Origin of the sequence: Paenibacillus sp. y28 (assembly GCF_037137075.1) — a bacterium.
Lineage (GTDB): Bacteria > Bacillota > Bacilli > Paenibacillales > NBRC-103111 > JBBBNV01.
This window is the reverse complement of the sequence record NZ_JBBBNV010000006.1, coordinates 47,073-104,743: the sequence shown is the minus strand read 5'-3', so window position 1 is coordinate 104,743 and position 57,671 is coordinate 47,073. Positions and strand designations below refer to the sequence as shown.

General features: G+C 54.3%; 51 protein-coding genes and 1 pseudogene (1 of these 52 only partly in view). 14 read left to right on the top strand and 38 right to left on the bottom strand.

Annotated elements, in window-relative coordinates; all coding sequences use genetic code 11:
* The 4 genes from WBG83_RS07610 to WBG83_RS07595 all read right to left on the bottom strand — a co-directional run.
* Window positions 1-1,306, bottom strand: the 5' portion of a protein-coding gene (locus WBG83_RS07610; protein ID WP_336744124.1) for an alpha-L-rhamnosidase. 1,370 nt of this gene lie to the left of the window's left edge; 1,306 of the gene's 2,676 nt are visible here — the first part of the coding sequence; the start codon lies at window positions 1,304-1,306; its stop codon lies beyond the left edge, outside the window.
* Window positions 1,307-1,330: 24 nt separating this feature from the next.
* Complete coding sequence (locus tag WBG83_RS07605) at window positions 1,331-2,335, bottom strand: hypothetical protein (RefSeq protein WP_336744122.1); 1,005 nt, start codon at window positions 2,333-2,335, stop codon at window positions 1,331-1,333.
* Window positions 2,336-2,827: 492 nt separating this feature from the next.
* Window positions 2,828-4,336: a DUF2357 domain-containing protein gene (locus tag WBG83_RS07600; protein ID WP_336744120.1), complete on the bottom strand. Its 1,509-nt coding sequence runs from the start codon at window positions 4,334-4,336 to the stop codon at window positions 2,828-2,830.
* On the bottom strand, window positions 4,311-6,563 hold the full coding sequence (locus WBG83_RS07595; protein ID WP_336744118.1) for an McrB family protein: 2,253 nt from the start codon (window positions 6,561-6,563) through the stop codon (window positions 4,311-4,313). The genes WBG83_RS07600 and WBG83_RS07595 overlap by 26 nt, the downstream gene beginning before the upstream one ends.
* Before the next feature lie 650 nt (window positions 6,564-7,213).
* Here WBG83_RS07595 and WBG83_RS07590 point away from each other — a divergent pair.
* Genes WBG83_RS07590 through WBG83_RS07575 form a run of 4 tightly spaced genes read left to right on the top strand, consistent with a single transcriptional unit; the run spans window position 7,214 to window position 10,223 of the window.
* Window positions 7,214-7,564: a hypothetical protein gene (locus WBG83_RS07590; protein WP_336744116.1), complete on the top strand. Its 351-nt coding sequence runs from the start codon at window positions 7,214-7,216 to the stop codon at window positions 7,562-7,564.
* Between the two features lie 47 nt (window positions 7,565-7,611).
* Complete coding sequence (locus WBG83_RS07585; RefSeq protein WP_336744115.1) at window positions 7,612-8,109, top strand: cation:proton antiporter regulatory subunit; 498 nt, start codon at window positions 7,612-7,614, stop codon at window positions 8,107-8,109.
* A 3-nt stretch (window positions 8,110-8,112) separates the two neighbouring features.
* On the top strand, window positions 8,113-9,363 hold the full coding sequence (locus WBG83_RS07580) for a cation:proton antiporter (RefSeq protein ID WP_336744113.1): 1,251 nt from the start codon (window positions 8,113-8,115) through the stop codon (window positions 9,361-9,363).
* Window positions 9,360-10,223 (top strand): YitT family protein, encoded by an 864-nt coding sequence (locus WBG83_RS07575; protein WP_336744111.1) that lies wholly within the window; start codon window positions 9,360-9,362, stop codon window positions 10,221-10,223. The genes WBG83_RS07580 and WBG83_RS07575 overlap by 4 nt, the downstream gene beginning before the upstream one ends.
* Before the next feature lie 209 nt (window positions 10,224-10,432).
* Here the strand turns inward: WBG83_RS07575 and WBG83_RS07570 are convergent, their stop codons facing one another.
* From WBG83_RS07570 to WBG83_RS07545, 6 genes are all read right to left on the bottom strand, one after another.
* On the bottom strand, window positions 10,433-10,720 hold the full coding sequence (locus tag WBG83_RS07570; protein ID WP_336744109.1) for an alpha/beta-type small acid-soluble spore protein: 288 nt from the start codon (window positions 10,718-10,720) through the stop codon (window positions 10,433-10,435).
* 328 nt (window positions 10,721-11,048) lie between these two features.
* Window positions 11,049-11,369 (bottom strand): cytochrome o ubiquinol oxidase subunit IV, encoded by a 321-nt coding sequence (gene cyoD, locus WBG83_RS07565; RefSeq protein ID WP_336744107.1) that lies wholly within the window; start codon window positions 11,367-11,369, stop codon window positions 11,049-11,051.
* 1 nt (window position 11,370) lies between these two features.
* Entirely contained in the window at window positions 11,371-11,985 is a 615-nt protein-coding gene (gene cyoC, locus WBG83_RS07560) for a cytochrome o ubiquinol oxidase subunit III (protein ID WP_336744105.1), read from the bottom strand.
* Complete coding sequence (locus WBG83_RS07555; RefSeq protein ID WP_336744104.1) at window positions 11,985-13,955, bottom strand: cbb3-type cytochrome c oxidase subunit I; 1,971 nt, start codon at window positions 13,953-13,955, stop codon at window positions 11,985-11,987. The genes cyoC and WBG83_RS07555 overlap by 1 nt, the downstream gene beginning before the upstream one ends.
* 158 nt (window positions 13,956-14,113) lie before the next feature.
* Window positions 14,114-15,079 carry a ubiquinol oxidase subunit II gene (gene cyoA, locus WBG83_RS07550; RefSeq protein WP_336744102.1) on the bottom strand — a complete coding sequence of 322 codons (966 nt, stop codon included), beginning with the start codon at window positions 15,077-15,079 and terminating at the stop codon, window positions 14,114-14,116.
* Between the two features lie 276 nt (window positions 15,080-15,355).
* Window positions 15,356-15,616 (bottom strand): hypothetical protein, encoded by a 261-nt coding sequence (locus WBG83_RS07545; RefSeq protein ID WP_336744101.1) that lies wholly within the window; start codon window positions 15,614-15,616, stop codon window positions 15,356-15,358.
* Window positions 15,617-15,832: 216 nt separating this feature from the next.
* Here WBG83_RS07545 and WBG83_RS07540 point away from each other — a divergent pair, with 216 nt between their 5' ends.
* A complete protein-coding gene (locus tag WBG83_RS07540; protein ID WP_336744099.1) occupies window positions 15,833-16,621 on the top strand; it encodes a formate/nitrite transporter family protein in 789 nt (262 codons plus the stop codon).
* Window positions 16,618-17,532, top strand: coding sequence for an L-lactate dehydrogenase (locus WBG83_RS07535; protein WP_336744097.1), 915 nt, complete (start codon window positions 16,618-16,620; stop codon window positions 17,530-17,532). The genes WBG83_RS07540 and WBG83_RS07535 overlap by 4 nt, the downstream gene beginning before the upstream one ends.
* A 188-nt stretch (window positions 17,533-17,720) precedes the next feature.
* Here the strand turns inward: WBG83_RS07535 and WBG83_RS07530 are convergent, their stop codons facing one another.
* From WBG83_RS07530 to WBG83_RS07410, 25 genes and pseudogenes are all read right to left on the bottom strand, one after another.
* Complete coding sequence (locus tag WBG83_RS07530) at window positions 17,721-18,764, bottom strand: DUF3829 domain-containing protein (protein ID WP_336744095.1); 1,044 nt, start codon at window positions 18,762-18,764, stop codon at window positions 17,721-17,723.
* Window position 18,765: 1 nt separating this feature from the next.
* Complete coding sequence (locus WBG83_RS07525; protein ID WP_336744093.1) at window positions 18,766-19,812, bottom strand: YiiG family protein; 1,047 nt, start codon at window positions 19,810-19,812, stop codon at window positions 18,766-18,768.
* 331 nt (window positions 19,813-20,143) lie between these two features.
* The gene (locus WBG83_RS07520; protein WP_336744091.1) at window positions 20,144-21,100 is read right to left on the bottom strand and encodes a 3'-5' exoribonuclease YhaM family protein; all 957 of its coding nucleotides are present in this window, start codon (window positions 21,098-21,100) and stop codon (window positions 20,144-20,146) included.
* 14 nt (window positions 21,101-21,114) lie between these two features.
* Window positions 21,115-21,381, bottom strand: coding sequence for a DUF1294 domain-containing protein (locus WBG83_RS07515; protein WP_442955805.1), 267 nt, complete (start codon window positions 21,379-21,381; stop codon window positions 21,115-21,117).
* A gap of 193 nt (window positions 21,382-21,574) precedes the next feature.
* Window positions 21,575-22,672, bottom strand: coding sequence for a stalk domain-containing protein (locus WBG83_RS07510; protein WP_336744089.1), 1,098 nt, complete (start codon window positions 22,670-22,672; stop codon window positions 21,575-21,577).
* A 248-nt stretch (window positions 22,673-22,920) separates the two neighbouring features.
* The gene (locus WBG83_RS07505; RefSeq protein WP_336744087.1) at window positions 22,921-23,331 is read right to left on the bottom strand and encodes a GNAT family N-acetyltransferase; all 411 of its coding nucleotides are present in this window, start codon (window positions 23,329-23,331) and stop codon (window positions 22,921-22,923) included.
* A gap of 105 nt (window positions 23,332-23,436) precedes the next feature.
* A complete protein-coding gene (rbsK, locus tag WBG83_RS07500; RefSeq protein WP_336744085.1) occupies window positions 23,437-24,363 on the bottom strand; it encodes a ribokinase in 927 nt (308 codons plus the stop codon).
* A gap of 312 nt (window positions 24,364-24,675) precedes the next feature.
* Entirely contained in the window at window positions 24,676-24,957 is a 282-nt protein-coding gene (locus WBG83_RS07495; protein ID WP_336744083.1) for a tetratricopeptide repeat protein, read from the bottom strand.
* Between the two features lie 204 nt (window positions 24,958-25,161).
* The gene (locus WBG83_RS07490) at window positions 25,162-25,293 is read right to left on the bottom strand and encodes a hypothetical protein (protein WP_336744081.1); all 132 of its coding nucleotides are present in this window, start codon (window positions 25,291-25,293) and stop codon (window positions 25,162-25,164) included.
* A 216-nt stretch (window positions 25,294-25,509) separates the two neighbouring features.
* Window positions 25,510-27,489: an IucA/IucC family protein gene (locus WBG83_RS07485; protein WP_336744079.1), complete on the bottom strand. Its 1,980-nt coding sequence runs from the start codon at window positions 27,487-27,489 to the stop codon at window positions 25,510-25,512.
* A 2-nt stretch (window positions 27,490-27,491) separates the two neighbouring features.
* Window positions 27,492-28,718 carry a type III PLP-dependent enzyme gene (locus WBG83_RS07480; RefSeq protein ID WP_336744205.1) on the bottom strand — a complete coding sequence of 409 codons (1,227 nt, stop codon included), beginning with the start codon at window positions 28,716-28,718 and terminating at the stop codon, window positions 27,492-27,494.
* A gap of 98 nt (window positions 28,719-28,816) precedes the next feature.
* Window positions 28,817-29,593 (bottom strand): HpcH/HpaI aldolase family protein, encoded by a 777-nt coding sequence (locus WBG83_RS07475; protein ID WP_336744077.1) that lies wholly within the window; start codon window positions 29,591-29,593, stop codon window positions 28,817-28,819.
* On the bottom strand, window positions 29,587-31,443 hold the full coding sequence (locus WBG83_RS07470; RefSeq protein WP_336744076.1) for an IucA/IucC family protein: 1,857 nt from the start codon (window positions 31,441-31,443) through the stop codon (window positions 29,587-29,589). Before WBG83_RS07470 ends, WBG83_RS07475 begins: the two co-directional genes overlap by 7 nt.
* Window positions 31,440-33,380: an IucA/IucC family protein gene (locus WBG83_RS07465; protein WP_336744075.1), complete on the bottom strand. Its 1,941-nt coding sequence runs from the start codon at window positions 33,378-33,380 to the stop codon at window positions 31,440-31,442. Before WBG83_RS07465 ends, WBG83_RS07470 begins: the two co-directional genes overlap by 4 nt.
* Before the next feature lie 113 nt (window positions 33,381-33,493).
* Entirely contained in the window at window positions 33,494-34,552 is a 1,059-nt protein-coding gene (sbnB, locus tag WBG83_RS07460) for a 2,3-diaminopropionate biosynthesis protein SbnB (RefSeq protein ID WP_336744203.1), read from the bottom strand.
* A 16-nt stretch (window positions 34,553-34,568) separates the two neighbouring features.
* Window positions 34,569-35,564: a 2,3-diaminopropionate biosynthesis protein SbnA gene (gene sbnA / locus WBG83_RS07455; RefSeq protein WP_336744073.1), complete on the bottom strand. Its 996-nt coding sequence runs from the start codon at window positions 35,562-35,564 to the stop codon at window positions 34,569-34,571.
* A gap of 158 nt (window positions 35,565-35,722) precedes the next feature.
* On the bottom strand, window positions 35,723-36,199 hold the full coding sequence (locus WBG83_RS07450; RefSeq protein ID WP_336744071.1) for a response regulator transcription factor: 477 nt from the start codon (window positions 36,197-36,199) through the stop codon (window positions 35,723-35,725).
* 198 nt (window positions 36,200-36,397) lie between these two features.
* Complete coding sequence (locus WBG83_RS07445) at window positions 36,398-37,747, bottom strand: LLM class flavin-dependent oxidoreductase (RefSeq protein ID WP_336744069.1); 1,350 nt, start codon at window positions 37,745-37,747, stop codon at window positions 36,398-36,400.
* A gap of 518 nt (window positions 37,748-38,265) precedes the next feature.
* Entirely contained in the window at window positions 38,266-39,501 is a 1,236-nt protein-coding gene (locus tag WBG83_RS07440) for an MFS transporter (protein WP_336744067.1), read from the bottom strand.
* A gap of 417 nt (window positions 39,502-39,918) precedes the next feature.
* Window positions 39,919-40,149 carry a helix-turn-helix domain-containing protein gene (locus WBG83_RS07435; protein WP_336744065.1) on the bottom strand — a complete coding sequence of 77 codons (231 nt, stop codon included), beginning with the start codon at window positions 40,147-40,149 and terminating at the stop codon, window positions 39,919-39,921.
* A gap of 298 nt (window positions 40,150-40,447) precedes the next feature.
* Window positions 40,448-40,609 (bottom strand): hypothetical protein, encoded by a 162-nt coding sequence (locus WBG83_RS07430; protein WP_336744063.1) that lies wholly within the window; start codon window positions 40,607-40,609, stop codon window positions 40,448-40,450.
* A 25-nt stretch (window positions 40,610-40,634) separates the two neighbouring features.
* A complete protein-coding gene (locus WBG83_RS07425) occupies window positions 40,635-41,873 on the bottom strand; it encodes an S-layer homology domain-containing protein (protein ID WP_336744062.1) in 1,239 nt (412 codons plus the stop codon).
* A 575-nt stretch (window positions 41,874-42,448) separates the two neighbouring features.
* A pseudogene (locus tag WBG83_RS07420) lies at window positions 42,449-42,652 on the bottom strand (TIM-barrel domain-containing protein); the annotation flags it as partial.
* A gap of 97 nt (window positions 42,653-42,749) precedes the next feature.
* Window positions 42,750-42,893, bottom strand: coding sequence for a hypothetical protein (locus tag WBG83_RS07415; protein ID WP_336744061.1), 144 nt, complete (start codon window positions 42,891-42,893; stop codon window positions 42,750-42,752).
* Between the two features lie 11 nt (window positions 42,894-42,904).
* Window positions 42,905-44,470 carry a glycoside hydrolase family 43 protein gene (locus WBG83_RS07410; protein WP_336744059.1) on the bottom strand — a complete coding sequence of 522 codons (1,566 nt, stop codon included), beginning with the start codon at window positions 44,468-44,470 and terminating at the stop codon, window positions 42,905-42,907.
* A gap of 141 nt (window positions 44,471-44,611) precedes the next feature.
* On the opposite strand from WBG83_RS07410, the gene WBG83_RS07405 reads away from it, so the two are divergent.
* The 7 genes from WBG83_RS07405 (at window position 44,612) to WBG83_RS07375 (ending at window position 52,784) form a co-directional block, all read left to right on the top strand.
* Complete coding sequence (locus WBG83_RS07405) at window positions 44,612-45,463, top strand: AraC family transcriptional regulator (protein ID WP_336744057.1); 852 nt, start codon at window positions 44,612-44,614, stop codon at window positions 45,461-45,463.
* Window positions 45,464-45,719: 256 nt separating this feature from the next.
* On the top strand, window positions 45,720-46,694 hold the full coding sequence (gene glsA / locus WBG83_RS07400) for a glutaminase A (RefSeq protein ID WP_336744055.1): 975 nt from the start codon (window positions 45,720-45,722) through the stop codon (window positions 46,692-46,694).
* Between the two features lie 75 nt (window positions 46,695-46,769).
* Complete coding sequence (locus WBG83_RS07395) at window positions 46,770-48,371, top strand: helix-turn-helix domain-containing protein (RefSeq protein ID WP_336744053.1); 1,602 nt, start codon at window positions 46,770-46,772, stop codon at window positions 48,369-48,371.
* 120 nt (window positions 48,372-48,491) lie between these two features.
* On the top strand, window positions 48,492-49,670 hold the full coding sequence (locus WBG83_RS07390) for an ABC transporter substrate-binding protein (protein ID WP_336744051.1): 1,179 nt from the start codon (window positions 48,492-48,494) through the stop codon (window positions 49,668-49,670).
* 17 nt (window positions 49,671-49,687) lie between these two features.
* On the top strand, window positions 49,688-50,713 hold the full coding sequence (locus WBG83_RS07385) for a FecCD family ABC transporter permease (RefSeq protein WP_336744049.1): 1,026 nt from the start codon (window positions 49,688-49,690) through the stop codon (window positions 50,711-50,713).
* Window positions 50,710-51,681: a FecCD family ABC transporter permease gene (locus WBG83_RS07380; protein WP_336744047.1), complete on the top strand. Its 972-nt coding sequence runs from the start codon at window positions 50,710-50,712 to the stop codon at window positions 51,679-51,681. The genes WBG83_RS07385 and WBG83_RS07380 overlap by 4 nt, the downstream gene beginning before the upstream one ends.
* A gap of 593 nt (window positions 51,682-52,274) precedes the next feature.
* Window positions 52,275-52,784, top strand: coding sequence for a hypothetical protein (locus WBG83_RS07375; RefSeq protein WP_336744046.1), 510 nt, complete (start codon window positions 52,275-52,277; stop codon window positions 52,782-52,784).
* A gap of 168 nt (window positions 52,785-52,952) precedes the next feature.
* Here WBG83_RS07375 and WBG83_RS07370 read toward each other — a convergent pair whose 3' ends face one another.
* Window positions 52,953-53,216 (bottom strand): transposase, encoded by a 264-nt coding sequence (locus tag WBG83_RS07370; protein WP_336744201.1) that lies wholly within the window; start codon window positions 53,214-53,216, stop codon window positions 52,953-52,955.
* A 257-nt stretch (window positions 53,217-53,473) separates the two neighbouring features.
* On the bottom strand, window positions 53,474-54,094 hold the full coding sequence (locus tag WBG83_RS07365) for a hypothetical protein (protein WP_336744044.1): 621 nt from the start codon (window positions 54,092-54,094) through the stop codon (window positions 53,474-53,476).
* A gap of 157 nt (window positions 54,095-54,251) precedes the next feature.
* Between WBG83_RS07365 and trpB the strand changes: the two genes are divergently transcribed.
* Window positions 54,252-55,424: a tryptophan synthase subunit beta gene (gene trpB, locus WBG83_RS07360; protein WP_336744042.1), complete on the top strand. Its 1,173-nt coding sequence runs from the start codon at window positions 54,252-54,254 to the stop codon at window positions 55,422-55,424.
* A gap of 333 nt (window positions 55,425-55,757) precedes the next feature.
* Here the strand turns inward: trpB and WBG83_RS07355 are convergent.
* On the bottom strand, window positions 55,758-57,671 hold a 1,914-nt coding region (locus WBG83_RS07355), incomplete at its 5' end, for a glycoside hydrolase family 2 TIM barrel-domain containing protein (RefSeq protein ID WP_336744040.1).

The following is a 57,671-nucleotide window of genomic DNA, read 5'->3' as shown; positions in this document are numbered from 1 at the left end:
CCATATCCGGGTAAATCATCTGGCCCTCGATCCGGAGCAGTGCGGCTTCCCCGGAAGCGGCGTATTGCTCAGGTACAGCGCCTTCTACCTGAACATAGCGAAACCCGGTATACGTAAACCGGGGGGACCACACCTCTTCCCCTTCGCCGCTTAAGGTATAGTTGAATTGGGTCGGAGAGCCGGTCCATTTCTGATTGGCTGTGCCTTCTTCCTTGAGCAGCTCCGAGGGCGACAGCTTCACTTGGCTGCCCTTCGGCCCCTTCACGGCCAGCTCGACCCAGCCGGAGAAGTTTTGCCCGAAATCAACCACATATACGCCCGGTGCAGGCTCCGTAATAGCTGCCGGCTTGAAGGTCTTCATGACCTTCAACGGGGCGATAGCCTGGGCCTTCAGGCGCCCCGCGGGAGGTGCCGCTTCGGCTGCGGGCTGCCAGCTATCAGACTCAGCGAAGCCGGCTTCATCCCAGCCCGCTTCAACACGATTCGCATCGAAATCTTCTCCGCCATAAATACAAGCGAACGTAACCGGACCCGGACCGGTCCGCCATTCGCCGCTGCTGGCCACTGTCACGGTCGTGCCGTCGGTATATTCAATCTCCAGCTGTACGAGACAGCGCGGTGAACCGAAGGAGCCTTTGAATTTCTTGTATCTCCCCCCGGTCACATGATAAAATCCGTTGCCCAGCATCACCCCGACAGCGTTGGCGCCTTGGGCGAGATGGTCCGTTATATCATACACACAGTACAAGCAGGTTTTGTTATAGTTCGTCCAGCCCGGCTCCAGCACATGATCCGACACCTTAGCGCCGTTCAGGCGCAGCTCGAACTGGCCGAGGCCGCACACATAAGCCCTGGCCTTCGCAATCGGCGCATGAAGCATAAATTCATGGCGGAACAGGGGCAGCGCCGCAGCATCCTTGGCCGCCGCTTCGGGCTCGCTAATCCAGCGCGCCGACCAGTCGCTCGTTTTCAACAGCGCCATTTCCCACCAGGAAACCGGGCTCTCGATCATGCTCCCGTCCTGATCCCATACCTGGACCCTCCAGAAATAACGCACCCTGGACTGAAGCGGCAAGCCGTCATAAACGATATGTACGCTGTTGCCGCCGGCTGTTTTGCCGCTGTCCCAAACGTCTCCTGCTCCCTGCAGCACCTGCTCCTCACGGGCAGATACGATGATGCGATAGGCCGTTTGCCGCTCGGAACGGACAGCTCCCGCTGTGAAGCTCCATCCGAAGGCCGGGCGCTCAACATCAACACCCAGCGGACACGTCGTGCTCTCGACAACCATCTTACTGACTTGCATCTCAGCTTACCTCCCGCTAATTGTTCATGAACCGAATATATCGTGCGAAGCGGCTACGGTTATGGTACGGAACTCTTTACCGTAATTTTTGGTCGGGTCCCCTTCCCGGAACAGCCTGCAGGAGCAGTAGAAGTGGTACAGCACTCCTTCATGCGTAATAACAGACGGCTTGTGGGCAAAAATCGAATCAATGCTGCCTTCCTCACCGACACGAATAATCGGATCAGGATACTTTTCCCAGTTCAGCAGATCTTTTGAAAGCGCAAGCCCTTCCTGGGCATGCTTGAAATTGAAGCCGAAGTAATACATGACCCATTCGTCATTGTTGCGCAGGACGCAAGGATCGCTGGCGAAGCCGCTGTCCCAGCCGTCAGGAGTCACCGGCAAAACCGGATTGTTCGCATAACGCTCCCACTGCAGCAGGTCCTTGGAAAAAGCGACACCCGTTTGCTCCGTCCACCGGCCTTTGTTTTTATTTTTGGCGTTATAAAATAAATAGAATGTATCCTCATGCTGAATCAGGCACTCCTTGTACAAGCCGCCCTTCTCCCAATCGGCCCCATCCTCAGGGACAAGAATCGGATCGGCCATACGGTGCCATTCCAGCAAATTCTCATCTTCCGTCCAGGCCAAGCCGATTTTGGCCGAGCCTTCCTCATATCCGAATTCGGGATATGCGTGATATACCAGCCAGTACTTCCCGTTCCATTTCTGCAAAACGGGCGGCGCAGCCAGCCGATTTTCTTTCATTATCCAGGTTCCGGCGATATTTTTGGAATCCCAGCCCCCACCTTCATTGCGCCGCAAAATAACCGCCAGATGCTCCCAATGCAGCAAATCCCGGCTGGTGGCCAATGCAGTCTGATAGCCGATTCCGTCAAATCCGACATACATCATATAGAACTGTCCCTGATGCTGAAAAACAAAAGGGCAATCCACGGCATGCTCATCGAAGCTGCCGGGCGCTCCTGACCCGACAAGCACCGGCTTGCCATATTTGTAAGGGGTTACATATTGTGAAATATCCATTGATATTAGCTCCTCCATGTGGCATTTCTCTCCACTTTGGCTATTTTTCTTTAGCTTACAACACCATTTGATGATAACGTGGAGGGGATCACGCCCGATATATAGGTTGATTGTATCTTCACCCTGAACCGGTCCGAAGGCTTTGGCAGAGCCGTACAGATCCACTCAGCGGCGCAAATGGCGTCATTTTCGCATTATGCTCATAACCGTTAGGGCGCAATGAAATTTCGCCCTGCGCGCAGAAAGAACTTGGCATCGACTATTTAGAAAAATGGAAGTTAAATCGCGAAGCCATGTACATCCGCCAGCTTGAAGCAAAAGGTTACTCTGTAAAGCAAGTTTAATCCTCGGTATTTAGCATCCTTAAAGAACTGCCGATTGGGGTAGGTCTAGTTTGCTGTTGTCTTTTTCCTGGTTACAAGTCATTTAACCAGAGACTTATTTTCATAAAAAAAGCATCCGCTGCTGCGGATGCTGCCCTGCTATGTCGGCCTAGCCGGGCGCGCAAGCCGCCAAGTTCTGCCGGACAATGCGCTCCAGACAGCCGCGAAGCGCATCGCCCGCTGTACCCGGGTTCAAGCAGTATGCGCCTAACCGATGCTTCTCTCTATAGTTCTCTTCGAAAAAACGGGGGTTATCCTTCCCCGGGACAGGAGTAATAATGTACACTTCTTCGACGGCCTTGGCGCCGTCCGCGTGGCGAATAATGCCGTCACGGTACTTGTGCATTTCCCCGACAGCCATCGGGAGGTTATGATCCAGCCGGTACTTCGGGTCAAAAATAACGAGCCGGTCCCCGATTTCCAGTACAATATCCGGCAGCATGCCGTGGGTATAGGTGGCAAAAGGCCGGGTCGCGCTCGTGAACTCCCGCTGGTACGCGAGCGTTCCGCCCTGCTTCAGCCGGATGCGGTGCTCTTTTTTTTGCGACAAGCTGAGCACCAGCTCTTTTTGCTCCAGTACAAACAGCGGCGAAGCTTCCTCAATCAAATCCCGCTCCCGGAAAAAGCCGACCAGTTTCATAAACACCCAGATTTCATAGAGCTGGTATGTGTTTTTGAGCGGTACGGAGCTGCGCAGCCCGACAACAAACGCATCAAATTGATACAGCTGCTGAAACCATTGGAACCATCCCCGGTAAATAGGATGCTTGCGGAAAGCCTGGGAAACGGCGACCGTTCCCGGATGAGGCTTTACCCCTGCTAGAAAAGGGGCCCGCAGCCAGCGGGCTACCGTATCGGCATAGCGGCTCGCTTTGGCCCGTATCGCGTCATCGGACAGGCCTGCGTACCTTCGGAGCAGGGACAAGAAATCACGAAGCTGCCTATGTACAATCCGGTTCTCATAGACATCACAGGTTTCCGTGCGGAGGCCCGTCCAGATTTGCGCCGGAATCAGGCTTTCCCCGCTCGTGCCGCCACCCGGATGACGCTCAGCCCAGGCTATCAATGCAGGCGTTACATGCTTGACATTTTCCCTGCGCACCCATTGGTCCTTGCCCGTCAATACGCGCAGCGGCCCGGCTTGAATCTCCCGGTATAGAAACGACAGCCGGTGAAACATGCGTTCTACATAGTCCCACTGCGGCATTGACAGCTGGCGGTCAATCCCCGACGTGTCAAAGGCAAGGGCTGCGCCATACTGCTGAAAGCAGGCTTTGGCCTCCTGCAAAATATCGATTATCATTTGCTGATAATCGTTCTCGGTCAGCTTGCGGGCATCCGGGTACAAATAGGAATCGACGATCCGTTCTTCCTCCCTGTGAAGCGTAAACCGGACTTGTCCGGACTGAAACGGAGTGAACAGCTCACCTTCCCAGCCGTCGGCGCTTTTCACCATCGGCAGCGGCACTCCGTTCAGGCTGAAGCGGAACGGCCGTTCATAGCCCGTCCGCCAGCGGTAGGTTTTGGCCTCCTCCAGCCGCACCTCCTCCAAATCCAGCCACTGCCCCTGATCAGGGCACCAGACAAGCAGGCTATCTCCAGAACTGGGCTGCTCCATACCGGTCCAGCTCCCCTTTCATTCGCGTCAGATGGCGCAGCGATTCCGATTGCGCTCCGAACCGGGCAGACGCCCAATCAATCAGGCTGGCGAGCAGCGTCCCGATCCGTTCATCCCCGCGAATTTTCGGCAGCACCTTTTCCGCAATGACACGATCCACCGCTTCCGTGGCCTCCATCCGGATATCCTGATCAAGCTGCGCATTAACGTAAAGCTTACGCAGCATCTCGTTCAAGGTGCGATAGCCGAAATGCAAATCATCCTTCCGCAGCATCCCATGCACCTCCTGAAGCAGCTCCCATTCCTCCTGCAGGCTGAGCTTGTATTTCTCCCCGACGCCGCTCCAGTACCCGTCCAGGTCCACATCGGATAAGGTCATGACAAACGCACGATCCAGCACCTTGTCGGAAATACTATGGGTCGTTTCATCTACATTAATCGTGCCGATCACATACAAATTGTTCGGAAGATACAGCTCTTGCGGAATATCCATCACATGCGGCTCTGTATGAAGGCGGATCGGCTGCCTGGACTCAATGGCGCTCAAATAATCGCTCAAGTAATATTCCACCCGGGCCAGATTCATCTCATCGAGCACGATAAACATCGGCTTCCCTTCTTGAATGGCCTGCAGCAGCGCATCCAGGAACGGCGTGCGGACATACCGCTGCTCCAGGGCGCTATAGTACCCGAACAGCGCCGTAGAATCGGTCCAATCAGGCCGGACCGGAATCACCCTCAAATACGGATTCACGGCATCCAGCGGCTTCCCGTACACCGCGTTGGCGTAGAGCAGACACAGCTTTGTCTTTCCTGTCCCGGAAATTCCGTTCAAAATGACAAAATGCTTGTCCTCCAGGCTTACGAGGTTTAGATGAAAATCCCGGATGATAGACGGCGAATAGGTCAAATCGCTTTCCCCGATGTTAGCCAGAATCGAGCTTAAATTAAAATCATGCAGGAACAGCTCCTCGGCAAGCTCGGCCTCCTCCTGCTGCTGCGAATCCGCGCCAGCTTCGGCATTCAGAGCCACATCCGCTTTGGGCAGCGTTAGCATCCGGGTGGCTTCCGCAAACAGCAGCGCTGCGGCAATCAGTGTCTTCTTCACGTCGGCGACAGGCTCTGCAAACTCTCCCTGCTTCCGAAGATACGTGCCAACATAGAACGAATGGTTCTTGACCAGATACCCGTGCGCCGCCAGCGCCTCAAGCGCCTGGGTCCGGTATGCCGCGTTATCGGCCTTCTGAAACCGGAAGCTTTTGGTCATGTACCATTCATACACAGGCTCGCTGCCCAAATCGCGAAGATTCACATACAGATGCCCATGCCCGTTAATAAACACCCCGAGCACCTCATGCGGCTCCCGCAAATACTGATCAAACCGTCCCTCGGCAAGCAGCTGCCCTTTCTCGTACAGCCCGAAGCTTTGCCGGCGATTGCGTGATGATTTGGCATATACGGGCTCCAGCTTGACTTCATACGACTTGCCGTACAGCGTAAGCGCGATGCTGTCTTCATGCTCATTCAACTGCCGAAGCACATCCAGCGAAAAAGCATGCAGCGCCGCCTCCCGATCAATGTATTCCCGCAGCGGCTGCAGCTTCGTCCACGTATCCCAAATCAAGTCTATTAATTCGTCATGCCCCGGAATCGCATCAAACGCAAGGAAGACGCCGATATAAAACCAGGGCCGCCGCTGCTGCTGCTTCTTCGCCGCCACGGCTTGCAAATAAGAAACCCAGCCCGCCTTGGGGATGAAGCTCATGTCTTTATCATCCACTTGGATTTGAAGCTCATCCGGCAGCTTGTCCAGCAGCTCGGTGAACTCCCGAGTACTGCTTTGGGTACGGACAGCCTCCCAGAGCGGGTAAAAATTTGTCGGAAGCACCATTTTCAGCTTTTTCTCCATGCCGTTCAGTTCAAGATTAAGTACCCCGAATCCCGTCTGATCATATTTTTTGTCAAGGAGCCCGACATAAGCCCGCTTGCCGATGTCTGTATTTTCCTTGGCGTTTTTCGGATTTCCGTCATACATGGTCGTCTTCAAGGTTTGCTCATAGGTTTGGACATGAAAGTCCAGCAGCTCCCGGGCCTGCGGAGCGTATTTGTGCTTGAAGCTGTCCAGCCACTGGCGCAGCACCGGCTGCACTTCATCCAGCACCCGCCGGCACCGCTCCGCTGTGGCCGGAAGCGTCAGCGCCTCTTCAATTTGTGTGATGTTCATCATTTCCTCCAGAAGTTTTCCTAAAGCTGCATTCCTTGGTTATTTCGACCTATAGCCGGAGAAATCCTGCACCATGCTGACAAAACCGGACGATTCGCGGATTCCTCCCTTAAGGCTAGTTTACGAAGCCCAACCCGATGTCCTGGTGCTGCATAAAATATTACAAAAACAAAGGCCAATCGGCCCCCATGCTGCGGCAAGGCCGACACGACGCCCCTGCATCGCCCATGCTCCGGGACTGCCTTCCGCCACCCGAGGCGGGCCCTTTTCCCTGTGCGGAACAGCCGGAAGACAGTCCATGAACTGGAAAAACCGTTCCTATTTCCAGAAACGGTCCAATATAATAAACGAATAGCTCCCGCAGGCCTGCAGTGCAGGCCGGCACGAGCGGCATCCATCCCGCAGGACGACAAGCGCTATACGGTGTCCTTGTTTCACATCTGTCTCCTCCGCTCCGTCTGGGATTGGCACTGGCATAGCGGAGCCTTGAGCGGTTGTCCTCGCCGGTGCTTGGTTACCGTTGTAGCCGCCGGGAATCCGGTCACTTCCCCAAGCCAGGCAGGCCAATTCGGCCACGTTGGTTTGAAAATAAATACGAAATATGGTATTCTATACATATGCAATAACTACATCTAGAGAGAGGGGCTGAACAAATGAACCTGAGATCCAATAAATTTCGCTTATTTATGGTGCTGGTCATTATTTCCGCCCTTCTTTTTTCCGCCGTCGCGCCTATGATTACGATGGACTCGGCGACCCGTGTAACCAAGCATGTCAAAACCTACTCCGTGCAAAAAAATATCGGCGGCGGCGCCGGCAAAACGTTCAAAGGCTCCATACAGCCCCTGTTTATTTTTTTCATCTGTATTTCCCTGCTGCTGCACTCTCTGGTCTGCAGCGTTCCCCGATACCGATTTATTTTCTGCGTACCCAAAAGAATGAAATCCGTCCTTCTCCGCCCGCTTAAATTTACCTCGGCTTTTGTGGCTTTCGCCTCCATTTAATCCGCTTACTCATATCGGAATATAATGGAGATGGAGGCTGTAAACATATGACTAACATTCGTGAAATCGATTTGCCCGGCATCGGGAAAAAATTTCAATTTACTGCCCGCAGCGGCGAAAATTTGGTTGTCATCATTCATGATGACGGAAGAAGAGATATTTACCGTTACGATGACGAAGACCAGGATACCATCGTATCGGTCGTCACGCTGGATGATGATGAATCCCGTATTTTGGGCGGCATTATCGGCGGCATGCACTATAAGCCAAAAGCGCTCGAAACGATCGAGGTCGCGCTTGACAACCTGATTATTGAATGGTTCAAAATTGATCAGCATTTCAAATGCATCGGCAAAACAATCGGCGAGCTTCATGTCCGCCATAAAACAGGAGCCAGCATTATTGCTGTCGTGGAGAAAGAAAAAACACAACAAATTAATCCGGGTCCCGAATACATTTTGAAATCGGATTCTGTGCTTGTTGTTTCTGGAGAGCGGGGTCATCTGAAGGCCTTGAAAGACATATTGGTGCGTGGGGGGGTGTAACCTATGGACCATATGGTTTTGGAGGTTGGTCTGGCTATTGCCTTAATCGCACTGGCAGGATTACTTTCCGCCAAGCTTCGGTTCTCCGTTATTCCCTTTTACATCTTGATCGGCATGGCCGTCGGTCCGCACGCCCCCAAGCTGGGCTTCATCGATTTGCGGTTCATCGAGAGCGCGGATTTAATCGAATTTATGGGACGGCTCGGCGTCCTGTTCCTGTTGTTCTACCTCGGTCTGGAGTTTTCCGTCGGCCGCCTTATCAAATCCGGCCGTTCCATCGCAATCGGGGGAACCATTTATATCCTGATCAACTTTACCCTGGGCTTGCTGCTGGGTATCATGCTCGGCTTTCCGCTTAAGGAAACGCTCATTGTTGCCGGAATCACCACCATTTCATCAAGTGCCATCGTGGCCAAGGTGCTGGTGGATTTAAAACGGACCGCCAATCCCGAAACCGAAATGATACTTGGCATCATTATGTTCGAGGATATTTTCCTGGCCGTGTACATCTCGATTCTTTCCGGTCTTGTCTTAAGCGGCTCCAGCTCCATTGTCGGCGTGCTTCTCTCGGCTTTGCTGGCCCTTGGCTTTATGCTCGGCTTCATTATTCTTGGACGCAAGGCCGCGCCGCTGCTGAATAAACTGCTGAACATCCGGTCCAATGAGCTATTCCTGCTCGTGATTTTCGGCGGCTTGTTCATCATTGCCGGACTGTCGGAAAAAATCCACGTCGCTGAAGCAATCGGCGCTTTGCTGACAGGCCTCGTGCTGGCGGAAACCAATCATATGAAGCGGATTGAGCATATGATTCTTCCATTCCGCGACTTTTTCGGGGCCTTGTTCTTCTTCAGCTTCGGACTGACGATCGATCCGCTGACACTAGGCGATGCGTTGTGGTATTCCTTGGCTGCCGTAGCCGTTACCCTGTTCGGCAATTTCCTTGCCGGGATGCTGGCGGGACGGAGCGCAGGACTGTCGCCGAAGGCTTCCGCGAACATCGGGCTGACCATTGTCTCCCGCGGTGAATTTTCGATTATTGTAGCCAATCTCGGCAAAGCCGGCGGCCTGCTCGCCATTTTGCAGCCTTTTGCAGCCTTATACGTACTAATTCTGGCCATTCTGGGTCCACTGCTTACGAAGGAATCCAAGCTGGTGTTCCAGGCCTTGAACAGCTTTTTGCCTCTCCAAAAAAAATCGTCCAAGCCGCTAAAACAGCCTGTACCGGCCCAGGACCTTCAGAAGGATGAGGCATGAAAAGGCGCGTCCGTGGAGCAGCTCAGTCCCTTGGTTTAAACATGCCGCGAACCCGCATCATCTGGTTTGCGCTTGGATTGATTCTGGTATCCATCGCGCTCGAGCTTCTTCTTAAGCCCAATCAAATTGTTCCGGGCGGATTGCAGGGCATCGCAATTCTGCTCGCCCATGCGACCGATATACGGCTGGGCCTGTATTTGCTGGCCCTGCAGCTTCCGCTAATCTGGTTCGCCCGCAAAAATAAAAAAGCCTTCTCCGTAAAAGAGGCTTTGGGCGGTATGATTGCCCTGGCCGGGATAACCTTTCTGCTTGACCCGGTCCCTCCGCTGCTGGAGCATACCCTCGCTGCCGCCGCACTGGGCGGACTGCTGCTAGGCATCGGCGCAGGCCTGATGATTCGGTACGGACAGTATTCGGACGGCCTTCACGAGCTGGCTATTTTCATCCGGACCAAATCCCCGTTCTCGGTAGCGGAAATGCTGCTGATGGCGCACATGCTTATCTTCTTACTTGCCGTATGGATGTTTAGCTGGGAGCAGGGCTTATATTCTCTGATTGCCTTCTACTCGGCATACCAATCGCTCCGGTTCATGATCCATAGCCGCAGCGCGAGAATGATGGTATGGGTCAAAAGCACCCGGCCGGAGCTCGTAAAAAGCCGCATTAGCGACATGTTCGGGGAAACAGCCGAATGGATTCAGTCCCCCTTCGAAACGGAGCAGAAAGACCTGCTGCTCCTGCTGCCCCGCGGTCAAAAGGAAGCCTTCCGGGTGCTGCTCTATTCGGTGGATTCCTCGGTTTCAGTTACCTATATGCCCTTGGAGGAAGCCAAGGACCACCATTACTCCTATCTGGAGTAGGACGGCAGCACGGAAATATACTCCAACAAGCACAACACGAAGACAGCAAAGACGGGCCTTGTCCACAGGACCCTCCTTGCTGTCTTTGTGCTTGTACAGCAAGCTGTACCGTTGCTCAGCCGCTCTGCATCCACTGCTTACACTGAATGATACCAGCGATATGCAGAACATTTCTCACTATTGCAGAAAAATCTTGCGCATAGCCACGCTTACCGCTGTGCTTGTCTGGCCAGCTGCTCCTGCGCGAGCCGAATCATCTCTCGAACCATCGTTCCGCCGATCTGACCGCCGACATGTCCAGCCTGCTCCGTCGTCAGGCTCCCGTTGTCCCCTGGCTTGAGCGGCACACCCAGCCCCCGCGCAACCTCATATTTCACATCATCCGGCCTACTCGGATCAACGGTATAGCCCTCCCGCCGCATGACCTCCGCTTTGAACTGCTTCATGCTTTGCTCCGCGCCGGGCACAACGAGGCGTCTGCTGCTTCTTCTGGCCATTAGACTTACCCTCCCTGATACAAATAATTTTGTTTATAACATCCCCCTCCAGGAACACATTCATGCAGGCAAAGCACGCAAATCGAAAAAGACACCTTCCATTCCGGACATCAAACGATGTCAGGCAGAAGGTGCCTTTACGCTAAACCCGCATGACGTACGCGGGCGCTTCCACGAGCGGTATTACGCTGCACGCTGCATAGCGGCTTCATTCCACAGGCTAGACACAATCAGATGCGCGAAGCACATGTAACCGCCTTGTGGCTCGACCGACCGCCGTCATGCAGCAATGCACCGCACGCCGGGAGCTGCGCGCGGTGCGAATACATTAATGCGCCACCGTGTTGTAGGTCATGATCCAGATGGACCCGGCGACAATAGTAAGCAAAATAATGAGCCCCAGGATAAGCACCATCATGTTCCAATGGGCGTTCTCTCCTTCACGCAGATGCATGAAGAAAAACAGCTGGACAACAAATTGCAGAATCGCAGCAATCAGAATCAGCGCCAATGTCGCCGTTTTGCCCATCATCCCGTTCAGCACGACAACGAGCGGAATAATAGTCAGTACGATGGACAGAAGGAAGCCAATGACGTAAGATTTCAAGGAACCGTGAGATTCATGTCCATGCGAATTCGATTGTCCCATCTTACATCACCCCCATCAAATAAACAATCGTCAGAACGAAAATCCATACTACGTCCAGGAAATGCCAGTACAAGCTGATGACGTTGACCTTGCGCCGGGTGACCGGCGTAATGCCGTGCTTGCTGAGCTGCAGCATCAGGCCAACCATCCAGACCAGACCGACAGAGACGTGCAAGCCGTGCGTGCCGACCAGGACGAAGAATGAAGAGAGGAACGCGCTAGTGCTGATGGTTGCGCCCTCATGCACCATATTCACAAATTCGGTTACCTCCAGGCCAATAAAGGACGCGCCCAGCAGTGCAGTCACAGCCAGCCAGCCGATAAGCCCCTTCTTGCTCCCCTTGTTCATCGCCAGCACTGCGAGGCCGCTGGTGAAGCTGCTCGTCAGCAAGATGAACGTCTCCGCGATAATACCCTTCATTTCAAACAATTCTTTTGGCGTCGGGCCGCCGTTGGTGTTGCCATGCAGAACGATATAAGTGGCAAATAAGGTCCCGAACAAAATGCAGTCCGTAATTAGGAAAATCCAGAATCCGAACGTCTTCAGCGATTCATGATCATGATGATGATCATCATGCCCGTGAGCCCCGTGTTGGGAATGAGCTGCCTGTGCCATTAGCCGTTCGCCCCCCTCAGCTTCGCTTCTGTGCGTTTAATTTCATCCACAGGGATGTAGTAGTCGTCATTATAGGTAAAGGAGCGCACAATCATACAAATCGCTACCCCGATCAGGGCCGGAATCGCCATCCACATCCAGTTCCATACAAACCCGAAGCCGACGAAGAACCACAGAGCGGATTTAATAAATGGAATGCCTGAATTTTTCGGCATATGAATCGGCTCGAGCTTCTGCTCGGGCTCCTTGATGCCTTTTGCCCGCTTCTGCTTCGTCTCCCACCAGTCATCCAGCTCACTGCCTTGCGGAAGCGTTGCGAAGTTGTACAGCGGCGCAGGCGAAGGAATCGACCACTCCAGCGTACGTCCATCCCATGCATCGCCGGTTACATCTTTCTCATGATACTTAATGCTGTATGCAATTTGCCACACTTGGAACAGGAAGGCAATCCCCATGAGGAAGCCGCCCACTGTGGACAGCATGTTCAGCGGCTCCCAGCCGCGATCCCAGCTGTACGTAACCATCCGGCGGGTCATTCCGTCCAGGCCCAGGAAGTACTGCGGCATGAAGCACACGTAGAACCCGATATTCCAGAACCAGAAGGCCCATTTGCCCAGATGCTCGTTAAGCTTGAAGCCGAACATTTTCGGCCACCAGTAGTACAAGCCTGCGAAGTAACCGAAGACTACGCCGCCAATCAATACCTGATGGAAGTGCGCAATCAGGAAGTAGCTGTTATGGAACTGGAAGTCAGCCGGAGCTACCGATAGCAGCACCCCGGTCATCCCCCCGATTACGAAGCAGGGAATAAAGGAGACGGTCCACATCATCGGTGTTGTAAACCGGATACGGCCGCGGAACATTGTAAACAGCCAGTTAAAGATTTTGACCCCGGTCGGAATAGCTATCGCCATCGTTGTAATCGCAAAGAAGGTATTGACGCTTGCGCCCGATCCCATGGTGAAGAAGTGATGCACCCATGTGAAGAAGGAAAGCACGCTAATAATCAGCATGGCGAACACCATCGAGCCGTAACCGAACAATCTTTTCTTGGAAAAGGTCGATACGATATCGGAAAAAATACCGAAGGCCGGCAAAATAACGATGTACACCTCCGGGTGACCCCACATCCAAATCAGGTTGATGTACATCATCGGGTTGCCCCCGCCGTCCAGCGTGAAGAAATGGGCCCCCATGAAACGGTCAAAGAACAGCAAGGCCAAAGTAACCGTCAAAATCGGGAATGCGAAAATAATGATAATGCAGCTGGACAATACGGACCAGGTAAACATCGGCATTTTCATCAGCTTCATGCCCGGCGCACGCATTTTCAGAATGGTCACGATAAAGTTAATCCCGGTCGCCAGACTCCCGATACCGGAAATCTGAATGCCCCAAATATAGAAGTTTTGTCCGACACCCGGGCTGTGCGACAGCTCCGAAAGCGGCGGATAAGAGAGCCAGCCGGCATCCGGCGAACCCCCGATTACGAAGGAAACGTTAAACAGCATCGCGCCCCAGAAGAACAGCCAGAAGCTAAGTGCATTCAGGAACGGATAAGCAACGTCGCGCGCCCCGATTTGGAGCGGTACGGCAATGTTGAACAAGCCGAACATCAGCGGCATCGCCATAAATAAAATCATAATTACGCCGTGCGTTGTAAAAATCTGATTATAGTGCTCCGCATGCAAAAACTGCGCATCCGGAACGGCCAGCTGAACCCGCATCAGCAGCGCGTCAACACCGCCGCGGAACAGCATCAGAATGGAGCAGAGGATGTACATAATACCGACCCGCTTATGGTCAACAGTAGTCAGCCATTCACGCCAGAGCCAGCCCCATTTCTTGAAGTAGAAGAGCACGAATACGATAGCTACCATCGCAATGGCGATACTAACCTGCGCGCCCAAAATCAGCGGATCGCCTGTTACGAAAAATTCCGAGGCGAATTGTTTGATTTGATCCAGCATGATCAGACTTCCTTTCGACTGTTTTAATGCCTCATCCTGAAAGCAGGGTAAAGCAAGCTGCCCGCGGCTCTGGAATCTAGACCCGCCCGCTCACGCTGATCGGGTCCTTGATTTCCTTTGCCGCCAAAGGCGTTCTTTACCGTTCTTCATCCCCTGCGTCAGGGCCTGGACTGCGGTGCAGCCGCAGGCGCCTGCTTGCCTGCAGGCTCAATCCCGGTTCGCTGTGCTCCCGCGCCTTGTCCTTCCCTTTCGCCGGTGTGATTATGCACATTGACAGCGTACTTGGTCACAATTTTTTGGAATAAGCCTTCCGGGAAGGAAGAGAAGTACTGAATGTCGGATGTGCCAGGCTTCGCCAAGGCATTATATTTGTCAATCGTGAGCGCGGAGGCGGATTTCTTAATGCCCGCAGCCCAGTTATCAAACTCACTTTGCGAGGTTACCTTCACATCGAATTTCATTTGGGCGAAATGCTCGCCGCTGAAGTTCGCTCCAGAGCCGTAGTATACGCCCTGCTCATCCGCTTGTAAATACAAAGTCATTGCCATGCCGGACATCGTGTACATCTGGCCGCCAAGCTGCGGAATCCAGAACGAGTTCATCGGCGCATCCGATGTCAATTCAAAACGAATCGGAACATCCTCTGGAATTTGCAATGTATTGACCGTAGCAATTCCCTGCTCCGGATAAGTAAACAGCCATTTCCAGTCGAGCGAGGTCGCCTGAATCGTAATGGCCTTCTTGGTCGACTCAATCGGCTTGGAGGGCTCTAAAGCAAACGTATACTTCGCTGTTATCGCCGCCAAAATAATGATAATGACAATCGGTATGCCCCACCAGACTACTTCCATCTTCGTACTGTGGGACCAGTTAGGCTGGTAGCTGGCGCTGTTGTTCGGCACATCCCGGTAACGCCATACGATGTAGGCGGTCAAGGCAAGCACCGGCACCAGAATAATGCCGCATAACACGGACGAAATAATAATTAAATCCTTCTGGCTTTGTCCGATAGGCCCTTTCGGGTCCATGACCATCAAATCGCTGCTACAGCCAGACAAAAGCAAGATCATGAACATAAACAAAACCGGTATTGCGACCCGAAAAACTTGTTTCGGTTTCTGCATTGGCGATCCTCCCCATTCGTGCGAAAGCGTTCATTCATCCGCCTGCCAAAATCAAAATTGTTCTTTGCTACATATACCATAACAGATATGAGCGAACTTCTCTCCTGTGTTTACAAATACGTCAAAGTATCGCCTTACTTTTGAAAAAATTTTGTCACCGCGCCGCCATATCTTGAAACGATTACAAAGAAAGCCCCCCGCCTTTAGCCAGATGGCTAAAAGCGGGGGGGCTCCGCGAGTCACCCATTATAATAGGTAGAAACTCGTTCGCAACGCCTATTCGTTCTCTGATTCCGCCCGTGAATGAACCAAATGAATCGCCGTACGAATAACGTAAATGAAGACACTGCCTACCATAAATCCGAGCCCGACCATAAGCGCAGTGTTCTCTTCACTAAAATGTTCAATGCTATACAGGCTAAGTGCGATGCCGAGGCCCAGGAAAAACCACGCCGCTGCGGTCATCAGCTTAACCAGACGACCTACATCCCGTGCGTCCGGGGTAACTTCTGAAGATGATGCAGTTTTTGTCGCCATTGTAATCACTCCAAACTGTGTGAAAGTGCTTTCTTTGATTTCAGTATACTATAGGATATGAATTTGTTCAAATAATTTTCACTTTTTGGTCAAAAAAATATCAAATTTAGTTAAAGGCCTTCGAGCCTTGCCGGTGTGTGATATTTGTCACAGAACATCCGATCCTAACCATGTTAAAGTATGGCTATGTCTACCAGAAAGGAGCGTTCATGCGGGATGGAACACGTTCCATTACAACAAGTCGAGAAGCTGGCTTTAAAAAAGCATCGCGTGTTTCAAGCGAGTAAAGTGCGCTACCTCCTGCGTGCGATGCTGGCCAGTATGTTTATCGGGTTCGGGGTCATTGTGGCCTTCAAAACGGGAAGCTTCTTTTATTTGGAGCATTCGCCCCTTACGTACCCGATGGCCGCGCTTACCTTCGGCGGCGCGATTATCCTGATCGCTTACGGAGGCGGCGACTTATTCACCGGCAATACGTTCTACTACACATTTGCTGCGCTGAGGAAGAAGCTGCGCTGGGGCGAAGTGATCAAGCTGTGGCTGATGAGCTATGCGGGCAACCTGATTGGCGCGCTCTTCTTCGCCTTCCTGATTTGGACGACGGGACTGTTCAAGGACCCGAGTGTCAACGGCTTTCTGCTGAGTGTCGTCGACAAAAAGCTGGAGGCGCCGGTACTGGAGCTGTTTTTCCGCGCGCTGTTGTGTAACTGGCTCGTATGCCTGGCCTTCTTTATCCCGATGGGGCTGCAAGGAGACGGGCCCAAGCTGTTTACAATGATGCTGTTTGTATTCTGCTTCTTTATTTCGGGCTATGAGCACAGCATCGCCAATATGTGCACGTTCGCCATCGCGCTGGTCCTGGAGCATCCTCCGGCCATGTCGGTCGCCAATTTGCTTCATAATATGGTGCCCGTAACGCTTGGAAACCTTGCAGGCGGGGCGCTGCTGATGGGCTTTATGTATTATTTCGTTAACAAACCGTTTGAAGAGGAGATTTCCAAATGAAAAAAACAAGAATCGTCATTATCGGCGTTGGCGCCGTTGGCTCCACTACCGCTTATACGCTCCTGCTGCGGGGCAGAATGGATGAGCTCGTCCTTATCGATGCCAACCATGCAAAAGCAGTCGGGGATGCGCTTGATATGAATCACGGCCTGCCGTTTATCGGCGGCACCAAGGTTTGGGCCGGCACGTACGAGGACTGCCGCGATGCGGATATCATCATCATAACCGCCGGAGCCGCCCAGAAGCCGGGTGAGACCCGTGTCAACCTGCTGAAGCGCAATGTTGCTATCTATGAAAGCATTATTTCAGAGGTATTGAAATATAACGAAGACGGAATTCTGCTTCTCGCCACCAATCCGGTCGATATTATGAGCTACTTCTCCTTGAAAAAATCGAACTGGCCGGTCAACCGGGTCATCGGCTCCGGCACCCTGCTGGACAGCGCCCGCTTCCGTTATCTGATTGGCGAGGAGCTGGATCTCGACCCGCGCAGCGTGCACGCGCACATCATCGGGGAGCACGGCGATTCCGAGCTGCCGGTGTGGAGTCTGGCTAACGTGGCCGGTTCAGAGATTACGCTCAGTGAAGAAGCGAAGAACGAAATTTTTACCAACACCCGCGATGCCGCTTATCAGATTATCGAAGCCAAAGGCGCGACCTACTATGCAATCGCCCTGGCGCTTGACCGCATCGTCACGGCCATTCTCAGGAACGAATCCGCCGTGCTGTGCGTATCGACCCTGCTCGATAACTATCACGGCGTATCCGATGTGTATCTCGGCGTGCCTTGCATTGTGGACCGGCAGGGCGTCCGGCAGGTGCTGGATATCCAGCTGTCCGAGCAGGAAAAGGAGCTGCTGCACCGCTCTGCAAACAAGCTGAAGGACCTGATTCAATCGATCTCGGAGTAATTGCCGGTAAGCGGGACTTACCGACGAGGTACGTCTGTGAAATGAATGTCCATTAAAGAAGCCAGCCTTTGGCTTCACCACGTGGTGAAGCCAAAGGCTGGCTTTGTTTGTTTGATTACTTTTTGTTTATTACTTTTTGTTTGATTACTTTTTGTTTGATTACTTTTTGTTTGATTACTTTTGTTTGATTACTTGTCGACTTGATACCGCTGGTCAATGCTCTGCATATACTGGAGCTCGGTTTCACCAAGCAGCTTGGAGAAATGCTCCGGCATGCCCGACTTGTACATCCCCGGCGTAACCTGGGCCGGCCTCTGGCGCTCCTTCGCTGATTCCTGCTTCGCCTTCATCAGAATGTCAGTGGCAGCCGCCTTCAGATTGACCACCCTCGCCCGGAAAATATCCATGGAGCTCACATTGTAGTCCAGCGCTTCCTGCTTCAGCCGCTCCGCGTCCTTTGAATACGCGAGAAATTGACCGGCGCTCTCCACAAGCACCTCATACTTGCCTTGAAACTCCACCGTATCCAAATCCGTTACATTCCGGTACGTCAGCCCCTGTCTGTTCAGCTCCGCTTCCACCTCCCGCGCAGCCACAATCGTGTTCAGCGCATAGTAGGTAACAAGCAGGTTCTTGGACTTGAAATCATTCAGCTCTGCCGTCCTCTGCTCAGCCAGCAGGGTGCCGAACTGTGCCAGAAACGAGTCTGTCAAAGGCTTGACCTCCGCCCGCAAGGCCAGTATGCTCCGGTGCAGCTCCTTGCCCTTCGCGAAATCATCATCCACATACGATTTCATTTTATAGTAGGAATCCGCTTCGATGATGCTGGTCATCAGCTCATTCCACTTCGGATACAGCTCCTTCAGCGTGCGGTCCGCTTCGTCCAGCGCCGGCTGCTTGTCGGCGTAGCCGAAATACGGATCGATTTCCTTTTTGTTTTTAAACTCAAGGAAAATCCCGGTCATAAGCTTGGACGATTTGCTGTCCACAGCGAGTGGCTCCGCCGCGCCGAAATGAAGGAAATAATACTCCAGCAAATCGTTCTGCTTCCCCTTCATAAAGACCGCTAACGCCGTATAAGCGCCTATCTTTTGCCGGAGCAGCTGCTCGTTGTCCGTCATTGGAATCGCCTTTTGCAGCTTCGGGCTTACGCAAGACGCCAATCCCGCGCACAAAAAGCTGATGATGAGCAGAAGAGAGCAGGCACGCAGCCATGACTTCAACCGTTTCATCCTAGAACGACCCCGTCTGGTTAAAGATATTGTAGGACCTAATCAAGGCGGACACCTTGGTGTCAAACCTGCTTACGATCGCATTTCCTCCCCCGGTCCTCACCTTGCCTTTGGTTTCGGAATTGATTGTGATATCCTTCGTCTCCAAAATTTGCAATATGTCCGTCGCCGTGACCTTTACCCCCTCAATGCTGGAGGTGTACGCAGGAAGCAGCATCGTCACGCCTTCCTTCTTCTTCCGGGCATCGTCCTGTGTATATTCCAGGAATTTGGCAATGTCCTCGGTCAGCAGCGCATACTTCTCCTTATACGCATTGACGTCATAGTCCAAGATGTTATCGTCCCCAATCTCCGCCTCGGAGAACGCCTGCTGAATGTCCTTGGCCCGCATCACCATGCTCTTGGCATGGTAGCGGATCAGGTAATCTTCCTTCTTCAGCATAGCCAAATCCTCCTCATCCTTCTTCACCGTGATGGCTTCAAAATCTGCGAAGAACGGGTCCGCGCTTACGGCATAATCCATGTACTGGGTGATGACCTGCTTGTGCAGCTCCTTGCCTTTTGCAAAATTATCGTCCACATACGCCTTGGACTGATAATAGGCCGCTACATCGACAAGCGTGTTCATAAACAGCTGCATCTTTGGAATAATGACCTTGGCCGACTCATCGGCCGCGCCGTAGGACGGCTCCTTGGTTGTATAAGCGAGCGCCTTGTCCACGGCATCCTTATGAGATTGCATAATCGGCAAAGTGTTGTAGCCGCTGAAGTTTTTTCTCGGTTTCAATTCGTCCTCCATGCCGAATTCCTTCGTATACGCGACCATAATGTCATTCAGGTTGCCCAGCATATAGTTGCTGATTTCGATGTACGAATTATATTTTGCGGTATCCGCTTCCCTGTCCGCAGCGCTTGACGCGGTATCCGTTTTCTTGACAGGCGCATCCGGGCTGTCCGGAGCCGCAGCCAAGTCGGCAGGCTTGCCGCATGAGGCAAGAAGAGATGTAATTAGTGCACAAACCAGTAAATTTGTCCAAAGCTTTTTCATGATGTACCTTTGTCCCCCATTGTAATCATACTCATCTTTTTCTAATAGATGGCATTTTGACTCAATAGAGTAAAATTTAACACACCTAATTACTTGGCACTATAGTCCATATTTCCGCTTTTTTCTTTTTTCTGGTACTTTAGTTGGAAAAAAAAGTTATCTTTCGCAGGTAACTCCGGCCTCCCGCCACGCAAACGGCTAAAACCGCCATTTTTTCAAAGCGGGTATGCAGCTTCCGCCGGGCCCTTTCGATAACCAAAAAAATCCCCTGCATTTCCGCGCGCTACAACGGGATTGCAGGAGATTTATTGAACAAGCATCCAGTAAAAAATTAAAATTGCGGCCGGTAAACCGGCTTGTTCTCCAAGCCGCGAATGGCCTGGGTCCAGAGCTCCGACGACGGTGTGGAGTCCAGAGCATCCTCCACCATCTGCAGCTTGGCATCCAGCGAATCGATGTAATGCAGCGCTACGGCTTCCGCCGTTTGCGGCTGAACCGGGCTGCCCCATTCTCCCAGATTGTGATGCGACAGCACCAGATGCTGCAGGATGAGAACTCGCTCGGAGCCCAAATCGATGCCGCTGGCCAAGGCCGCCTCCGTAATCCAGCTGGAGGCCATTGCAATGTGCCCAATCAGCTTGCCCTCCTTGCTGTAGTCGGACACAATCCCGAGCTGGGCGACCATTTCTTCGGGCTTTGCAATGTCATGAAGAATAATGCCTGCCTTGATTACATCCGGATTCAGGAACGGACGCTGCTTACAGATGAATTCCCCCAGCTCCAGCATGCGGACAATATGATACGCCAAACCGGCGAAATAGGCGTGATGGTGGGTTTTGGCAGCCGGGTAATGCATCAGCTTCTCCTCCACCTTCGTGATACAGTAGGAGACGATCGCTTTGATTTCGGCATCCTGAATGCTTGCCAGCGCTTGCTTAATCGTATAGACGAGATCCACCGGCCGGATCGGCGCGGAACGGATAAAATCAGTCAGCGTCACCCCATCGTCCTCAACCGCTTTGCGTAAGCGCAGTATTTTGATCTGCGGCTTTTCCCGGTATAGCTGGACAATCCCCTGCACCTTCACAAGTCCCATCGGAAAAAACGTTTCCTTGTCTGTCGGCGACACATCCCAATATTTGGCTGACAGCTGGCCGCTGGCATCGCAAAGCACAATATCGAAATAATCCTTGGCCGGCGTGTTGTTCGTTTGCTTCACATCAAGTTCCTTCAATAAATAAAACCCGGTAAATTCATCCTGCGGTACTAAATCCTTAATTAACGTCACGCGTTCCCCTCCAATTACAACTTTCCAATCAGCAGCGCAACCAAGGCCGCCTGAACGAGCACAATCAAAGGTATGCCGAACACAAAGGAGGCATGCTTCGTCTTATGCCGGTAATGCCGCATCGCCAGCCAGACACCGAGCGATCCGCCTGCCGCAGCCAGCGCAAACAGATGCTTTTCCGGCACACGCCGTTCTCGCCGCTGCGCCCTTGATTTATCGCTGCCCATCAACATATATGCCACAAAATTAATAATCATGAGGTATATGTAGAACAGATTCAAGCGCTCACCCCTCTTTCATGCATCCATTTCCCGGTGATCTCAATTATACATGAATATCCGCCCAAAATAACGGCTGCGAACGTACATTCTCGAAAAAAAATCTCGGCGCAATTGCAAAATCCCGATGAATATAGAACGGACACCGCCCTGAGGTCAGAAGCGATGCCCGTTTTTCGGTTGAGGAGCTCTTTACTTACTCCGTATAGAACTGCGTGTCCGGCTGAAGTGTAATCCCACTGCTCGGCACGGTAAGCTGGCCGGTCTCTACCAAATAATCCTCGACCAGCTCGGTCGCATTAATCGTAGAGGATTCCAGCCAATCCAGGTAAAGATCTCCGAAGGTGGCATACAGCCAATCGGTTAATGTCTCGCTAAATGCCCCGAAAATTTGATAAACATCGCGTAGGCTGCTGCGTACGACCCGGCCTTCCAAATCCACCCATTCGACGGTCTGATCCAGATCGATATCCCGGATATCCTCTACCTTCGTCTTCAGGATTGAACCATCCACTTCAAAATAAATTTCAAAGCGGCCTTCATACTCATGCCCCTTCAACACTTGCCAGCCGGCATGTTCTCCCTCCCCAGGCACGCTGTAGAACGGGGATGCAGAGCCTGCTGCCGCAGTAGGCTCCTCTATCGGGAACAAGTTCGATGATCCTTCTGACGCCGGGCTGCCTGCCTCCGATTCCTCTGTCGGGAACAAATTCGATGATCCCTCTGACGCCGGGCTGCCTGCCTCCGATTCCCCTGTCGGGATATCGCCAATGTAGGCAGTGGAGGTTGGCTCGTGATAGTAGACATCCAGCTCCAAAATATCCGATACCGCCCGAAGCGGCACATAGGTCGTACCGTTATGCAGCAGGTTGCTGCCTTCTACCGGAAACGCATGCACTTTAATTTTGATTTGATCAAACACGGCATCGATTTGCGCCGGGCCGCTTTGCTTGGCGTCAGCATCCTGCGCCTGCGGCTGGCCCTCTTCTATCTCCCAGGCATCAATGACCGCATCGGGAATTTCCCCTGCCGGCAGCTGCCCGATATATGCCGTGTTGGTCGCTTCATAGTAATGAACCGGCAAATCCATCATTTCGGAGATGCTGCGAATCGGGACATAGGTCGTTCCCTCGTACAGCAAATTGCTGCTGTCTGCGGTTTTGCCATTCACCTTCACCACGATTTGATTCATCGCGACATCAATCGTCTTCGGAGCTGCAAGCACACTGCCTGCCTGTAAAAAAATAGCCATCGCCGTGGATGCGGCGGCTACGGTGAGCCAACGTTTTTTCAAAATGAACCCTCCCCTTTTCGACTTCATCTAACAAATTTCAGCATATTTCTACATGAAATACGCAAAAATGGGCATCGGGTTTCAAAATTTAACCTTAGGAGTGACCGGCCGCCATCATTCAGTGAAACATCGTACCACCGGCAAAAGGCAGAATACATACATATATCCTCCCGTTACGAGACAAAAAAGCTGTGGCAGCACCTTTCACGAAAGCCGCCACAGCTTTCATATCAAAGCGTTGTATGGAGCTATCGAACAAACCGCATTTCCATGCGGACGTAGTCCTTGCCGCCCTTGCTTGATCGGATATCCGTCTGCGCCAGCCCGAACTTCTCGTAATAGCCTGCCTTGTTGGTCCGGGCATTACACCAGATCAGCTCCGCCCCCCAGGAGCGCGCCTGCTCCATAGCGTACTCGAGCAGCTTGGCTCCGTAGCCCTTGCCCTGCTCCCGCTGAAGTGTCGCAAACTTGCGGAACTGAACTGCGCCGTCCTGCCTGAAGAGGGAAATAACCGATACGAGCACATCTCCCGCATACAGGCCGAAATGAACACCATCCGGATCGTCAGGCAGCTTCACATAGTCCAGCTCCCGGTCCGGCCACATCACCTGATGCCGCAGCTCCCATGTCTGCTCGCAAGCTATCGTTCTGATCTCCATGGTGCCTGCTCCTTCTGAGTTCACTGTTTTTCCCTATCCGTTCCAAGCGGACGCTAAAAATAATAGCCGCGCCAGCAAGACGCAGTACCCGTCTGCCTGAGACTGTTATTCGCCTGTAAACCGCTCCACTTCCGTTCTTACCGGCAGGGACGTCTGCGCTCCGAATCGGGTGACCGCCAGAGCCGCCGCCTTGGAGGCGAACTGGAACGCTTGCGGCAGCTCCGCTCCCTCTCCCCAGCGGACAGCAATTCCAGCATTGAAGCAGTCTCCGGCGGCCGTTGTATCCACGGCCTTCACGTTGTAGGCGGGCTGATGTCCGGCCGTATCTCCGATTTGGTAGAATGCCCCCAGCTCGCCGTGCGTAATCAGCACATCGGTCCCCCCCGCCATCCGCTTGAGAGCGCCGATAAGATCCGTGATGCCCCCGTCAAACCGGGCTTCGCCGGTCGTCAAAATCGCCGCCTCCGTCTCGTTCGGCGTCAATAGGTCGACGCTCTGCAGCAGCTCCTCCGGCAATGGAACAGCCGGCGCCGGGTTTAGAATCGTCCGTACCCCGTGACGGCGGGCGATTTCAGCAGCTTTTTGCACTGCGGGCAAAGGAATCTCCAGCTGCAGCAGAAGTACATCGGCAGACCGGATGGCCGCTTCCGCCTCTTCTACCTGCTCCGGCGTAACCTCTCCGTTCGCGCCCGCGACCACTACAATGCTGTTTCCGCCCTCCTGCTGCACTTGTATCAGCGCAACGCCGGTCGATTGGCCCGCAGCAGTACGGATATATTGTGTATCAATTCCCTCCTGCCGGAGCTGGGCTGTTAGCTGGACTCCGAACAAATCGTCTCCGACACAGCCGATCATCGTTACCTCGGCCCCCAGCCTCGCTGCCGCAACCGCCTGATTCGCTCCTTTGCCGCCGGAAATCATGGCGAAATGCTGCCCTGAAATCGTTTCTCCCGGCACCGGAGAGCGTGTTACGGTCGCAACCAAATCCATATTAATACTGCCGACAACGGCAATTTTCGCTTTTTGAGACATGGATGAAACAAGCTCCTTCCTGATGTGAACACTGTCCAGGCTCTGTTTATAAGCTTACCCCATTAGCGGGAAGAATGCCAGAACGAACCGTCCTGTCCGGCGGCCTCCCTGGTCCAGTGGACCGGATATTTGAAATGGCATTCACGCGCAGTGCTTCACGGGCAACGGCAGCCGAGCAGCCGCATATGCGCAGAAACAAATAAACAGCCTCACAAATAAATAAAACCCGTTCAGCACGCCGTCAGGCGCACTTCACGGGCGAGCAGGACTCATTCACACAGATACAGCGTTGTTCAAAAAAGGCCGCTGCGCCTAGTTTTCCAGCTCCAGCTTGCTGTGAACAGCCAGAAGATGCCGCTGCAGCTCCTCGTGATGATCGCCATACGGAAGCAGAGCCAGACAATGGTGCGCATCCTGATTCGCCCGCTCAAGCTGTCCCAAATCCATATAAACCAAGGAACGCTGGAATCTCACCCAGTATTCGCTGTATCCAAACTCCAGCGCCTGCTGCAGATGACTTATAGCATGCTCAAAGTCCTCGATTTTCCGGCAAATACACGCCAAACGATAATGCGCTTCAGCAAGATCCGTCATTCCCATCATCTCCTGTGCTCCGGTTCGTTACGCCGGCATGAATTGTTCGCCAAGTTATGCCATTAATTGTGCCAAGCTGGAAATATTGCCGCTCTTGATGGACCCGTTTAGCAAAGCCCCATGCTTTGCGGCTCAGCCTGACCCCTAAGATTCACTAAATTCCCCCAATTGCTGCTCCTGTTTTATGCCGGGTGCAGGTCTCCATTATGCGTCAGCCGGCTGGAGATTGGTACGGACCAAGGCGAACTGTGCCGGGCTTTTCCGGGCTGTGCCGGGCTGCGCCTGGCAGCCTGAAGTATATGCCTCAGAGCCGACGCCAGCTGGTACGGCTGCCATACCGCCCCCTCCACAAGGTGGCGCCGGTTTTTCACCGGCCTTTGCGCAGCTTGCTTGTATACGATACTACTCGTAGTATACAAATCCGCTCTGAACAAATTCTAAACAAAACGACAAAAAGCGCCGGTTTTCGCGGATTGCGAAGACACGGCGCTGCTGGGTTTAGCCCGCTTGGTCGAGCCAGTCCGGTTCAAAATGACCACTGGGAATTCAGTTTCAGAACAGGAATGGATTGACCGCTTCCCCGAAGCCGGAAGGCATGCTTCCCGAAGGACTTCCCTGCTGCTCCAAAAGGGGCTTCATAATATTTTTCCATGGCCAGCGGGGCTCGTGCAGAAGAGATTGCTCCACAATGGCGCGCACGCCCTGCGGCAAATCCGCCAGCTCCACAGCTTGAAGCAGACGCTCCTTCAATATGTGCCACAGCCTTTGCTCCGTCAGCCCGTAGCGGCCGGCCACAGTCTCCAGAATGGCATACAGATTAACCTGAATTCCGAGCGTTTGAACATAAAAAAGCAGCTTCTGCGGCGTTTCATTATACAGTGAATTCGGATAGCCGGGCTTCATTTTGTAGCACGGGTCGGCCAGGCCATGCTGGACCATCCAGGGCAGATGGAGCCGCACCGAATCATGATCGCGCAGCAACATGCCCGATATCCTGCCTTGCTTCATAATAAGCACGGCGTTTTGACCGTGAATCTCCGGCATTACGCCCAGACGGAACAGACGCAGGCTGATATGGAAAAACTCCCGGCACACCTCGCCGAACAGCCCGAGCACCGTCTCCTCCGATACCGTTTGCCCCCGCTGCGCCAGCAAGGCCTCAAATACGTGCGCCCCTTGAACCGGGTCCCGCGCGGCCAAAGCCGACATCGGAATAAGCCCCGCGTCCGCCTTGCCGAATAGCTGCGCTGGATATTGGCGGACCAAGGCGGATAAATGACGCGGAGGATCGTCGAACAAATCACCGCCTTCCGGCAAGTACGCCCACCAATTCGACTCATCGCAGAGCAGAAGACGTTCCTTCAGCACGGGATCCGTCTGGCGCGCCTGTTCCAGCAGCCGCTGCCCGCGGTCCCCGTTCATCATGTGCACGGCGGGCAAATACCGGACCGCGCCTAATGAAACGATGCCGAGCGGCAGCTTGACATGCACAGGCCCGCCATCCAGGGGCGCAAGCGACCTGGCCGAGGAGGTAGACAGAAAATGCCCCGTCTCAAGCTCAAGCGGAACGCAGACGCCGGATGCCAGCTCCTTCGGCAGCATTTGCGGCAGTACGGCTGACAGCTGCCACGGATGAACGGGGAGAGCCATATATTGCTCCGCCGACAGCCCCTGCCGGGCCATCGCCTGTTCCACGCTTTGCCGCTCCACAGGCGAAAGCAGCAGCTGCGCCGGTCCTGTGTTGTCCAATGCGGCCCGTCCGCCGTCCGCCTTGCCCTCCAGCAGGCAGCTGCGCCGGACAGCCACCCACTGCAGGGTTATCGTCCTGCCGGATTCGGCGCTGTACGCGGCATAATCGGCCTGCGTCCAGCCGCCCTTCGCCTTGGCTGCAGGATGAAACGGGCGGTCGCGGAAGGCTGCGATTCGCTCCAGTTCAATCAGACGACCTGCTGCGCTGCCTCCAGCCCCGGCACCGGTTCTCGAAGACACCTGCTGCGCCAGCTCCGCGGCCCAGCGCGTTTGCTCCAAGGACAGCCCGAGCAGCTTCAACAGCCGGGACGCGCCATGGTCAGCGGAATCGGCCCCTTGTTGGCCGTAAAGCTCCTTCGTCACCCGCTTGAATACGTCCATCGCGTCAAGTCGAATTGGACCCGCCTCATTGTGCTCACCGGCCGCACTTTTCGGGGAAATCCGCTCAGGAGCACCGCTCTTATTCGTAAACACCTCATAAATCCCCGATCCGGTCAAGTACCGCCAAGCTTGAATAGTCCCTGGTACAACCGGAAAATAAAGCGCGCAGCCCGGGTCCGCCTGCAGCTGCCAGCGGAAGAGCCGAATGTCCTCCGGCCCGTGCTCCTGCGGAGCAGGAATTCCCGGCTCCCATTGTCCGGCGGGCAGCGTTTGCCCCCGGCCCCCCTCCGCCCAAATCGCTTCAGCCAAGAAGGCGTTAATCAAATCGGACAAAATCCCTTCCTCTGTACCGAAAGGGATATTGGACCCGGCGGAATAGGGCGATGGCGTTAAAACATCCATTGTTATTCCTCCCCTTTTGGCCCTGCGGCTGCATCGTCCATATAAATATGCGCCGGGTGAGGATGACTCAGGAAATCATGCGCCGAGATCGTCCAGCCATATGCGCCTGTGTAACGGAACAGCAGCACATCTCCGGCACGAAGCCGGGCAACATTCACGTCCCTGGCCAGTACATCCTTCGGCGTGCACAGCTCCCCGGCCGCAGTAATCTCAACATGCCGCACTTCAGGACGTTCAAACGGATACTCCCACTGCTCCAAGGGGATGATTTCGAACGGATGGCTGTGCTGCCAGGCCCCGGGCAGCCGGAAATGATGCGATCCGCCCCGCAGCACCGCATAGTGCTTGCCGTGGTTGCACTTCAAATCAATCACCTCGGCAGCGTAATAGCCGCAGGCGGCGGCCAAGTAACGGCCCGGCTCGAACAAAAGCTCCACGCCGGGGATTCGCTGCTGCTCCAGCAGCCGGGTGAGCCCATCCGTGAACTCCGGCCACGCAAAGGTTTGGTCCAGATCGGTGTACGAAATTCCGAAGCCCCCGCCGGCATTCAAATACCGCAGCTTCAGCTCAAAGCGCTCCTGCCATTCCCTCACCCGCTCCAGATAGACAGAGACGAGCCGGACATGCAGCCGGGCATCCAAATTATTGGATATGGAATGCAGGTGGAAGCCCTCCAGTCTCAAATGCGGCAGAGACTGCGCCAAACGGATGGCCTCGGGCGCCTCCTGCTCATCTACTCCGAATTGGGTTGGGCGGCCGGCCATCACCAGGGTCGCCTCGGGGAACGATGCACGCAGATTGACGCGAATCAGAACTGACGCGACCACACCGAGCTGACCCGCAATCCAAGAAATGCGCCGCAGCTCGTGTTTGCTCTCCGCATGAAGAAGCATCACGCCGTGCTGGAGCGCTTCCCGGATTTCGGAATCCTTTTTGCAGGGCCCTCCGAAAATAATCGGCTTGTCTGGCGATACCTCCCGGACTTTGCGAATTTCACCGATGGATGCCGTCTCGAAGCCATGGACAATGGGAGCCAGACATTCCAGCAGACGCCGATCCGGATTGGCCTTCATCGCATAAAATAAGCGGCAGCCCTGCGGAAGAGAGCTGATGCACTGCTCTCCGCGCTCCCGCAAAGCTGGCAAATCATACAAAAACGCGCACACCGGGTCTGCTTTCTCCCGCTTCCACTGCTCAATAACAGATACGACCTTGCGTTCCAGAACCACCTGCTTCAACGTCAATCACCTGCACCTTTCAGCAGCCCGCAGCTGCGTGTTTTGACTTTGTGTATGAACCCGGTTTAATGGCTTCGCCGCCATCGGCATCACGTTCCGGCTGCCGGGGCGAAAGCCTGCAGATGGCTGCGCAGCGCCCGGAAGGCGACACCGCGTTCGTCGCCGAGTACAAACGCATTCACCCCGAGCCCCTGCCACTCCGCATAGTCCTCCGCAGCGCGGGGAATCGCGCAATAAGGAACTCTGCACTTACGGGAAGCGGCATAAACCTGACGGAGCCCCTCCTTGACGACCGGTGAGCGGGTTTGCCACGGAATGCCGTAGGATTGGGACAAATCCGCCGCTCCCTCCAGCACCATATCAATACCGGGCACGGACAAGATGTGTTCCGCCTGCTCCACGCCAAGCCTGCTCTCGATCATGGGAACAACCATCACTTCCTCATTGGCCTCCCGGATATAACGAGTCAAATCAAACTTGCCGAATTGACCCGCCCGGCCGCTATTCAGGCTGCGCATGCCCTCCGGGCTGTACTTGCAGGAGCGTACAATCAGCTCGGCCTGCTCCTTTGTTTCTATATGGGGAACGACAATCCCCAGCGCTCCGGCGTCCAGCACACGCAGTATTTCTTTTGGATTCGGCTCCGATACGCGAACCAGAGCGGTCAATTCGACCGCTTCCGCAGCGCGGATCATATGCTCCAGCGTTTCCGGATTGACCATCACATGCTCGGTATCGATAATGATGAAGTCAAATCCGGCGCAGCCTACCATTTCTACGACCAAAGGCGAAGGAATGGAGCCCAGAAGCCCGAATACCGGCAAGCCTTCGGCCAGCTTCTGCTTCAGCCGGTTTTTTTTCAGCATGAGGCCTCCCGGAACGGATACAGCGGATTCGGCGCATCCTGAAGACGCACCTCCGTATCCCCGAACAAACGCCGGGCGGTCAGCTGCTCGACCTGAATCGTTTCCGCAAACAAATCGAAGGCCCGAAAGCGCGCTTCATGCTGCGGATGCTGGCGGCGGTATTCATGAATCCGTCCGGCCGTCATTCTCCAGAACTGCTGCTCCGGCAAGCCGTAATGCTCTTCCAGAAATAAACAAAGCTCGGTCAGGTTAATAAAGAAAAAGGCATCGTGTACGAAATCCCGAACAACCGCAGCAGCATCCGTCTCGATAAACGAATTCGGGTTGACCCGTGCATGATGCTCCGAGAGCGCATGCAGCTGCGGGCAGTGCTCCGGCTTAGCCAAATGACCGCGTGAAAAACGGACTCCGTCATGAAAATCCTTAAACGCCGTCCGGACCGGGATGCCGCCACGGTGGATGAGAATCATATTCTGGGCATGAGATTCCAAAGCCACGCCGTGCGCGAACAAAAGATGGATTAAAGGATCAACCGCCGCCTGCAGAAGCTGCTCCGTCCAGGACTCAACCCCCTGCTCACGTATCCACGGATCGATGAGCGGTCGCCCCGAACGCTGTACATGGCACAAGCCGTTAAACGGCACAGCCTCTTCCCCTTCCAGCAAATAGCGGTGCAGGCTCTCCCGCCAAATCACCCCGAGCGTCCCGTAGGCCGTGGACCGAAGCTGCTCCGGCAGGCACTCATGGTTATACGCTGCTCCAGCTTCTTCCCGGAGCAGGATGAAATCCGGCCGGAGCGCATCCTCATCCTGCTGCACCAAAGTGCTTAACCAATCCGAAATGATCGGCGCATTCAGCACGGTATGCTTCGCCAGCATACGCCCGGTCGAGGTGTTAATCAGATTCATCGGCAGCTTTACATAAGACCGTTCCTTCCGGGAGCTGTTCGCTAAGGTACGGATGGATTGCTGCGGGCGGTATACATCCGTACCTTCGCCGAGTACAACCATACGTCCTTCGGCAAGCTGGCGGTGGAAAACACGGATCAGCGTTTCCCGCCACTGCCAGGGATGAACCGGGATGAAACGGTAATCATCCGGCTGCCGTCCTGCCGCAGCAAGCTTCGCAGCAAACCCTTCCCATACCTTGGCCCCAAGCTCCGCTTGCAGGAATTCGTCATATACAAGGGAGGCCGAGCTGGCCTGCTCGCTTTCCTCCTTCGCAACCGCAAGCCACAGCAGCTTCAGCTCCGGCTTGAATTCCGGACCAAAGGCGGCATTGTCCTCCAGATTAAAGCCGATTCTGGATTTGTAGCACGGATGATACGGATGGCCGTCCAAAATGTTTCCTTCCAGCTCATCATAGTGCCGCTGTTCCCCGGTCAGCTCTTCATAGGGATTCGCATGATGGGCCTGGGTATCCTTCAGCAGCGTCTGCCCGAGCTCCTCCATAAACTGGCGCAGCCGCTCCGGCTGCACAACGCCTCCGAGCACCTCGATCACGAAATCCGCCAGCCGGGCCTCGCTCCGGGTTCCGTCCGCCCCGACCCGTTCCACAGGCCTCGATCGGCTCAGCCGGATGCGCCCGAAGCTTTGCTTTTGCCGGTAAAAGCAGACATAGGCCGCACCTTCCCCTCCGGCCTCAAGTCCGCGAAGCACGGCCTGATCCTCTTCACCGGGAGCTGCAGCCACTATTCGCTCGCAAGGAACAAGCTGCTCGTACAGGAGCGCCTCAACCAACTGGCGAATCATTCTTCCTTCAACCTTTTTGTACGCCGACGAGCGGATGGCTTCCACTCCGTCGTTGATTTGCGCGCCACTTGCCGCAGCTGTCATCTGCTGCACACTCATCGACTCCCCCCGCATTCGTAAATCGGATTCGGTATCGTAATGAAATCCGGCGTTTCTCCCCGTTCCTGAAAACGGCTGATCAGATTGGCCTTCGCCGGCAATTCGCGGCACGTCAGCAAATCCAGCAGCCAGCCGGTCCATTCATCCTCCGGACCGCTGCGCGCGAGCTGCTCCTCAAGCAGTGTCCGCGCTACCCGCCAATAAACAAGCTCGTCTTGCCGGTTCGCTCTGGCAATGGTATGAATGAGCGCCCCCAGGTGATTGACAATAAAATAATATTTTAGACGCAGCCATGCTTCCGCCTCGGTGTACAGTACCGGGCTGTTTGACGGGACCACCTGCGGAGCCCATGCAAGCCGGGCCGCTTTGGCTTCGCTGATGCTAATCCCCTCCAGATCGCGCACAAAATAGCGAACCGGGAGACCCTGCTCCAGCTTCACGAGCGAATTCTGGACATGCGCTTCCAGGCTGATTCCTTTGCTTGCGAATACGCGGATGAGCGGCAGCAGGGAGAGCTCCAAATACCGGAGCAGCCAGTCCCCCCAGTCTGGCAGGAGACCCTGATTGGACTGCCGCACCGCCTGAAACAGCAGCGGCTCGTTTTGGCCCGGCACCTGTTCCAGCAAAGAAGCGATTACAAAGCAGCTCGCTTGATTGGCCCCCGCGATTTCCTCAGCCTGCCGGTAAACGACAGCAAAGCTGGCCAGCAGCTGCTCCCGATCCAGGGCCGAAATGCCGCCTGTCGTAAAGGCCTGCACGGTCTGAAAGCCGGTCTCCGGCAAAATACACATGCCGTCCTGCTCATACCCCCCGCGTGCGCCTTGCCGGAACGCCTGCCGCAGAACAAGTGCGGCATCCATCGTTCGCCTGATTTGACTAGGCGTGTTCTCCCGGATGAAATTCGTAATCCGGACATGAAGCGGCAGCTTGTAAAACACCCCGGCCGCCGGGTCCCACACCGTGCGCACCGATGAGGTCGGATAGACCGGCTCCCCGAGCGGGCCCAAATCGACCAGCTTGCCCTGCTTCTTCATTTGCCGGACCGGTCCCAGCGCAGAGACATACTCGGCCTGCCACGGATGAAGCGGCAGCAGGCAGTATCCGTCCGCCATCGGTCCGAGCTTCTCCGCCGCCGTCCGTTGAACCGCCGACGGAACAGGGAACGGCTCCCCAATCCATTCTTCGATCAGCAGCTCCTTGGAAACGGCCATATAATGAAGCTGGAATGAAGCTCCCAGCTCCGGCGCGAATTGGCCTAATTCGGCGTCGGTGAACCCTTCCGAGCTTTTGGGTGTCGGATGGAACGGATGTCCTGCCAGAAGCGATTGCTCCGACCGGATATAGTCCAGCGGCCTGATGCCGACAGCTTCCCGGTCCACGGCGGCATGCTCCAGATAGAGCGCCATCCGCCGGATGCTGTTAGTAATCTGTCCCCGCATTTCCGCTGCCCGGCGCTCTCTCGCCGCTTCCTGATCACGAAGGCTCACCTCCGCCAGCAGCCGATCGATGAGCTGCTCCGGCAATGCCGGCTGTACCTCCCCATCCCGTTCGTTCCACGTATACAAGGCAGCTCCGTACTGATGCTGTCCGGTCGCAGAGAAGTAGTTAAGCTGGCCCGCTATCCATACCCCGCTTCGGGGCAAATGAACGGCAAAGGCCTCTTCCTGCGTACCCTCCAAACGGCCCAGCACAAGCCGCAGCCGAGCATCGGCCGGCGTAACTGCCGAAGCGCCGGAGCGTTGTTCTCCGTGTCCATCCGAGGCTATCCCGGCTTCTTCAGTGAACAGCTCTCGGCTTCCCGCCGCCATGGATAACCGCGGATCATAGATACCGGTTTCCCGCAGGTAGCAGTTCAGCATTCCCCGGACAGCCGCCTGCTCTGCCAGCACGCGGCAATCCGCCGTTTCCGCTAAAGGAAGCTCATATTTGGGCAGCATGCTCTGATCTCCCTTCCTCACATGTTCCTGATTTGCGATTTGACCGCTTGCACGGCATAACGTTTCCGAAGGTTGTTGCAGCTTTGCGGTCCGTCTGCTCCGCATTCCCCGTCCTAATAAAGCGGCAGCTGCAAGCCGACTCCTTCCTTAAGCGCTTCGGTATAAATACGGCGGGCGCAAGCGATATCCTCAATCGCCATCCCCATCGGGTTCAATATAATAATCTCCTCTTCCTTCTCCCTGCCGGCCTTGCTGCCGGTTACGATTTCTCCCAGCTCGGCATGAAGCTGCTCTCTGGAGAAGCGTCCCTCCAGGACAAGCTGGTTGAGCACCTTTTTCTCCCGGTTCGACTGCTCCCAGTCGTCTACAATAACTTTGTCCGCTAAAATATAGGCTTCCTTATGCACATCCATAATCGAGATGTTGCTCACGAATGCCCCTTTGCGAAGCCAGTCGAAATGAATATATGGTGTATCGGTCACTGTGCAGGTGATCACTACCTCGCCTTGTCTTACGGCTTGCTCCGCGCTGGAATGAACCGTAACCCGCACCTGCGGGAACAGCACGCGCAAAATTTCGGAGAGCTTCTCCGCCGCCTGTCCGGACTGGTCATACAAATGAACCCGCTCCACGTGCGGGTAATGCTCCAGCATCGAGGTCAGCTGGGCCTTGGCAATCAGCCCGCAGCCGACGCAGCTCAGTTCCTGAAAGCCTTGGCGGGCCAAATAGCGGGCCGCCACAACGGTAACCGCCGCCGTTCTCATACTGCTGATAAGCCCCGCCTCCATTACGGCCACCGGATAATGGCTCTCGGCATCATTCAGCACGATAACCCCGCTGGCCCGCTCCATCCCCCTGACCTGAGGATTGTCATGCTTGCTTCCAATCCACTTGATGCCGGACAACGGCTGCTCTCCGCCAATATGGGCGGGCATGGCGATAATCCGGTCTGCAATATGCCCTTCCTTCCCGGCCGACCGCAAATACGGCTTCAGCGGCTGCACGAAGTCTCCCTCGGCATGCAGCGTCAATGCTTCTTCCAAGGCTTCGGCATATAAGCGGGAGGAACCGCCGCCCAAAGCGGCGATCGCTTCCCGGTTTAAATAAAGCAGCGTAGGTGCGGAGCCGGACTGGCCCCGGGAGGCTGCTGCTTCTGGAGTGACTGAGTTCATCATTGTTCTCACCTTTCTATTCGGAGGGTAAATGGGCGACCCATTGATCATCGTATACGAGGTCCAGGTATCGATCCCCGCGGTCCGGCAGCAGCGTAACCACCCGAAGCGGGCGATCGGCTCTGGTCTCCAGAGACGGAAGCAGCTTGCCGATTGCAGCCACGATGGAGCCGGAGGAACCGCCGGCGAAAATCCCTTCCTTCAGCAGCAGCGCCCGGCACCCTTCTGCCGACTCTCTGTCGCTGATATGGAAGACGTGGTCAATCTCGGAATGGTTTAGCAGCTCCGGCACCCGGCTGGCCCCGATGCCCGGCAGCTCCCGCTTGCCCGGCGCTCCGCCGAACAGGATGGAGCCAACCGCGTCCACCGCTACCACCCGCAGAAACGGGAATTTCTCGCGCATTTTGCGGCTCGTTCCCATGATGCTGCCCGACGTGCTTACTCCGGCTACGAGAATGTCCGCATAATCGAGGTCATTCACGATTTCCGTGCCGGTTCCGGCGTAATGGGCCCGCCAATTGTTTTCATTGGCATATTGGTTAATCCAGAATCCGTTCGGGTCCTGCTGAAGCAGCTCGTTGACCCGGCGGATGCGGGTTTGCAAATAGCCGCCCTGATCGTCGCGCTCCTCCACCATCTCGATGTTTGCGCCCATTTGCCGCAATATATTCAGATTCGTTGTGGCGATCTTGGGATCGACGACGCATGTGACCGTTAAGCCGTAAATACGTGAGATCATCGCCAGCGCGACGCCCAGATTGCCCGAGGTGCTTTCAATAATGTGCGTACGGGTATGGATGGCCCCGCTGCGCAGTCCCTGCTCGATAATGTACCGGGCTGGACGATCCTTCATGCTGCCGCCAGGATTCATATATTCCAGCTTGGCTACGACCTGCACATGCTTTTGCGGAAACAGTCTGCTTAAATGAACGAGCGGCGTATGGCCGACACAATCGGCGATCGAGCCTTTGACAGATGCGATGGACGTTTCCGCTTGCATGGTTTGCGACATTCAGGTTCCTCCTTAGGATTTGTTCCGAATTGCAGTTTTTTTGAAAATGATTTTCATTATCAACCAATACCTGCATTAAAATCGTAACATATCCCGGAAGATAGCGTAAATTATTCAATTGAATAATCATATTTATTCAATCGGAGTAGACCCGCACATCAGTTATAACTATACGCGACCGGCTCCTCGGTTTTTTTGGATGAGATAAGCTGCTTGAGGCTGAAAATAAAATCGGCGCCGGAGTCCTCGATTTCCAACGTTTTTTTAATGTTTTGAACATGCTTTTTGACCGTGTTTTCCGAAACATAGAACGCCTTGGCGATTTTCCGCACAGAATAATGATTGCACAGCATAATGGCAATTTCCCGCTGCCGCTCGCTAAGCTTTACGATTGGGCCGCCCGCAGCGCTGTGCATAGGCTCCATGTCGGCTCCCGCCACCACCAGCTGCTTTGCGTGAGATGCCGGATTAGCGCTGCTTACGGAACCGCATTCCAGAGTAATTTTAACCCGTTCGCCAATATCCATCGCCGATACCTCCCTGACGATGAGACTATGCAGATAGGCCAGCTTTTCCCGCTCCCCCTCGCTTTGAACATACGAATCCAAGGTAAGCTTTAATGTATGGACTGTCATCCTTCTCTCTCCTCCCGGGTCGGAACGTCTATTTGTTAATCCTCATCGTGTTTTCGGACATGGCAAAATACACCGCTGGGCTGCACATGCGGTTATGCTGGAAAGAAACGAGTGTGCCTGCTGCTTCGATCAGGCTGAGTCGATTTGACGGCTGCCTGGGCTGAAGAGAACTTCCACCGAGGCCTGGAAGCCGGTTGTTTACCCTGTAAAGCTCGGCTGCGCCTGTTTTACTTCCGGACGCTTCAGCCCCATATGCTCCCTCAAGGTCGTGCCGGTGTACTCTGTACGGAACAAGCCTCGCTCCTGCAAAATAGGTATCACCTGATTGGCAAAATCCTCGAGTCCCCCGGGGAAATACGGAGGCATCACGTTAAATCCGTCGGCCGCCTCATGAAGGAGCCACTGCTCCATTTCATCCGCAACCTGCTCTGCGGTTCCTACCATCGTATAATGCCCGCGCGCGCTGGCTGTACGGAGTATCAGCTGGCGAATAGTCAAATTTTCTTTGCGCACCATGTCCACAAACATTTGAAAACGCGCTTTTTGCCCTTTAATCTGATCCAGCGAAGGCAAGTCCGACAGCGGCACAGGCCCGTCGAGCGGATATTGAAACAAATCGATTTCCAGCGAGTTGGACAGCCGGATGAGACCGAAGGCCGGGGTAGTAAGCTCATTCAGCATCGCTTCCTTTTCTCTGGCCTCCGCCTCGGTGGCCCCGATAATCGGGCTGAAGCCTGGCAAAATTTTGAGCTCATTCCGGTCTCTCCCGTACTTCTTCATTCTGCCCTTCAGGTCCGCGTAGAAAGCCCGCCCGCCCGCTATCGTATTCTGTGCGGTGAAGACCACTTCCGCGGTTTCCGCAGCAAGCTCTTTGCCGGAATCGGAGGAGCCTGCCTGAACGAGCACGGGATGCCCCTGCGGCGAGCGCGAGATGTTCAGCGGGCCGGAGACGGAGAAGTATTTGCCCTTGTGGTTGAGGGCGGAAATTTTGTGATCGTAATCCGTATACAAGCCCGTTTGCTTGTCGGCTACCCGGGCATCATCGTGCCAGCAGTCCCACAGCCCCTTCAGCACGTCCAGGAATTCCTTGGCCCGCTCATAACGGTCCCCGTGCTCAGGCTGCCGTTCCAGGCCGAAGTTCAACGCGGTGGCATCCCCTACCGAGGTGACGCTGTTCCATCCGGCTCGCCCCTGGCTGATGTGATCCAGCGACGCAAACATCCGGGCGACATTAAACGGCTCACTGTAGGTGGTGGACACGGTGCCGATAAGCCCGATCCGCTCTGTTGCGACGGCCAGCGCCGACAGTAGTGTAAGCGGCTCCAGAGCGCCGCCGATTTTATATTTAATTGCCGGCGTCAGCACAAGCGCATCGGCAATGAACAATGAATCCATCTTGGCCTGCTCGGCCATCCGGGCCAGCTTGGTGTAGTAGCGAATATCGGTCACCGCGCCCGGCAGTGTATCCGGATGACGCCAGGACGCTTCATGGTGCCCTGTATTCAACACAAACAAATTCAGATGCATTTGACGTTTTTTTGTATTCATTTCAACGGCTCCTCTGCTCTACATCATTTTTTACCCGCAACTACGAATGGATCAACCACTAGCGACAAAACAGTGAAACTGAAATAGCGGGGCGGCCGGCAGGAAGTGAGACGCGGACTGGAATCGCCCCGCTGCGCTCCAAGCTGTACACAAAGCACAAATGATAGCTGTAATCAATTCCCCCTTTACCCATCGTATTTGTTGATATTGATTATCATTATCGATAATAACACAATAACTTTATATTGTCTAATTTGTTATTTATTTGAATTTTGAAAAAACAAACCCCGCATCCGGTTATATTTAACTTCAGATGCGGGGATGGTTGCCTGATTAAAGAGCGCCGATGTGGAAGGCCTTGCCAAAATAGCCGGACAGCCGCATACGGTGGGGATAAAGCTCCGTCCGCTGTTCCGGCAGGAAGATTTTTTATGCATTGATAATGAAACTCAATTGGTGCTGTTAAAAGTGTATCGCAGCGTCATAACAAGCGTCCATATCCTGAAGGATCTGTTATGTTATCCAATTTTACCCTCATTCTGTTGTAAATTTACGCTCGCCAGCCTGTTTTTGGGCTCCGCAAATAACCAGACAAACAGGCCGCCGGCCATAATGATTGTCCCGTTTAATGCAAATATGACAGGTGGCGACAGCAGACTGCCCATGAAGCCGACTGCTATCGGTCCGGCAATTTGGCCTGTAAACAAAATGCTCCTCGCAAATCCAAGGCGCGATCCAAGCTGGTCCGGGGGCGACGAGCGGGTAACAATCAAGAACACGGACTGCAGCAGCGCACTGGACGCCAGCCCCTGCATCACTCGCAGCGGGATAAGCCACTCAAGGGCCGGAGCTGCCGCTTGGCATAGAATAGCAACACCGCACAGCCCCGAAGCCAAAATATAGTTCCGGCTAACGGGCAGCCGATCATTTCTTTTCCCCCACCACGAGGAAGCAAACCAGACCGAGGCCCAGTTTACCGCCTGCAATACGCCTACCCAAGCAGCCGAATGCGACGAGGGCTCCGCATGCTGTCCCACATAAACCGGCAGCACGGTCAGCAGCCCGTACATCCCCACGTTCGCCAGCACGCCCGCCATTAGAAATACAAACACCCTGCGTTCCCGGCACAGCTGAATCAGATCTCCCGTCATCCGGCGAGGTACAGCCGAACGCGTCTTTTCCCGGCGCGCCTCCTTTAACCCCAGCAGGCAAAGCAAGGTCCATAGGCCCAGCAATGCGCCGAGCAGTAAAAACAGCGGGCGGAAGCCAAGCGTTGCCAGCGCAAAGCCGCCAAGCAGCGGGCCCAGCATCGAGCCTGCAGCCAGCGCGCCCTCCAGCTTCCCCCGTACGTGTCCCTGCTCCTGTGGCCGGGCCTCGGAAGCCGCAAACGCACCGACGGCATCAACAACCCCGCCAAGCGCCCCTTGCAGCAGCCGCATAATAAACAATTGAAACGGTGTCTGCACCAGCCCCATACCCGCCAGCACGAAAGCCGATCCGAGCAGTGCCCGGATTACCATCCATTTCCTGCTTGAACCATCCCCAAGCTTCCCCCACAGCGGCGCGGTCAATGCCGCCGTAACCGGAGAAGCAGCCAAAGCAAGACCGCTCCACATCAGCACGGAGGCCGGATCGTCCGCCCCGAGCTGATTCATATAGAACGGCAGCATGGGGGCAATGACCATTGCACTGAGCACCGACAAAAAATGACCGCCCCACAGGTAACGAAAATTCGTTCTCCATTGGTCGGTCATAGGACAGGTTCTCGTTCGGAACAATGATGCTGTTTCATATACGCTGCTCCCGCCTTTTCCTTAAGAATCAAAAAAACGCGAATCATCCCGTTTGTTTTACGGGACTATCATATCACGCTTTCTGCGGTGGGACATATTATCCTTTTGGATAATTTGAATTATCCATTACGAGTATTGCCTTGATGCAGTTTCTGCGCCTCCCCCCTCCTCTTGTCCGCCCAAACAGATCAGCCGACCGTGAATATTCCCCATAACTGGCTGGAGCTGTTCCAGAAACCTGCCGTCCTTTCAATCCCGATGCGGCTGACTACCGTCATGCAACGCCGAACGGTACGCCGGGAGCTGCGCGCAGTGTGGAGCCCCTTTCGGTCAAACCATATTGCTCCTCGCAAGCGGCTGCCAGCACGAAGCCGGCAGTTATTGCTCAGCCTCAGGCTCGAAGGCATACCCCGCCAGCGCCAGCAGCTCCTCCATCTGCTCGCAGCGCAGCGCGTAGGCGATGGAAATCACGATCTCCTTCGATGGATGAAACCGACCGTTCTCGATTGCGTTCAATATCGAGTAGCTGATCCCCGCCTTCTCCCCCAGCTTCCGAAGTGAAATATCCCGCTGCCGACGCAGCTCCTTCAATTTATCCTTAAATTCCATTCCTTTTCTTCTCCTTTTGATTCAACCGGCATGGCCCGCGTTCTGCATCATCCCCTGATTGCATTGTACCAGAAAAACAAGCCCGCCGGGCAGTTGTCCGGCAGCAACATTCGTGGTCGACCGACCGCCGTCATGCAGCGAAACACCGCGCTGGGAGCTGCGCGTGCTCTCCAGCAGCATGCGGCTTATTCGGCAACGGACCCATGGTTAGTTCACGTTCCGTTTGTCCCTTGGAGCCCGGCATTTATTCAGAATGTACATTCTTAGCTTCGAATCGTTCGCTGGCAGCCGAATCCCCTCAGTCTTCTCCCCGCTCTTGCAGCCATGACGGGTCAAGCTGCCAAAAAATCATAAAAAACCCCCTTAAACGATACAGCGTGAGCTTCACGTCCGTACCGTCCAAGAGGGCTACAATCAGTTGGATGATTCCGTTATACCTGCGGTCGACAACCACCGTCATGCCGTGTTACCCGGCAGTTCCTATTTTACTTCTGATTAAACTCCAGCAGGGACAGCACGAGGGATACCGCTTCGGCGCGAGTTGCATTCGCTGCCGGATCGAAGCGGTTATTGTCCTTGCCGCTAATAATACCCGCTTTAAACGCGGCCGCTACGGCAGCCTCCGCCCACTCGGGAACATCCTTCGCATCGGCGAAGGCAAGTCCAGGAGCTTTCTCCTCTTCTCCTGCCGGAAGAAGACCCAGCGTACGCACAATCGTCACTGCAATTTCCGAACGCGTAATGTTGCGGTCCGGACGGAACGTATTGTCCTCATAGCCGCCAAGAATGCCCGCGCCTACCACCTTTTGCAGATCGGAAACAGCCCAGGACGGGATTTGTCCTGCGTCAGCAAAGCTTAGCTCGGCAGCCGGCTCCTGCAGCTTCAGCGCACGGCTGAGCAGGACGGCGAATTCGGCGCGGCTGATGGCGCCATTAGGCAGAAAGGTGCCGTCATCATAGCCGTTGGCAATCCCTTTTTGAATCGCTTGCTCCACCTTTTCCTTCGCCCAGTGGCCGTTCAAATCCGTCACAGGCTTCGAAGCCGGAGCCGCAGCGGTCGAGCCGGTTTGCTCATCCGGCTTGTCCGTCGGCTTGTCTCCCGTCGGCTGCGCAGGAGCGGTTCCCGGTTTGCCAGCCGGATTTCCTTCCGTCTGCTGAGGCGCTTCTGCTCCCTTGGCGCCATCCGGCTTTTCGCCGCCCGGCAAATCGGCGATTTTCTTTGCACTGTCCGCATCCATGACAAGCTCAATATCGTACTCGTGGAAATAGTTCATGGCTGCCCACTCGATTTTAACCCAAGCCTTCAGCTTCGAATTGAGCTTGTCGACCTCGAACTGGACGGTACGCGTGTTTTCCTGCGCATTGGTGCCGACAACCTCAACATCCTTCAACGCGCCGTTGACTTCCGTCTTCAGTGCGGTAATTTCTTTGCTTTGCTTGAGCGTAAAGGAGAACGAATATTTGCCTTGCTTGACCGTGAGCTGCCCCGGTGTCAAAACATAGCCCTGCATAACCGAATCCTGATTGGTACCAAATTTCTTAATGGTATAGTTCATAGAGTACACGCCATCCTTCAACGCGCTGGAGCTGTCCGCAGCCAGCACTTGAACGGCTGGCGCGGCCGGCGCCGATGCCAAAGCAGCCGAAACAGGAGCTGCAGAGACGAGTAAGGATACCAGGCACACACTGCACATCGCTTTTTTAAATGGAGATTTCCGCATCATTGTAAACTTCCCCTTTGCATTATAATCGGCCTCACAAAGACAATAATGATTATTATTATCATTTGATTATTCCCTGATAGTAACATATTCCCCGCAGGCTTGTAAAATAAAAACCGGTAGCTGAATTTCTATTACTAAACTCTTCAAAAATGCAGAACTGCATGTGACTTCCGGCCCATCCCCCGCCAGTAAATTCTTTATTATACGGCCTGGTGCATTCAAAGGGCTTCAAGAAAAATGATTTCGCCTTCGTTGCTGCTGAAATCGCAAATCCGACCTGATGCTTAGTAGCCAGTTCTTTTCCAACAGCTGTCGTTTCAATTCTTCTATAATAAAAGAAGTCTTGCCGCGTTGCTTCGACGATACGTCAGGAAGGATTGACCCTTCCATGCTTCTTATGCTTTCAGCTGCACCGTGATTGTCGCTGCCCCTGCTTGCGGAGTCAGACGCACGCCTTGGCTTTCCGCAGTCCAGCCTGCGCCCTCTACCGCTTCCATGGCATCCGCGCCGCAGGTGATCGACCGACCGCCGTCATGCAGCGAAACACGGGGTACTGGGAGCTGCGCGCGGTGCGGAAAGCCGTTCGCTTTGCCTTCTTCAAACAGATAGGATTTCCGGGCGATGTACGAGTGAATCCAGACGCAGATGCTCAGCCCTTTGTCCTTCAGGCGCTTCAGCAGCGCCGGCGGATCCGGGAGCACGTCCTTGTCCCCTTCAAAATCGCACCACTGGAATTCCTTCATCCAGAAGCAGTCGAAGTGAAACACGTGGAACGGAACTACAAAAACGAATTTAAACCTCACCTACTAAAAGGCTGGTGTATCCCGCCCGAGCAAAATGCGGGGGCTGCCTGCTCCATATCCAGTGCGCTAAGCATCATTCCTGCCCAAGAGGCCAGCGGAGCGGTACGACACTTCCGTGCCGCAGTCCCGGCGGAAACACCATCCGAGCGGTAACATCCTCCCATACCGCCAAATACAGTGCTTCATCCGCTGTTTTGAAATATGAAAAAAGATACATTTGCTCTCCTCCTACAGCCGTGTGTACTCGAAATAATCAAAATCAGCATAACCGGCGGCAGGCTGCCCGTTACTGCTCGCATATAAACCGATATAGGTGCCGGAAAAGCCTCCAGCCACGTCCGTGCTCAAAATGCGCCCGTCGGCCCCTTCCAGCAGCGTGTGCCACCGCTCGGATTGAGTACCGTAATAAAAGCTGAAATGCTGGCCGTATACCTCCGTCTTCAAATAGAGCTTGTCCGCCGCCACCATGGCTGACGCAAGTAGTTCGTCCGTCCCGCCGCTGCGCCGGACAAGGCAGATTTCCGATCCGCCTTCCGTGCCGCCGCGCCATTCCATCCGGTACTGGAAGGCATCATTTTGCAGCAGCACGAGTCCTGCCGCCTGAGCTGGAGACTGCGGGCGGAATTCAAGTACGGTACGGACTGCAAAATCATGATGCTGCTGGCGGCGGCCGACAAAGCTTGGATTTTGTTCAGCCATAACCGTATCTGCCTTCAGCTTCAGGCGCAGATGGCCCGGACGCTCGGTGAGCGACCAGTAATCGCCGCGCGGCGTCCGTAGAAAGTTCCACTGCGGCGCAAGCTCCGGCGAATCAAAATGATCGCAGGCGGGAGGCGCAGCCCAGCGGTGCTCCGCCAGTGACGGGCGGGCCATCTCCAGCTCAACGATGCCTTTGCCCGGATTGACGACCGGCCAGCCCTCCTCCCACACGAACGGAACGAGGAACGTTTCCCGTCCCATGTTGCGATAGTACCCGCCGCGCGGCCGCGAGCCGAGACACACCATCCACCATTCGCCATGCTGCGTCTGTACGATGTCGGCGTGACCGACGTTTACAATCGGAGCCTGCTGGCCCAGATGACGATGAGTCAAAATCGGATTCATCTTGCACACCTCATACGGTCCGGTCAAGACTTCGCTCCGGGCAATGGTCACGGAATGCGTAAACCCCGTACCGCCTTCGGCAATCAGCAAGTAATACAGGCCGTCAATCTTGTACAGATGCGGCGCTTCCTGAGCATGAATTTGCTTAAGCGCCCCGTCCCACAGACTATATTTCGGGCCCGTAAGCCGGCCCGATTGCAAATCCAGCTCCTGCATATAAATTTCCATATGCTTCGGATATTGCTGACCGGCCGGAGGAACCCGGTTCGCGGTGAAATATACCTTGCCGTCTCCATCAAAAAACAAGGAGGGATCAATCCCCGGCGCATCCACCAGCCAGACCGGGTCTGACCAGGGTCCGGACGGATTTTCCGCCGTTACATAAAAATTGCGTCTCGCTCCCGTTGCACTGACGACGAAGGTTGTAATCATATAAAATACCCCTTCGTGGTACCGAATGGTCGGAGCATAAATCCCCCGCGAGCACGGGGTGCCATCCAGATTCAGCTGGGACGGGCGGTCCAGAACATGCCCGATTTGATGCCAGTTGACCAAATCCTTGCTGTGAAAAATCGGAACCCCCGGAAAGTATTCAAACGAGGAGGTAACCAGATAATAGTCCTCCCCTACGCGGCAAAAGGACGGATCGGCATAGCAGCCGGATAACACCGGATTTGTGAATGTGTTCATTTTCATGTCTTCCTTTACAAAAAGGTAGTTTCTTCTTATGCTCTAGTATAAGGACAATCAAGTTAAAAAAGTTTTTTTGATTCGTTCTTTTTGCACAAAAATTTATTATTGATGTCCATTTTTGGAAAGGAATCGTAGACCGTGGAAGATATATTCGGACCCAAGCTTAGTCTGGACAACGGCAATTTCGCCATTCAATATGTGCTGCGGACCGGGCAGGTGTCGATGGCGCGCGCTCATGCCCACCCTTTCTATGAGCTGTTCTACTGTCTTGGCGGCGGGCGCAGCTTTTTTATGAACGGCAGTGTGTATGAGATGCAGCCGGGAGATGTAGTGCTGGTCAATCCGAGCGATTTGCACCGGACTGCCAACAATGAAACCAAGCGGTGCGAGCGCATATTGATTCACTTCACCGAGCAGTTCCTTGCGCCGGAGCTGGCGCGTGCCGATGCCGCGCTTCTGCCGTTCCCGGCCGGATCGCCGCTGCTGCGCTTTCAGCTCAAGGATCAGGCGGCTGTGGAGGCCATATGCCGCAAAATGCTGGAAGAGGCCACGCTGAGCCGGGAAGGCTGTGTGACGAGCATCCGGGCGCTGCTCATGCTGCTGCTCGTGCTCATTCGCCGGCTCCGGCATCCCGCCGCCACCGGGCAAGCTCCATCTGAGCACCCGCTGCATCAGAAAATTTCTGAAATTGCCGCTTACCTCGGCGCGCATCTGGAGGAATCCCTAACGCTGGAGGAGGTGGCCGGCCGGTTTTATATTAGTCCTTCCTATTTGAGCCGGATTTTTAAACGGGTTACCGGCTTCAGCTTCCGCGAATACGTCCAGATGATACGAATACGCGAGGCCCAGCGGCTGCTGCGAACATCCCCGGACAAAATAAGCGTCATCGCCGAAAAAACCGGCTTTATTCAAACCGCTCATTTCAATGTTGTCTTTAAAAAGCTTACCGGGGTAACGCCAATGTATTACCGCAAGCACAAGGAAGACTAAGCTTCACTCGGCTGATTCGCACTGTGCGCAGCCCCCTTTTGGCACCTCGCGCAGCTCCCAGCGCGGGGTGCGGTGCCACATCAACCACATGTGAAGTGTCCATTTCGGCGCTGTATGCCGGTGGTAAACCGCACTTGTGGGTCAACCAAATTCACGCCGCCGCGCGGAAGCGAAGGAATGTTTCCCCTATCCGCCGTAAATGACGTACAATAGAATATATCACTGATGCAAGCCTGCACAAAAGGAGCCGACACATATGACAGACAACCATCAAACAGACCGTTCCCATCCCCCGCAAGGACCTCTAGCCGCCTTGGCCAAGGAGCTGCCGGACTGGCTCGAAACAAGCCGGATTCAAGCTTCATCTGGCCGGGTCGCCTCCTATATTCCCGAACTCGCCGGAGCCCCGTATAATGCGCTCGGCATCACCGTGCTGGACGGACAAGGCGTAAGCGTATCGGCCGGGGACGCCGAATTGCGCTTTACGATGCAAAGCATCTCCAAAGTATTCACTCTGCTGCTCGCCTTGATCGATCACGGTGAGGACGGCGTTTTCACCAAGGTTGGCATGGAGCCGACCGGAGATGATTTCAACTCCATGGTGAAGCTGGAGATCGTCGTGCCGGGAATTCCGTTCAACCCGCTCATTAACGCCGGAGCAATTTCCATTTCCTCCTTAATCAAAGGGGCTACGCCAAAGGAAAAGTCTGAGCGCGTCCTTGCCTTTTTCCGCGATCTCGCGGGCGACAGCTCGCTGGCCTACAATGAGGCCGTATACCGCTCTGAGGCGGCCACTGCAAACCGGAACCGCTCAATTGCCTATTTGCTGAAGGCAAACCGCGTGCTCGAAGGCGATGTGGAGGATGTGCTGGAGGTATACTTCAAGCACTGCGCCATCGAGGTTACCTGCGGCCATATCGCCCGTATGGCTCTCGTGCTCGCCTATGACGGAACCGACCCGTTGACGGGCCGCCAGCTTATTCCGAGACGTTACGTCCAAATCGCCAAAACCTTCATGATTACGTGCGGCATGTATAACGCTTCCGGCGAATTCGCCATCCGTGCCGGCCTTCCGGCCAAAAGCGGCGTATCCGGCGGTATCCTTACCCTCGTCCCCGGACGGTACGGCATCGGTGTTGTCGGCCCTGCGCTTAACGATAAGGGAAACAGCACCGCCGGCGTGCATCTGCTGGAAACCATTTCGCAGGCGATGGATTGGAGCATATTCTAGAAGTTCGGCCTGCTTTATTGAACCTTGCCCGGTGCTGCGGCATTTAATTTTTATACAACAAATGGGGTTATCGAATTGGCGCAGGATATTGTTTTTCACACATTAAACGAAATGCTGCTTCAGCTATCAAGCGTCACCCATATGAAGTGTGCCGCTGATTGGGTGCTTTCCCCGCAAAGCTTGCCCGCCAATACAATTCTGTACATTCATAAAGGCCGGGGCAGGCTCGAAATCAGCGGGGAAGCGTATCTGGCTTCGCCGGGCCAAGTGTATATCCTTACAAAAGGACAGAAGCTTGAGGCCGTCACGGATAACACCCATTTGCTGGACTGCTATATGCTTGAATTTAAGGTGATGGAGCCGCACAAAACGAATGACAACTGGTCGTTCTACCGCGAAGCCTCCCGTTCCTTCCCGATACAGGGCAAAATTCCGGTAACCGATCAAGCCCGGGTAACCCGGCTGGTCGAGCAGCTGCATCAGCTTGCCGGATCGGCAGGCGGGCAGGAAAGCTTTCAGCAGAAGCATTTATTCTATGAGCTGCTGTATATGTTGGCGGTGGAGCATCAAAATCAGGCCCATCACCCCTTGCAAGGCATAGAACGGACACTTGCTTATATGAAGGAAAATTATATGAGCCCCATTTCCTTGGAAACGCTGGCCAAAATAGCCGGCTTCAGCCCCAGCTACTATTCCCGCCTGTTTAAAAAAACCAAGGGCATCGGGAGCGCTGAGTATATGACCCGGCTGCGGATTAACCGGGCCAAGGAGCTGCTTATTCTGTCGGGCCTATCCATACAGGACGTGGCCCGGAGCGTCGGTTACAATGAGGAATCGTATTTCAGCCGGATTTTCAAAAAGGAAACCGGATATTCTCCTGCCAGCTACAGCAAAAAATACCGCCAAAAGGTAGCTGTAACCCGCTACACCTACAATGGCGATTTGCTGGCTCTCGGCGTCACCCCCTATGCATCGGTCATTACAGAAGGCCGGGTTGGCGGGCCGCACCTGACAAGCCAGCTTACAGACGCTGTCCCGATTCATACGGAAAACACCCATTATTTGAACGAGCTTATTCAGATTCAGCCGGATTTGATTGTCACTGATTCCCCGGAATACAGCTCGGATTTGTCGGCCATCGCACCGACAGTCATTTTGCCTTATTGGGAGCTGGACTGGCGGGAGCGGTTCAACAAAATCGCCGCTGTCCTGGGCAAAGAAAAGGAAGCCCTCCGGTGGCTGCAGCAATATGATGACAAGGCCGCACAGGCTAGCAGACAAATCCGCAGCCTGATTGGCGACGCGACGGTATTTATTCTGCGAATTGTCGGAGGAAAGCTTCGCGTGTACGGGGTTGGCCGCAATATCGGCAGCGTGCTCTATCATGATTTGAAGCTAGCCCCGCCCCGGGAAGTCCGGAATATCCGTTGGCGCAAGACCGTTTCCATTCACGAGCTGCCCCATTTCGACGCGGATTATATCTTGCTTATGACTTCACCCAAGAAAACGGATCGCAAACTGTACCGGAAGCTGATAAGCAGTCCGGAATGGAAGGCGCTGACAGCCGTAAGAAGCAATCAATGGATGCAGATCAATTCCTATTACCCGTGGCTGGACTATTCTGCGTTGAGTCATGAAATGATGCTGGACGAGACGGTACGTTTGTTTGTGCATTAGCGGCATCGGTTCGTCGCTGTCCCTGGGCCGCTGGAGAGGAGGACTCCGGCTGCATCGGCCCCCAGGAATGCATTCCGCCGTATAACCCCGGCTTTGTTCTGTCTGGAGCGCCAAGCAAGAATGGACAATATTATACAAGCATTTGAACAATATTATTCATGGCGTATTTGCTCCCGCCTGTCTATAATCGTGATGATACGCGATGGTGATAATGATTTTCATTTTCTTCATGGAACCGATGAAGCCGCCAAAGCACTCATACCGATACGGGAGGTCAATCAACAGATGCAATCCTTCAACAAAGCTTCCGCCGCCCTCATCGCAGCCGTCATGCTGTGCGCTCTGCCGCTCTCCGGCTGCGGCACGAATTCGAAGCCGTCCGGCACCGCCGATGCAGGCTCAACAGGAGCTGCGGCAAGCAACGCTTCAGCTGCTTCAGGGTCCGCACAGGCCCCGGGCACATCACAGAAGACGATAAAACACGTCTGGAGCGAGACGAAATTTAACGAAGCCCCTAAAAAAATCGCTGCGCTCGACTATTCTTTTATTGATTTGCTTTCCGTATTGAAGGTTGTGCCTGCCGTGACTGTAGGCATTGGGGAGTCCGGCTTCCCCGACTACCTCCGGGATACCGTCAAATCCGAAGGAATTGCGAATGCGGGACAAGCCAAGCAGCCGAACCTGGAGGTCTTGAAATCGGCCAGGCCCGATTTGATTATCGCCAACCCGGACCGGCATGAAATGATTAAGAAACAGCTGTCGGACATTGCACCAACCATCGCCCTCGATGATCACAATTACCAAGAAGTGCTCGCAAACCTGATTGCCGTTGGCGATGTGCTCGGTAAAAAAGAACAAGCCGAAGCCGTGAAGCTGGATATTGAGAATAAAATTAAGGCCGGCAAGGACACGTTGAAAAGCGCCCCCACGGTGCTGGTTGTCGGCGCCTTCGAGGATGATTCAACCGTGTGGGTGAAAACCTCATTTATCGGTTCTCTGCTCTCGTCCATCGGTGCAAATTATGCATTTGACGGGAATAAGGACACCTCTGCTGCAGAAAGCAAAACGGACATTGCCAAGCTCAGCCTGGAGCGGTTAAGCGAAATCAATCCGGATTATTTATTCTACTACGGTGATCTCGGCAAATGGGCGTCCAATCCGATTTATAAAAATCTGAAGGCAGTAAAAGAAAATAAATCGATTGCGGTAAGCCGTGACTTATGGTCGAAGGGCCGGGGGCCGCGGGCAGCCCAGCTGATTCTTGACCAAGCCGTGAAAACGATGAGCGCGAATAACTAACGTTCAGGGGGATCACCGTGAATCAACTGCACACAGGCAAACCGGAGCGGACGAGATCCGCTCTTTCTCTTTTTATCGGCCTGACGGGTCTGCTGCTAATCGCCGCATTAACCGGCACTTTCGCCGGAGTAAAGGGCTTGAGCTGGAGCAAGCTCCCTGAGCTGATGACGGTCGACGAAACGAATTTGCTCGCCTATAAAGTATGGTTCGTCCGACTTCCCCGGGTCGTGCTGGCTCTTATTATCGGCGCAGGACTTGGTGTCGCCGGGTGCCTCCTGCAAGGTATTACCCGTAATCCGCTGTCCGACCCGGAAATAATGGGCATCAACCAAGGCGCCTCCTTCTTCGTGGTCCTGTCCCTGGTCCTGCTGGGCCTGAAGGATGTCACACTTACAATTTTGATTGCGGGCTTTGCCGGAGCTGCGGCCGGCGGCAGTATTGTGTACCTGCTGTCCTTGTACGGAAAATATACGCCGACACGGCTTGTACTGGCTGGCATTGCCGTTTCTTTTTTCATGGGGTCCCTGACTACGGGCTTCCTGATTCTCCATGATGATAACCTGTCGGAAATCCTGTACTGGATGGCCGGCAAATTGTCCGGCGCCACCTGGACCGACGTACAGCTAAGCCTGATTTGCATCATTCCTGCAGCCGCCATCAGCTGCATCATCTCAGGCCAGCTCAATATTTTCTCTCTTGGTGAGGAGGCCGCAGGCGGTCTTGGCCAGCGGTCCGGACAAGTGAGAAGGCTGGCGTTTATTCTCATTCTCGCACTGGTCGGCGGTGCGGTTGCCCTTGCGGGTCCCATCGGCTTTGTCGGATTAATGGTTCCGCATATCGTCAGGACAGTGGCTGGCGCCGACTATAGACGAATTGTCCCGCTTTCCGCCATGGCCGGAGCCGTTCTGCTGCTGGTGGCCGATATTGGCGGACAATGGGTACTGTATCCTACGGATACTCCCGTCGGGATTATTACTGCGCTTCTGGGAACTCCATTTTTCCTGTATTTGATGCGCCGCAGTATGGGAGGCCGGACTGCATGACAACCAATCAACGCCACTGGATATGGGTCATGAGCCTTGGCTCCGTTACGCTCGTTGTGATGATTATCCTCGGCCTTCGTCTCGGCGCTGTAAACCTTCCGTTTGCCCAAGTCGCCGAAGAGCTTCGCGGGCGGGAAGGCATTACATTCGATTATCGGCTTCCCCGGCTTCTCATTGCGATTTGCATCGGCATCAATATGGCGATTGCCGGCTCAATCCTGCAAGGCGTAACCCGGAATCCGCTCGCCGCTCCGGATCTTATCGGAGTGACGGCAGGCGGAGGCCTTGCTACCGTCATCCTTATTTTGGCTGTGCCGGGGTATTCGGCAAGCATGCTGCCCCTGTTTGCCTTCGCCGGTTCTATCGGCGCCGGACTGCTTGTATACCTTTTAGCATACAAAAACGGGCTTATGCCGGATCGCCTGGCTCTTTGCGGCGTAGCCGTCAGCAGTGGTATTCAGGCACTGATTACGCTGTTTATTGTCAAATTCGCTCCCTCAGCAGCACAAGCGCTTATCTGGCTGAAAGGCAGCCTTTATGCCCGGACCTGGGAGCAGGTCGAGATGATATGGCCGTGGACGGCCGCAGGCTCTGCCGTCGCCCTGCTGTGCTACCATCCGTTAAATACCTTGCTGCTAAATGAAGAATCCGTGCGGGGATTAGGCATGCGAATTGAACGAACACGGCTGCTGCTAATTGCCGTCGCTGTTAGTTTAGCCGGGAGTGCGGTTGCCGTCGCAGGCGCAATCGGCTTCATCGGCCTGGTCATTCCGCATCTGGCCCGCCTGCTTGTGGGCTCAAACTTCAAACGCGTTCTGCCCGTTTCCGCCCTGCTCGGCGCCATTCTCGTCACATTTGCCGATACGGCCGGGCGTATCATTATGCCCCCCGTCGAAGTTCCGGCAGGCATAGTCACGGCTCTGCTGGGGGCACCGTATTTTCTTTTTTTGCTGGTGAGGAAAAAATAAAAATGGGTCCATCCCGGCCTCGCACCCAAGTTACGATGAGCCATGAATGTGAGATACCGCCGAAAGCTTCCCCATTCCCCGATCCTGATACCTCCGCATACACCATCGTCCGATCCGGAGGGGATACGGCTCCAGCGACTCGCCCGGCTCTATTTTTCCATCTTGCAAACGGGGCGGGCGGCTAGCCGTCCCCCGTTTGCAAGATTAGCCGCCAGCGTGTGCCCTCGTTTATAGCTTGGACAACCCGCACTGACAGCCGATCTCCCACACCGCGCGCAGCTCCCAGCGCGCGGTGTTTCGCTGCATGACGGCGGTCAGTCGACCAGCGCCATGCACCTTACCGCTCCTTCTCTTCGGATTATGTCTTTGGCCGGCTCAGCGCCTGCGATTTCACACACGAACATCGTTTCCGGAGGAAACCTCAGCTCCATTTCTTCCCGGCGGAGATGGTCCATTCGACAAGAAATCCCCTTTTCCCCAGGAAGCCGACAGTATTCTAGACCTTTAGACATATTTACTTTCGAGGAAAATTCGATATGATTTGGAATATAGCGCCATGTGGCTATAATAACCAATTTTACTGGAGGGATATAATGAGATTAAGAAAGTCTGTCACTCTGCTCCTGGCTATTCTGCTGCTGTTTACATTCAGTCAGTCCGCATTAGCCGGCGCCGATCCAATTCAATGGACAGTGAACACAGACACCGGATCCGGGAACTGCACAGCCCCCTTCCGCGAGCATGACGAAACATCAACAGGCGCATACGTTCTTCAATATGCGACGAACACTTATGTGGACTGCCACATTCAGGTGGTAGGGCAATCTTATGTTTCCGGCGGCATCACCCAGGTTACATTTGACTGGTCCTACGCAATCACATCGACCAACCACTCGGCTTACATCCATGTATATGCCGACGGTCTGGGCAGCGGCGATTTCGAGCTTTACCGTGAAGATGTCCGTGACGACTACGGCTCAGCTTCCATCGATATTCCATCTTGGTATACCGGTAATGTATATTTCGTCGTGGATGCCGTCGCCAAAACAGGCTATTCTACCGGCTTCTCCTTTGCCGAAATCAAGAACATTTCCTTTAATTAAAAAGAAGCCTCAGCAATACATGGATTGCTGAGAGCTTCAAGGCATGAAACAGAGGCTGTCCAATAAGTCCCCACAATAAAAAGTTGGGCGGAAAACGTAATGTTTACCGTCCAACTTTTTTGTACCTCTGTTTTTGCAGGAAAGCAGCGAGGCGAATACCTGCTGGTTTCAGGAGATTGTGGGCCATTGCCCGATCCCGAACTCGGTGTGAACCTTCTCCATACCTCGCAAGGAGAAGCGGAGGAACAACCGCTTGCCCTTGCTGTGACCAAATACGCTCTCCACCTCGAATTTACGCCGAGCATAGATTGCAGATTTCATGTCATGCTCAAGAGCATTTTTGGCCGTTGCTGTCACCACTTCCCATACCGTGTTCCAGTGTACCTGACGGTTGCCGTTCCCCTTCATGCAGGCTCTGCCATAGGGAGTCAGATATTCGAAACGTGGCTCTGTATCCTCGCCCTTCGCATATAAAGAGTTTGCTTACTGCCATCCCCCGCATCGGCAATCACCGTTTCAGGCATCGGCAAAGAAGACGCTGCAAGTCACTCCATAGGCGTGTATCCGTAGGGCCGGGAGCATGTCTTCACGAATGAGCTTCAGCTTCTTTTTTAGGGCATTGCGATGCATCCGTAATGTCTTCCGCTCTTCACTGTTGCTTGCCTCCGCGATGTTCGAGGTTCATTCGTCTACCTTTTCTCCACTCCATTACACCCACTGCCGCTTGTAAACGAGAGGAAAGCTCTTCGTGTTCTAAGTTCTTTCTTTATTCTGTGGCGTAATTTTTGCGAAGCCCACTTAGATATTTCTATTTTTTCAAGAGATTTAATTATCTCTTCATTTTCTTGAGGTAACATTATCCACCAATTTAATGCCAGTTCAACCCAGTACTCTGATTTTTGTTCAAATCCAACCTTAACTACCTCATAGAATGGAAACTCTCTAACTATATCATTATCAATAGTACAAGTGATAGCAGCATTAATTAATTCTTGTCTAAATTCGGTAATCTGTCGCTCAAGCAGGACCATTAAGCGGTTAAACTTCCATGTTTCATCTAACACTCTTACCCCTGTTTGTTCTTCAATTATCCAATGACCATTTTCTGATAGACCAAGCATACTTCCTGTATTTATTTGCATTAACGGTTTCCAGTTCAATAACATATCTTCAGAGTCAATGATGTGTGAAGTCTTATACCTCTGCCCTTCATCAGACATTTTACTCTCACCTCCCCACACTGTATGGTTTACTGGCAGACCATATCCTGCCATTACTTCTTTATTTCGAATGTCCATTTTGAACATCATGTCCACTATTCTCGATAATCAAAATGTCTACTAATCTAAAATTACATAATCGGCTGGAGACTTGCCACTGTCAAGTGTGATTTCCTTTTGACAAATCTAACGGATCGTCCATAATAGAAAAAGAATGTACATTTCTACATTATCGGAGGATACGCGCATGAGTGAACAACAACAGCAAGGATATTTCGGCGAATTCGGCGGCAGCTTCATTCCCCCGGAGCTGCAGGAAGTTATGGATTATTTGAGCGAGCAATTTAACAAGTATAAAGATGACCCTGAATTCAAGAATGAGCTGAATTACTATTTGAAGGAATATGTCGGCCGCGAGAATCCCCTCACGTTTGCGGAGCAGCTGACCAAGGAATGGGGCGGTGCCAAGGTTTATTTGAAGCGCGAGGACCTCAATCACACCGGCGCGCACAAAATTAATAACGTGGTGGGGCAAATTTTGCTTGCCAAACGCATGGGCGCAAAGCGCATTATCGCTGAAACCGGTGCAGGCCAGCACGGCGTAGCGACAGCAACCGCCTGCGCGATGTTCAACATGGACTGCGTCATCTACATGGGCGCGGAAGACACCCGCCGTCAGGCGCTGAACGTATTCCGGATGGAGCTGCTCGGCGCGAAGGTCGTAGCGGTCACCAAAGGACAAGCACGCCTGAAGGATGCCGTCGATGAGGCTCTGAACGATCTTGTACAAAACTACAAGAACACCTTCTACTTGCTGGGCTCAGCGGTTGGCCCGCATCCATTCCCGACGATGGTTAAGCATTTCCAGTCCATCATCAGCGAGGAATCAAAACGCCAAATTCTGGAGAAGGAAGGCAAGCTGCCGGATGCTGTGCTCGCCTGCGTCGGCGGAGGCAGCAATGCGATCGGAGCATTCGCCCATTACCTGGACGAGCCTTCGGTTCGCCTCATCGGGGTTGAGCCGGACCAAGCGGCAACCTTAACCTATGGTGTTCCCAGCGTCATTCACGGCTTCAAGTGCCTCGTGCTGCTGGATGAAGAGGGTAATCCGAAGCCAACCTACTCCATTGCAGCCGGACTCGACTATCCGGGAATCGGACCGGAGCACAGCCACCTGAAGGTGAACGGCCGCGCCGAGTACGTAACCGTATCTAACGAAGAAGTGCTTGCCGCATTCCAGGAGCTGTCCCGCACCGAAGGCATCATTCCTGCACTGGAAAGCGCGCACGCCGTGGCTCATGCCAAGAAGCTGGCGCCGACCATGAGCAAGGACCAAGTCATTATTATTAACTTGTCCGGCCGCGGCGACAAAGACGTCGAGCAAGTATTCGAGATGCTCAAGAACGATCAGAAGGCTTAAGCAGCAGACAAGCGGCGACCCATCCAGTTGTCGACAAGCGTCCCAAGCCGCACGTTCACCTCATCACAGCGTGCGGCCTACAGAAGAAGCCGGTATCCTGCCTGGGCGGGATACCGGCTTTTGTCGTCTTATCTCCAGTCGATGCTGAAGGCCTGAAGGCTGTGCCATCTAGTTAAATTTATTGGGTTGTGGACTGGACTTCAATTAAATTCCCATTTGAATACATTGGTGGTAAATAGCAAATCAAGCGCAAAAAAAGTGACCCTATCCGCCGCATGGGCGCATAAGGTCACTTTTTGTGATGTTAATCGACTGCTCGATATGAAGCCGGTGTTACACTTCCGTCATCTGGCGTCTGGCCAGTTCAAAGGCGGACAATCCGTATGAGGTGTACGGCTTAAGCTGTACGGCGAAGCTGAAGGCCTCCGGCTTCAGCGTATACTGCGGCATAACGCCTGGACCGCAGCTGCCGGTGCCGATGCCGTGCTGGCCATCATCCAGATGCAGGTACACTTCCTCGCGCGGCTGCAGCTCGTACGTATGCTGCGCTTTTTCCAAATCCTGCGCAGTATAGTGATGCGCGCTGAAATTCAGCAGCGGGCGTCCCGCAGCCAGCAGGCCGACACCGCTTGTATTCGCCAGCGTAACCCAGCGCACCTCGCTGCGGTTGCCGTTCTCCTGCGGATAAACATAATTCGTCATCAGCTCATGCACTCGCCCGGCATACAGACCGATACGCCCGGCCTGCTTCGTATCCGAGTACGATTCGCCTGGACCGCGGCCAAACCACTCCACATGGTCGAGTGCCTTCGGCAGCACAAGCTGCACCCCGAGGCGCGGCAGCGATGGCGGAAGATCGCCATGCGGGCTGCCGTCTACCGTCAGCGTAACCTCACCGTTGCCATAGACGGTATAGGTGTAGGTCACGTGAATACCCCAGGACAGCAGCGGCGGCGCGATACGCGCTTTCACCGTAACCCGGACGCTGCGGCCTGCGGCGCCGCTCTCCCAGCTCACGCCGTCGATGCGCTGCTGGAGCCAGTGCAGTCCGAAGGCTTTCCATTCGCGGGCATCACGATGGTCATTGTCTGTCGGTGCCCGCCATAAGTCCAGACGCGGCCCCTCAATGAGCAGCGCCTGTCCCGCATACGTCCACGAATCGATTCGGCCGTACACACGGTTGAACGTAAGCTTGAATTCCGGGCCGCTCACATGCAGCTCGGTCGTTGTCGACTCGCAGCGGATGACCGGAAGAGCGGCCACAGATAATGATGCCGTTCCTTGCTTTTGATCAGTTCCCGCTGCAATCGCCTCGTACGGCAGTTCGATTTGAGCCCAGGCCACCTCATGACCCGCTTCCGCCCACGATGTGCCGTTAGCCAGAGAATACTGCACATTCAGCCAATATTCCGACTCCGGCTTGATCCGGGACGGCAGCTCATATGGAATGCGCAAGGCTGCTTTGCTGCGGGCCTCCGCCGATGGCAGCTGCACTTCCCCGGAGGCGATAATCCGTCCGTCAGCAGCAATGCTCCACGTGCAGCGCAGATGCGACAGATTCAAGTAATCGTAGCGGTTCTCCAGCTCCAGATCAGCGCCATCCGCGGCAATCTTGACGATGCTTGTTTTTACCGGTTCAATGACCTTCTTATATTCCAGCAGGCCTGGCGTCGGCACACGGTCCGGACGCACCAGCCCGTCCAGCACGAAGTTATAGTCGTTCGGGAAATCGCCGAAATCGCCGCCATAGGCGAAATACTCCTGTCCGTCCTCCGTGAACTGGCGGATACCCTGATCCATCCACTCCCATACGAAGCCGCCCTGCAGGCGCTTATACGTATAGAACACATCCAGATACTCGGTCAGCCCGCCGGGTCCGTTGCCCATGGCATGCGCAAATTCGCACATAATATGCGGCTTCGGCAAATCCTCGCGCTGGCCGAGCTCGATCATTTTGTCCACACTGGTGTACATCGTGCTGTACATATCGCAGTATTCCGCATTGTCGTCACTGCAATAGTGAACGAGCCGTGTCGGATCATGGGCATGCGCCCAAGCCGCCATGGCCACATGGTTGCGGCCGAAGCACGACTCGTTCCCCAGCGACCAAATTATAATCGACGGGTAGTTTTTGTCCCGCTGCACCATGCGTTCAATTCGATCGATATAGGCCGCTTCCCAAGCCGGATCATCGCTGAGCTGATTGTAATTGCCGGCCAGCTTGAAGCCGTGGCATTCCAAATCCGA

Coding starts and splice junctions, on each gene's coding strand:
- WBG83_RS07605 (WP_336744122.1), bottom strand. CDS start 2,335: ATGGATATTTCACAATATGTAACCCCTTACAAATATGGCAAGCCGGTG.
- WBG83_RS07600 (WP_336744120.1), bottom strand. CDS start 4,336: ATGGAGCAGCCCAGTTCTGGAGATAGCCTGCTTGTCTGGTGCCCTGAT.
- WBG83_RS07595 (WP_336744118.1), bottom strand. CDS start 6,563: ATGATGAACATCACACAAATTGAAGAGGCGCTGACGCTTCCGGCCACA.
- WBG83_RS07590 (WP_336744116.1), top strand. CDS start 7,214: ATGAACCTGAGATCCAATAAATTTCGCTTATTTATGGTGCTGGTCATT.
- WBG83_RS07585 (WP_336744115.1), top strand. CDS start 7,612: ATGACTAACATTCGTGAAATCGATTTGCCCGGCATCGGGAAAAAATTT.
- WBG83_RS07580 (WP_336744113.1), top strand. CDS start 8,113: ATGGACCATATGGTTTTGGAGGTTGGTCTGGCTATTGCCTTAATCGCA.
- WBG83_RS07575 (WP_336744111.1), top strand. CDS start 9,360: ATGAAAAGGCGCGTCCGTGGAGCAGCTCAGTCCCTTGGTTTAAACATG.
- WBG83_RS07570 (WP_336744109.1), bottom strand. CDS start 10,720: ATGGCCAGAAGAAGCAGCAGACGCCTCGTTGTGCCCGGCGCGGAGCAA.
- cyoD (WP_336744107.1), bottom strand. CDS start 11,369: ATGGGACAATCGAATTCGCATGGACATGAATCTCACGGTTCCTTGAAA.
- cyoC (WP_336744105.1), bottom strand. CDS start 11,985: ATGGCACAGGCAGCTCATTCCCAACACGGGGCTCACGGGCATGATGAT.
- WBG83_RS07555 (WP_336744104.1), bottom strand. CDS start 13,955: ATGCTGGATCAAATCAAACAATTCGCCTCGGAATTTTTCGTAACAGGC.
- cyoA (WP_336744102.1), bottom strand. CDS start 15,079: ATGCAGAAACCGAAACAAGTTTTTCGGGTCGCAATACCGGTTTTGTTT.
- WBG83_RS07545 (WP_336744101.1), bottom strand. CDS start 15,616: ATGGCGACAAAAACTGCATCATCTTCAGAAGTTACCCCGGACGCACGG.
- WBG83_RS07540 (WP_336744099.1), top strand. CDS start 15,833: ATGGAACACGTTCCATTACAACAAGTCGAGAAGCTGGCTTTAAAAAAG.
- WBG83_RS07535 (WP_336744097.1), top strand. CDS start 16,618: ATGAAAAAAACAAGAATCGTCATTATCGGCGTTGGCGCCGTTGGCTCC.
- WBG83_RS07530 (WP_336744095.1), bottom strand. CDS start 18,764: ATGAAACGGTTGAAGTCATGGCTGCGTGCCTGCTCTCTTCTGCTCATC.
- WBG83_RS07525 (WP_336744093.1), bottom strand. CDS start 19,812: ATGAAAAAGCTTTGGACAAATTTACTGGTTTGTGCACTAATTACATCT.
- WBG83_RS07505 (WP_336744087.1), bottom strand. CDS start 23,331: ATGGAGATCAGAACGATAGCTTGCGAGCAGACATGGGAGCTGCGGCAT.
- rbsK (WP_336744085.1), bottom strand. CDS start 24,363: ATGTCTCAAAAAGCGAAAATTGCCGTTGTCGGCAGTATTAATATGGAT.
- WBG83_RS07495 (WP_336744083.1), bottom strand. CDS start 24,957: ATGACGGATCTTGCTGAAGCGCATTATCGTTTGGCGTGTATTTGCCGG.
- WBG83_RS07490 (WP_336744081.1), bottom strand. CDS start 25,293: ATGGCAGCCGTACCAGCTGGCGTCGGCTCTGAGGCATATACTTCAGGC.
- WBG83_RS07485 (WP_336744079.1), bottom strand. CDS start 27,489: ATGGATGTTTTAACGCCATCGCCCTATTCCGCCGGGTCCAATATCCCT.
- WBG83_RS07475 (WP_336744077.1), bottom strand. CDS start 29,593: ATGCTGAAAAAAAACCGGCTGAAGCAGAAGCTGGCCGAAGGCTTGCCG.
- WBG83_RS07470 (WP_336744076.1), bottom strand. CDS start 31,443: ATGAGTGTGCAGCAGATGACAGCTGCGGCAAGTGGCGCGCAAATCAAC.
- WBG83_RS07465 (WP_336744075.1), bottom strand. CDS start 33,380: ATGCTGCCCAAATATGAGCTTCCTTTAGCGGAAACGGCGGATTGCCGC.
- sbnB (WP_336744203.1), bottom strand. CDS start 34,552: ATGAACTCAGTCACTCCAGAAGCAGCAGCCTCCCGGGGCCAGTCCGGC.
- sbnA (WP_336744073.1), bottom strand. CDS start 35,564: ATGTCGCAAACCATGCAAGCGGAAACGTCCATCGCATCTGTCAAAGGC.
- WBG83_RS07450 (WP_336744071.1), bottom strand. CDS start 36,199: ATGACAGTCCATACATTAAAGCTTACCTTGGATTCGTATGTTCAAAGC.
- WBG83_RS07445 (WP_336744069.1), bottom strand. CDS start 37,747: ATGAATACAAAAAAACGTCAAATGCATCTGAATTTGTTTGTGTTGAAT.
- WBG83_RS07440 (WP_336744067.1), bottom strand. CDS start 39,501: ATGACCGACCAATGGAGAACGAATTTTCGTTACCTGTGGGGCGGTCAT.
- WBG83_RS07435 (WP_336744065.1), bottom strand. CDS start 40,149: ATGGAATTTAAGGATAAATTGAAGGAGCTGCGTCGGCAGCGGGATATT.
- WBG83_RS07430 (WP_336744063.1), bottom strand. CDS start 40,609: ATGACGGTGGTTGTCGACCGCAGGTATAACGGAATCATCCAACTGATT.
- WBG83_RS07425 (WP_336744062.1), bottom strand. CDS start 41,873: ATGATGCGGAAATCTCCATTTAAAAAAGCGATGTGCAGTGTGTGCCTG.
- WBG83_RS07415 (WP_336744061.1), bottom strand. CDS start 42,893: ATGTATCTTTTTTCATATTTCAAAACAGCGGATGAAGCACTGTATTTG.
- WBG83_RS07410 (WP_336744059.1), bottom strand. CDS start 44,470: ATGAACACATTCACAAATCCGGTGTTATCCGGCTGCTATGCCGATCCG.
- glsA (WP_336744055.1), top strand. CDS start 45,720: ATGACAGACAACCATCAAACAGACCGTTCCCATCCCCCGCAAGGACCT.
- WBG83_RS07390 (WP_336744051.1), top strand. CDS start 48,492: ATGGACAATATTATACAAGCATTTGAACAATATTATTCATGGCGTATT.
- WBG83_RS07380 (WP_336744047.1), top strand. CDS start 50,710: ATGACAACCAATCAACGCCACTGGATATGGGTCATGAGCCTTGGCTCC.
- WBG83_RS07375 (WP_336744046.1), top strand. CDS start 52,275: ATGAGATTAAGAAAGTCTGTCACTCTGCTCCTGGCTATTCTGCTGCTG.
- WBG83_RS07365 (WP_336744044.1), bottom strand. CDS start 54,094: ATGATGTTCAAAATGGACATTCGAAATAAAGAAGTAATGGCAGGATAT.
- trpB (WP_336744042.1), top strand. CDS start 54,252: ATGAGTGAACAACAACAGCAAGGATATTTCGGCGAATTCGGCGGCAGC.